56 protein-coding genes (1 of these 56 only partly in view) are annotated in these 56226 nt (G+C 71.1%); 32 read left to right on the top strand and 24 right to left on the bottom strand.

Translation table 11 applies throughout. The features are described 5' to 3' along the window. A protein-coding gene (locus HNR40_RS21200; protein ID WP_184963842.1) for a hypothetical protein crosses the window boundary here: on the bottom strand, positions 1-472 show its 5' portion. 413 nt of this gene lie to the left of the window's left edge; 472 of the gene's 885 nt are visible here — the first part of the coding sequence; the start codon lies at positions 470-472; its stop codon lies off the left edge, out of view. 424 nt (positions 473-896) lie between these two features. Between HNR40_RS21200 and HNR40_RS21195 the strand changes: the two genes are divergently transcribed. Then, a complete protein-coding gene (locus HNR40_RS21195; RefSeq protein WP_184963840.1) occupies positions 897-1718 on the top strand; it encodes an SCO6745 family protein in 822 nt (273 codons plus the stop codon). Positions 1719-1927: 209 nt separating this feature from the next. On the opposite strand, the gene HNR40_RS21190 is transcribed toward HNR40_RS21195, so the two are convergent. Both HNR40_RS21190 and HNR40_RS21185 read right to left on the bottom strand, forming a co-directional pair. Beyond that, positions 1928-2353 carry a DUF4259 domain-containing protein gene (locus HNR40_RS21190; protein ID WP_184963838.1) on the bottom strand — a complete coding sequence of 142 codons (426 nt, stop codon included), beginning with the start codon at positions 2351-2353 and terminating at the stop codon, positions 1928-1930. Positions 2354-2451: 98 nt separating this feature from the next. Continuing rightward, positions 2452-3405, bottom strand: coding sequence for an ArsR/SmtB family transcription factor (locus HNR40_RS21185; protein ID WP_221340625.1), 954 nt, complete (start codon positions 3403-3405; stop codon positions 2452-2454). A gap of 74 nt (positions 3406-3479) precedes the next feature. Between HNR40_RS21185 and HNR40_RS21180 the strand changes: the two genes are divergently transcribed. Genes HNR40_RS21180 through HNR40_RS21170 form a run of 3 tightly spaced genes read left to right on the top strand, consistent with a single transcriptional unit; the run spans position 3480 to position 6006 of the window. Next, the gene (locus HNR40_RS21180; RefSeq protein ID WP_184963836.1) at positions 3480-4685 is read left to right on the top strand and encodes an MFS transporter; all 1206 of its coding nucleotides are present in this window, start codon (positions 3480-3482) and stop codon (positions 4683-4685) included. Positions 4686-4744: 59 nt separating this feature from the next. Next, positions 4745-5398: an ABC transporter ATP-binding protein gene (locus HNR40_RS21175; protein ID WP_184963834.1), complete on the top strand. Its 654-nt coding sequence runs from the start codon at positions 4745-4747 to the stop codon at positions 5396-5398. Then, complete coding sequence (locus HNR40_RS21170; protein ID WP_184963832.1) at positions 5395-6006, top strand: ABC-2 membrane transporter-related protein; 612 nt, start codon at positions 5395-5397, stop codon at positions 6004-6006. The genes HNR40_RS21175 and HNR40_RS21170 overlap by 4 nt, the downstream gene beginning before the upstream one ends. Positions 6007-6081: 75 nt before the next feature. On the opposite strand, the gene HNR40_RS21165 is transcribed toward HNR40_RS21170, so the two are convergent. The 3 genes from HNR40_RS21165 to HNR40_RS21155 form a co-directional block, all read right to left on the bottom strand. Continuing rightward, positions 6082-8865 carry an AfsR/SARP family transcriptional regulator gene (locus tag HNR40_RS21165; protein ID WP_221340624.1) on the bottom strand — a complete coding sequence of 928 codons (2784 nt, stop codon included), beginning with the start codon at positions 8863-8865 and terminating at the stop codon, positions 6082-6084. 129 nt (positions 8866-8994) lie between these two features. Next, positions 8995-9474 (bottom strand): Clp protease N-terminal domain-containing protein, encoded by a 480-nt coding sequence (locus HNR40_RS21160; protein ID WP_184963828.1) that lies wholly within the window; start codon positions 9472-9474, stop codon positions 8995-8997. A gap of 9 nt (positions 9475-9483) precedes the next feature. Continuing rightward, positions 9484-9681, bottom strand: coding sequence for a helix-turn-helix domain-containing protein (locus tag HNR40_RS21155; RefSeq protein ID WP_221340692.1), 198 nt, complete (start codon positions 9679-9681; stop codon positions 9484-9486). A 56-nt stretch (positions 9682-9737) separates the two neighbouring features. Here HNR40_RS21155 and HNR40_RS21150 point away from each other — a divergent pair, with 56 nt between their 5' ends. From HNR40_RS21150 to HNR40_RS21125, 6 genes are all read left to right on the top strand, one after another. Next, positions 9738-11180 carry an FAD-dependent oxidoreductase gene (locus HNR40_RS21150; protein ID WP_184963824.1) on the top strand — a complete coding sequence of 481 codons (1443 nt, stop codon included), beginning with the start codon at positions 9738-9740 and terminating at the stop codon, positions 11178-11180. Between the two features lie 158 nt (positions 11181-11338). Further along, entirely contained in the window at positions 11339-12244 is a 906-nt protein-coding gene (locus tag HNR40_RS21145; protein WP_184963822.1) for a CPBP family intramembrane glutamic endopeptidase, read from the top strand. Between the two features lie 55 nt (positions 12245-12299). After that, positions 12300-12860: a LemA family protein gene (locus HNR40_RS21140; protein WP_184963820.1), complete on the top strand. Its 561-nt coding sequence runs from the start codon at positions 12300-12302 to the stop codon at positions 12858-12860. A gap of 2 nt (positions 12861-12862) precedes the next feature. Then, positions 12863-14284, top strand: coding sequence for a DUF2207 family protein (locus tag HNR40_RS21135; RefSeq protein WP_184963818.1), 1422 nt, complete (start codon positions 12863-12865; stop codon positions 14282-14284). An 88-nt stretch (positions 14285-14372) separates the two neighbouring features. Beyond that, entirely contained in the window at positions 14373-14534 is a 162-nt protein-coding gene (locus HNR40_RS21130) for a hypothetical protein (RefSeq protein ID WP_184963816.1), read from the top strand. Between the two features lie 372 nt (positions 14535-14906). Continuing rightward, positions 14907-16043: a serine hydrolase domain-containing protein gene (locus tag HNR40_RS21125; RefSeq protein WP_184963814.1), complete on the top strand. Its 1137-nt coding sequence runs from the start codon at positions 14907-14909 to the stop codon at positions 16041-16043. A 431-nt stretch (positions 16044-16474) separates the two neighbouring features. Here HNR40_RS21125 and HNR40_RS21120 read toward each other — a convergent pair whose 3' ends face one another. The 6 genes from HNR40_RS21120 to aceA form a co-directional block, all read right to left on the bottom strand. Continuing rightward, complete coding sequence (locus HNR40_RS21120) at positions 16475-17446, bottom strand: hypothetical protein (protein ID WP_184963812.1); 972 nt, start codon at positions 17444-17446, stop codon at positions 16475-16477. Positions 17447-17642: 196 nt separating this feature from the next. Then, a complete protein-coding gene (locus tag HNR40_RS21115) occupies positions 17643-18953 on the bottom strand; it encodes a TolB family protein (RefSeq protein WP_184963810.1) in 1311 nt (436 codons plus the stop codon). Beyond that, on the bottom strand, positions 18950-19450 hold the full coding sequence (locus tag HNR40_RS21110) for a SigE family RNA polymerase sigma factor (protein ID WP_184963808.1): 501 nt from the start codon (positions 19448-19450) through the stop codon (positions 18950-18952). The genes HNR40_RS21115 and HNR40_RS21110 overlap by 4 nt, the downstream gene beginning before the upstream one ends. A gap of 726 nt (positions 19451-20176) precedes the next feature. Further along, positions 20177-20713, bottom strand: a complete 537-nt coding sequence (locus tag HNR40_RS21105; RefSeq protein WP_184963806.1) for a nuclear transport factor 2 family protein — start codon at positions 20711-20713, stop codon at positions 20177-20179. Between the two features lie 83 nt (positions 20714-20796). Then, entirely contained in the window at positions 20797-21717 is a 921-nt protein-coding gene (locus HNR40_RS21100; protein WP_184963805.1) for a LysR family transcriptional regulator, read from the bottom strand. A 286-nt stretch (positions 21718-22003) separates the two neighbouring features. Then, a complete protein-coding gene (gene aceA / locus HNR40_RS21095; RefSeq protein WP_184963803.1) occupies positions 22004-23293 on the bottom strand; it encodes an isocitrate lyase in 1290 nt (429 codons plus the stop codon). A gap of 238 nt (positions 23294-23531) precedes the next feature. On the opposite strand from aceA, the gene HNR40_RS21090 reads away from it, so the two are divergent. The 3 genes from HNR40_RS21090 to HNR40_RS21080 all read left to right on the top strand — a co-directional run bounded on the left by HNR40_RS21090 (position 23532) and on the right by HNR40_RS21080 (position 26488). Beyond that, complete coding sequence (locus HNR40_RS21090; protein WP_376773483.1) at positions 23532-25001, top strand: helix-turn-helix domain-containing protein; 1470 nt, start codon at positions 23532-23534, stop codon at positions 24999-25001. 64 nt (positions 25002-25065) lie between these two features. Beyond that, positions 25066-25479, top strand: coding sequence for a hypothetical protein (locus HNR40_RS21085; RefSeq protein ID WP_184963801.1), 414 nt, complete (start codon positions 25066-25068; stop codon positions 25477-25479). A 73-nt stretch (positions 25480-25552) separates the two neighbouring features. Then, the gene (locus HNR40_RS21080) at positions 25553-26488 is read left to right on the top strand and encodes a glucosyl-3-phosphoglycerate synthase (RefSeq protein ID WP_184963798.1); all 936 of its coding nucleotides are present in this window, start codon (positions 25553-25555) and stop codon (positions 26486-26488) included. Here HNR40_RS21080 and HNR40_RS21075 read toward each other — a convergent pair. After that, a complete protein-coding gene (locus HNR40_RS21075) occupies positions 26463-27062 on the bottom strand; it encodes a TetR/AcrR family transcriptional regulator (protein WP_184963796.1) in 600 nt (199 codons plus the stop codon). The two genes, HNR40_RS21080 and HNR40_RS21075, sit on opposite strands and share 26 nt — an antisense overlap. Positions 27063-27131: 69 nt before the next feature. Between HNR40_RS21075 and HNR40_RS21070 the strand changes: the two genes are divergently transcribed. Beyond that, a complete protein-coding gene (locus HNR40_RS21070; protein ID WP_184963794.1) occupies positions 27132-28331 on the top strand; it encodes an MFS transporter in 1200 nt (399 codons plus the stop codon). 212 nt (positions 28332-28543) lie between these two features. Next, complete coding sequence (locus HNR40_RS21065; RefSeq protein ID WP_184963792.1) at positions 28544-28963, top strand: DoxX family protein; 420 nt, start codon at positions 28544-28546, stop codon at positions 28961-28963. Here HNR40_RS21065 and HNR40_RS21060 read toward each other — a convergent pair whose 3' ends face one another. Beyond that, positions 28964-30103: an MCE family protein gene (locus HNR40_RS21060; RefSeq protein WP_184963790.1), complete on the bottom strand. Its 1140-nt coding sequence runs from the start codon at positions 30101-30103 to the stop codon at positions 28964-28966. A gap of 220 nt (positions 30104-30323) precedes the next feature. Between HNR40_RS21060 and HNR40_RS21055 the strand changes: the two genes are divergently transcribed. From HNR40_RS21055 to HNR40_RS21035, 5 genes are all read left to right on the top strand, one after another. Then, the gene (locus tag HNR40_RS21055; protein ID WP_184963788.1) at positions 30324-31535 is read left to right on the top strand and encodes an acyl-CoA dehydrogenase family protein; all 1212 of its coding nucleotides are present in this window, start codon (positions 30324-30326) and stop codon (positions 31533-31535) included. 61 nt (positions 31536-31596) lie between these two features. Further along, positions 31597-32052, top strand: a complete 456-nt coding sequence (locus HNR40_RS21050) for a MarR family winged helix-turn-helix transcriptional regulator (protein ID WP_184964228.1) — start codon at positions 31597-31599, stop codon at positions 32050-32052. A 121-nt stretch (positions 32053-32173) separates the two neighbouring features. After that, positions 32174-32620, top strand: a complete 447-nt coding sequence (locus tag HNR40_RS21045) for a hypothetical protein (RefSeq protein ID WP_184964226.1) — start codon at positions 32174-32176, stop codon at positions 32618-32620. Positions 32621-32625: 5 nt separating this feature from the next. After that, the gene (locus HNR40_RS21040; RefSeq protein ID WP_184964224.1) at positions 32626-32892 is read left to right on the top strand and encodes a hypothetical protein; all 267 of its coding nucleotides are present in this window, start codon (positions 32626-32628) and stop codon (positions 32890-32892) included. Between the two features lie 45 nt (positions 32893-32937). Next, positions 32938-33579: a hypothetical protein gene (locus tag HNR40_RS21035; protein WP_184963786.1), complete on the top strand. Its 642-nt coding sequence runs from the start codon at positions 32938-32940 to the stop codon at positions 33577-33579. On the opposite strand, the gene HNR40_RS21030 is transcribed toward HNR40_RS21035, so the two are convergent. Beyond that, a complete protein-coding gene (locus tag HNR40_RS21030; RefSeq protein WP_184963784.1) occupies positions 33558-34247 on the bottom strand; it encodes a TioE family transcriptional regulator in 690 nt (229 codons plus the stop codon). The two genes, HNR40_RS21035 and HNR40_RS21030, sit on opposite strands and share 22 nt — an antisense overlap. 78 nt (positions 34248-34325) lie before the next feature. Between HNR40_RS21030 and HNR40_RS21025 the strand changes: the two genes are divergently transcribed. The 4 genes from HNR40_RS21025 to HNR40_RS21010 all read left to right on the top strand — a co-directional run bounded on the left by HNR40_RS21025 (position 34326) and on the right by HNR40_RS21010 (position 39263). Beyond that, complete coding sequence (locus HNR40_RS21025; protein WP_184963782.1) at positions 34326-35501, top strand: erythromycin esterase family protein; 1176 nt, start codon at positions 34326-34328, stop codon at positions 35499-35501. 38 nt (positions 35502-35539) lie between these two features. After that, positions 35540-36229 (top strand): IclR family transcriptional regulator, encoded by a 690-nt coding sequence (locus HNR40_RS21020; RefSeq protein ID WP_184963779.1) that lies wholly within the window; start codon positions 35540-35542, stop codon positions 36227-36229. A 74-nt stretch (positions 36230-36303) separates the two neighbouring features. After that, on the top strand, positions 36304-37740 hold the full coding sequence (gene glpK, locus HNR40_RS21015; RefSeq protein WP_184963777.1) for a glycerol kinase GlpK: 1437 nt from the start codon (positions 36304-36306) through the stop codon (positions 37738-37740). Beyond that, complete coding sequence (locus HNR40_RS21010) at positions 37737-39263, top strand: glycerol-3-phosphate dehydrogenase/oxidase (protein ID WP_184963775.1); 1527 nt, start codon at positions 37737-37739, stop codon at positions 39261-39263. The genes glpK and HNR40_RS21010 overlap by 4 nt, the downstream gene beginning before the upstream one ends. Here HNR40_RS21010 and HNR40_RS21005 read toward each other — a convergent pair. After that, complete coding sequence (locus HNR40_RS21005) at positions 39243-41369, bottom strand: carbon starvation CstA family protein (protein ID WP_184963773.1); 2127 nt, start codon at positions 41367-41369, stop codon at positions 39243-39245. The two genes, HNR40_RS21010 and HNR40_RS21005, sit on opposite strands and share 21 nt — an antisense overlap. Then, positions 41366-41665, bottom strand: coding sequence for a hypothetical protein (locus tag HNR40_RS21000; RefSeq protein ID WP_184963771.1), 300 nt, complete (start codon positions 41663-41665; stop codon positions 41366-41368). Before HNR40_RS21000 ends, HNR40_RS21005 begins: the two co-directional genes overlap by 4 nt. A gap of 307 nt (positions 41666-41972) precedes the next feature. On the opposite strand from HNR40_RS21000, the gene HNR40_RS20995 reads away from it, so the two are divergent. Continuing rightward, positions 41973-42632, top strand: a complete 660-nt coding sequence (locus HNR40_RS20995; RefSeq protein WP_221340622.1) for a phosphotransferase — start codon at positions 41973-41975, stop codon at positions 42630-42632. Between the two features lie 4 nt (positions 42633-42636). Here HNR40_RS20995 and HNR40_RS20990 read toward each other — a convergent pair whose 3' ends face one another. The 5 genes from HNR40_RS20990 to HNR40_RS20970 are packed head-to-tail and all read right to left on the bottom strand — an operon-like array spanning position 42637 to position 48335. After that, positions 42637-43458, bottom strand: coding sequence for an SDR family NAD(P)-dependent oxidoreductase (locus HNR40_RS20990; RefSeq protein WP_184963769.1), 822 nt, complete (start codon positions 43456-43458; stop codon positions 42637-42639). Further along, positions 43455-44399 carry a UDP-glucuronic acid decarboxylase family protein gene (locus HNR40_RS20985; protein ID WP_184963767.1) on the bottom strand — a complete coding sequence of 315 codons (945 nt, stop codon included), beginning with the start codon at positions 44397-44399 and terminating at the stop codon, positions 43455-43457. The genes HNR40_RS20990 and HNR40_RS20985 overlap by 4 nt, the downstream gene beginning before the upstream one ends. A gap of 9 nt (positions 44400-44408) precedes the next feature. Further along, positions 44409-45725, bottom strand: coding sequence for an aminotransferase class III-fold pyridoxal phosphate-dependent enzyme (locus HNR40_RS20980; RefSeq protein ID WP_184963765.1), 1317 nt, complete (start codon positions 45723-45725; stop codon positions 44409-44411). Further along, the gene (locus HNR40_RS20975) at positions 45712-46446 is read right to left on the bottom strand and encodes a thioesterase II family protein (protein WP_184963763.1); all 735 of its coding nucleotides are present in this window, start codon (positions 46444-46446) and stop codon (positions 45712-45714) included. The genes HNR40_RS20980 and HNR40_RS20975 overlap by 14 nt, the downstream gene beginning before the upstream one ends. Then, on the bottom strand, positions 46443-48335 hold the full coding sequence (locus HNR40_RS20970; protein ID WP_184963761.1) for a non-ribosomal peptide synthetase: 1893 nt from the start codon (positions 48333-48335) through the stop codon (positions 46443-46445). Before HNR40_RS20970 ends, HNR40_RS20975 begins: the two co-directional genes overlap by 4 nt. Before the next feature lie 113 nt (positions 48336-48448). Between HNR40_RS20970 and HNR40_RS20965 the strand changes: the two genes are divergently transcribed. From HNR40_RS20965 to HNR40_RS20940, 7 genes are read left to right on the top strand one after another with little or no spacing between them, the layout of a single operon-like run. Then, entirely contained in the window at positions 48449-49519 is a 1071-nt protein-coding gene (locus HNR40_RS20965) for a polysaccharide deacetylase family protein (RefSeq protein ID WP_184963759.1), read from the top strand. After that, positions 49516-50481: a diiron oxygenase gene (locus HNR40_RS20960; protein WP_221340621.1), complete on the top strand. Its 966-nt coding sequence runs from the start codon at positions 49516-49518 to the stop codon at positions 50479-50481. The genes HNR40_RS20965 and HNR40_RS20960 overlap by 4 nt, the downstream gene beginning before the upstream one ends. Further along, on the top strand, positions 50478-51005 hold the full coding sequence (dcd, locus tag HNR40_RS20955) for a dCTP deaminase (protein WP_184963757.1): 528 nt from the start codon (positions 50478-50480) through the stop codon (positions 51003-51005). Before HNR40_RS20960 ends, dcd begins: the two co-directional genes overlap by 4 nt. Then, positions 51002-51526, top strand: a complete 525-nt coding sequence (locus tag HNR40_RS53640; protein ID WP_221340620.1) for a dCTP deaminase — start codon at positions 51002-51004, stop codon at positions 51524-51526. The genes dcd and HNR40_RS53640 overlap by 4 nt, the downstream gene beginning before the upstream one ends. Next, complete coding sequence (locus tag HNR40_RS57270; RefSeq protein ID WP_221340619.1) at positions 51523-52575, top strand: glycosyltransferase family 4 protein; 1053 nt, start codon at positions 51523-51525, stop codon at positions 52573-52575. The genes HNR40_RS53640 and HNR40_RS57270 overlap by 4 nt, the downstream gene beginning before the upstream one ends. A gap of 3 nt (positions 52576-52578) precedes the next feature. After that, a complete protein-coding gene (locus HNR40_RS20945; protein ID WP_184963752.1) occupies positions 52579-52998 on the top strand; it encodes an HIT family protein in 420 nt (139 codons plus the stop codon). Next, positions 52995-53837 (top strand): glycosyltransferase family 2 protein, encoded by an 843-nt coding sequence (locus HNR40_RS20940; protein ID WP_184963750.1) that lies wholly within the window; start codon positions 52995-52997, stop codon positions 53835-53837. The genes HNR40_RS20945 and HNR40_RS20940 overlap by 4 nt, the downstream gene beginning before the upstream one ends. Before the next feature lie 50 nt (positions 53838-53887). Here HNR40_RS20940 and HNR40_RS20935 read toward each other — a convergent pair whose 3' ends face one another. Both HNR40_RS20935 and HNR40_RS20930 read right to left on the bottom strand, forming a co-directional pair. Then, positions 53888-54994 (bottom strand): glycosyltransferase family 2 protein, encoded by a 1107-nt coding sequence (locus HNR40_RS20935; protein ID WP_312896454.1) that lies wholly within the window; start codon positions 54992-54994, stop codon positions 53888-53890. Position 54995: 1 nt separating this feature from the next. Beyond that, entirely contained in the window at positions 54996-56060 is a 1065-nt protein-coding gene (locus HNR40_RS20930; RefSeq protein WP_184963746.1) for a hypothetical protein, read from the bottom strand. Between the last annotated feature and the right edge of the window lie 166 nt (positions 56061-56226).

Raw genomic sequence — 56226 nt, 5'->3', positions numbered from 1 at the left:
TCGCCACCGGCACGCACAGCTGCTGGAGCTCGACCATTGTCACCACGTGCCTGGGGGCGCCGAGCTTCTGCAGTACCGGGTTGAGGTGGCTGAGCCGCAGTTCCTCGCCGATCCGGTTGTCACTGGCGACCTTGTAGCAGGAAAGGTCCACGTACTTGAGGTACGGCAGCACGTCGTCGGGCGGGATGACGCCGTTCTTGGTGACCGGGACGCACAACTGCTGCCTTTCTCCCAGCGTGACCTTCTCCGGCGGCAGCTTCTCCAGGACCGGATTGAGGTGGCGGAACAGGAGCGTCACCGGCTGCGCGGGGACGTACGGGTCGGTCCTGAAGCACTCCAGGTCCAGGTTCTCGGCGAAGGCCAGCGGCCTGGGCAGGGCCGAGGCCGAGGCTTGATTGCCCAGGCCGACGACGCCGACGAGCAGCAGAAGAGCGGCGGCGAAACGCGCTCCACGGGTGCGTGGCACGATCATGCCTTTCTGCCGGGGGGAAGCGGTTGCCCGCAGCATCCCGCCGGGCACCGGGCAGGGCAACAGATTTGGCCACAAGTGGTCAGACCAGGAGTTGCCTCCGCGGATCACCCGCGCCCAGACCACCTCGAAGCCAGCGCCGCGGCGTGTCTCGTGTGGAAGAGCTGACCACGAAACACGCAACCCTGAGAGGAAAGATCATGAGTGGAGTTCCCGTACGGCACGAGATCGTCAGAGGCTTCATGGAGGTCCCGGCCCGCGGAGCCGGATCTGGTACGGCCCGGCATGCATGGCCGGCCGGCCGCTCTCCGGGACCCCTGGCCCGGTAGGTCAGGCATCGCGACGGATATGCCAAGAATGCTCCCGCACCCAGCTTGCCTCGCGGACACCAGCCCACCAGAATGTCGTTCTAGAAAGGGGGTCGGCCATGAAAGCAGCACGCGTCGCCTGGCGCCGCCTCGAACCGGTGCACGGCATGATCTACTTCGTTCCCGAGGCCCATGACCGCTATGCCGCGCTGGGCCTGAAGGACCGGGCGGGCTACTTCGCCTCCCGTTCGGCGCCGTTCGGGCGGGCGTCCGCGGAACTGGTCATCGCCACCTTCTACAACTTCCACCCCGATCTCGTACGGCGTGCCGTACCGGCAGCATGGGACGTCACCACCCCCGACAAGATCCTCGACGCCCGCCGTGAAGCGGCGGCCGCGGCCCTGCGCAGAGCCGGGATCCACGAGCAGCCGACCATGACGGAAACGCTCGCCCTGGCCAGGAGGGCGGCCGAGGCGGCGTGCGAGCATCCGCACGGCCGCCCGCTGTTCGCCGCGCACGCCACGCTGCCCTGGCCGGACGAGCCGATCGAGCAGCTGTGGCACGCCCAGACGTTGCTGCGCGAGTTCCGCGGCGACGGCCACGTGGCGACCCTGCTCACCGAGGGCATCGGCCCGCTGGAGGCGCTGGTCCTGCACGCCGCCAGCGGCACGGTCCCGCCGGTGTTCCTCAAGGTCAGCCGGGCCTGGCCGGAGCAGGAGTGGGCGGCGGCCGAGCAGCGGCTGCGTGAGCGCGGCCTGGTCGAGGGCGAGGAGCTCAGCGACCAGGGACGGGCGCTGCGCAAGCACGTCGAGGACCGCACGGACGAGCTGGCGCTGCCCGCCTACGCCGCGCTGGGCGCGGACGGCTGCGAACGGCTGGCGGAGATCTCCCGTCCCCTGGGCAGAGCCGTGGTGGATCAGGGCCTGCTGAACCTCGGCTGACCACCGATTCCCGGGCACGCGGGGGCGCTCTGCCGCTTGTAGGCCTCGACCGTGTTGGCCGACAGCTTGCACCGGTCGAGGTGGCAGTGCGAGGCGGCGGTGGGCCGGAGCTCACCGCATCCGGTGGCACATTCAGGCAGTAACCGCCAGGAAACTGCCGACACCGCCCGCCGTGCCGCCCCTGAATCCTCAGAAGCCGTAGTGAAGGATCATGCGCCGGCGTCTTTGGCAGTCGAGAGCGCGCGCCGGTAGGTGTCGAGTTCGTTCAGCCAGCTCTCGCGTGCTTCAGTGGTCTGCCACAGGTCGTAGAGCTCGTTGTCGTCGGGACGTGCCGCGATGTCCAGAACGGACGAAGCGTGTCGTCGAAGGTTCACGTCAGCGAGGAATGGGTTTCGTTTCAGCCACTCCGCTGCCCACTCCTCGTCCGGTGTGATCTCCGCGAACCGGCAGGCCACCAGGCAGGCGGCAGCTACCGGGCCTTCCACGTCTCCGAGGTAGATGGGCGCGTCGGCGTCGAGACCGCTCATCAACTTGAAGAGCGCGAGCACCAGGTCTTCGGCATCCTCCAGGTCGTGGAGGTCGTCGAAAGCCTCGTCGCTGTCGAAAGGGTCGGTGTCCCCGCGCCGGATTTCCACTTACTGGCCTCCTGGTGTCGATCGCCATCCGAACTCTTCTCGGCCTGGCTGGATGGCTTCGCTTCGCGGCGAGCCTCGGGTGATCTTCGAGCTCAACTTCATCGCCTGACCAGCGCCTCACCCAGCGGCGTCCGCTCGTACAGCACCTGGTAGCTGTCACGGCGCGAGTCGAGCAGCCCGGCCTCGCGCAGCACGGACAGGTGCGCCGAGACCGTCGAGGGCGCCAGCCCGTGCCGGTGCGCCAGCGCGGTCGTCGAGGCCGGCCCGTCGAGCCCGGCCAGGATCGCCGCCCGGTTCGCGCCGAGCAGCCCCACCAGCTCCCGCCGCGCCGCCATCGGCTCCCACAGCCCGGCCATGCCGCGCGCCGGGTAGATCAGCGCGGGCTGCCACGGCGGTGCGAATCCGCTCACCACGTCCGGCCAGACGAACACGCTCGGCATCAGCAGCACGCCCTTGCCGCGCAGGTCGCGGTCGGGGCCGCGGGAGTTGCGCAGCGTCAGCGAGCCTTCCGACCAGCGCACCGAGGTGTGCAGGTCGGCCAGCGCGCGCTCCAGGCCGCCCTCGGCGAGCTTGCGCGAACGGTAGGCGATGTCGGCCTCGAGCAGCGCCGACAGCCTCGGCCAGTCGGGGGCGACCAGCTCTGTCCAGACGCGCTCGGTCAGGTCGGCGAGCCGCCGTACCGCCCGCTCGGGGTCGTCCAGCATCCTGCGGGCCCGCGGCGAGCGCGCCCCGCCGAGGGAGCGGGCCATCTCCTCGCGCGCCAGCCCCGGATCGGTGGCCCGCAGCCGCGCCAGTTCCTGCTCGAACGAGGTGTCCGGGGTGGCCGGCGGCGGGCCGAGGAAGTCGGGGATGTAGCCGCCGTCCGGCATGAACAGCCACAGCTCCGACAGGTCCAGCCCCTCCGTCGCGGCCCGCGTCCGGCGTAGCCACGGCCGGTGGTAGCCGTGGCGGCTGGCGCGCCGCAGCATCCGTACCGCCTCGTGCGTCTCGCACAGCGGCGAGATCGCGAACCGGCAGCGCAGCAGGTCGTCGGCGCCGAACTCCAGCCGCACGGTCCCCCCTTCAGGTGATTCGCCTGTGCACGAAAGAGTAGAAGACGGTTCGTGCCCGCTCGCAGCCTGTCGGGGTGGGATATCGAGCCGTCTTCGCGGTCCGCGAGTTCCGCGCCGTCTTCGCGGCGCACGCGCTGTCGACGCTCGGCGTCGTCGTCGCCGAGATCGCGCTGTCGGTCCTGGTCTACGGGATCACCGGGTCGCCGCTGCTCAGCGCGCTCACCTACGCCCTCGGGCTGCTTCCGTACGCGCTCGGCGGCACGTTGCTCTCCTCCGTCGCCGACCGCTTCCCCGCCCGGCGGGTATTGGTCGTCTGCGACCTGATCTGCGCGGCCTGCGCGCTGGGTATGGCGGCGCCCGGGATGCCGGTCGTGGCGCTGCTGGTGCTGCGCGTGGTGACCGCCGCCGTGTCGCCTGTCTTCCAGGGGACCAGGGCGGCGACGCTCGGCGACGTCCTGGGCGACGGCGAACTGTTCGTGCTCGGGCGCTCCGTCATCCGGATCGTCGGGCAGAGCGGGCAACTGGTGGGGTTCGGGGTGGGCGGGCTGCTGCTGGGGGTGGTGTCCGCGCGTGCCGTACTCGTGGTGACGGTCGTGACCTTCCTCGGCTCCGCGCTGCTACTGCGTCTCGGCACGCTCGCCCGCCCGGCCAGGCCGGGCTCGGGCGGGACGCTGTTGCGCTCGTCGCTGTCGGGGCTGCGGCTGCTGTTCGCCGACCGTCGCATCCGGGCGTTGCTGCTGTTGTCCTGGGTGCCGCCGATGTTCGTCGTCGTTTCCGAGGCCCTCATGACCCCGTACGCCGCGGGCCTCGCACCCGGCTGGCTCGGGCTGCTGATGTGCGGGATGCCGATCGGGGCGATCCTGAGCCAGAGCCTGGCGGGCTCGCTGCTCGGGCCGCGTGGCCGGGCCCGGCTGACGTTGCCCGTGGCGGTGTTCTCCTCGCTGCCCGCGCTGGGATACGTGTTCGAGCCGGGGCCGGGGTGGGCGCTGCTGCTGCAGGTCTTGACCGGGTTCGGGATCGCGTACACGCTCGGGCTCGACCAGTGGTTCGTGGCGGCCGTGCCGGAGGAACTGCGGGGCAGGGCGATGACGGTCATGACGGCCGGGCTGATGACGGCCCAGGGGCTCGGCATGGCACTGGCGGGGCTGGCGGCCGAGTTCTTCCCCGTCCACCAGGTCATCTACGGGGGAGGGGTGGTGGGGCTGGTGTGCGTCCTCGCGGTGCTTCGCCTCGTCAGACGTACCGAAGACAGAACGCTCTCACCTCGCCCGGCACGGTGACGAAGGTTCGCCGCGTTCTTCGGTGAACCTTTCGCCCCCGCGAGCCGACTGTGCCGGGTATGAGAACCATGGAGCTGGGCAAGCGCTACGGACGCCGGTGGGCGCTGCGCGACTGCACTCTGACGCTGCCCGACGGCGCGTTCGCCGCCCTGGTCGGCCCGAATGGCGCGGGCAAGACCACTCTGCTGAGCATCCTCGCCGGCCTACTGCGGCCCACGACCGGGCGGGCCGAGACCCCCGACGTCGCCTTCGTCGCCCAGGACAAGCCGCTCTACCGGGACTGGACCGTCGGCGAGCTGATGCGCCTGGGCGCGGCGATGAACCCCCGCTGGTCACCGAGCCGGGCCACGTCGATGCTCGGCGCGCTTTCCCTTGAGCAGAAGGCCGGGCAGCTGTCCGGCGGCCAGCGCACCCGCGTCGCCCTGGCCCTGGCCGTGGGCCGCCAGGCGGAGCTGATCCTGCTCGACGAGCCGCTGGCCGACCTCGACCCGCTCGCCCGCCTGGAGATCCTGGAGGTCATCGGCGACCTGCCCGCGACCGTCGTGCTCTCCTCACACGTACTGGCCGAGCTGACCGAGATCTGCGATCACCTGATCCTGCTGGCCGAAGGCACGGTACGGCTCAGCGGCAGCTTCGCCGACCTGCTCGCCACCCACGACGCGGCCTCGCCCGCGGAGCTGGTGATCGGCCAGCTCAGGAAGGCGGCGTCATGATCTGGGTGGCCTGGCGCCGGCAGCGGCTGCAGATCCTGGTCATCTCCGGGGTGATTCTCCTGTACGGCGGAGCCGCGCTGGCCGAGCGGCTCCAGCCCGGCCTGACGGGCATGACCAGGCAGCTCGCGGGCTACTTCGTCGGCCTGGTCGCCATGTTCTGGGGCGTCCCGCTACTGGCCAGGGAGCTGGAGGGCGGCGTCTACCGGATGAGCTGGACCCAGGGCCTGACCAGGGGGCGGTGGCTGGCGTTCATGCTCGGCGTGGCGGCGGCGGGCGCGGTGGTGCTGACCGGGGTGCTGGCCGCGATCCTGGCCTGGGCCGTCTCCGGCGAGGCGCCCGGCCGCCCGCGCGACGCCCTGGACCTGCTGCAGAGCGATGCGGTGGGGCCCGCGCTGTTCGCCAGGGTGCTGTTCGGCCTGTGCCTGGGCGCGATGCTCGGGGCGCTGATCCGCCGGGCGCAACTCGCCGTGCCGCTGGCGATGCTGGGCACGGGCCTGGCCCAGCTCGGTTTGCTGCGGGCGGGTCCGGCGCTCGAGCTCCTCCTCTGCCTGCTGGGCGCGGCCGGCTGCATCGCGCTCACCTGGCTCGCCATCCACCGCAGATCATGACATAGAGCCAAATACCGCCCCTCCGGGGCCCGGCCGCCCGCGATGCCATCCTGGGCGGCATCGCCCTGATCACAGCTAGGCGTTCACCGCGGCCAGCAGGCTGCGCACGTCTTCGGCCTCCGGCAGGCGGAGGCGGTCGAAGATCTCCAGCGCTTCGGTGTAGCAGGCGTGACCGCGTTCCCGCTGGCCGGTGGCGGTGAGGGCCTGGCCGAGGATCATCAGGGCCTTGCCCTGCCAGTGCTCGTCGTCGGCTTCCCGCAGCGCGGCCAGGCCCTGCTCGGCGAGTTCGAGGGCGCGGGCGTGATCACCCAGGGTGAGGTGGATGTCGGCCATGCGGGTGGTGGCCGTTCCGATCCAGTCGAGCTCGCCGATCTCACGGAAACCCGTGACCGCGCTCTCGTACATGCGCAACGCCTCGCCGAGCGCCCCCACGGCCTGCAGCGTGAACGCGAGCTGATAGGGCGCCCACGGGTGCCGCGGGGTGCCGCCACCGAGCTCGGCGTGGACGCGGTAGGCCGATCTGGCCGCCTCCACGGCCTGGCCGGGCTCGTCGGCGGCGGCGAGTGAGCGGGCCAGCAGGCCGAGCCACAGAGCCTGGGCGCCCCGGTCGCCGCCGGCGGCGAAGATGTCCAGGCCTCGCCTGATGAGCTCGACCGAGGCCTGGTAGTCGCCGTCGTCGTAGGCCTGGACGCCGAGGGAGGCGGTGGCGACGGCCGTCACGTAGTGGTCGCCCCGGGCCAGATCGATGGCGGCCAGAGCGTCGGAGCGGCGCGCCTGGCGATCGGCGGAGGACAGGGTCGAGCGGAGGTAGCGGGCCAGGCCCTCGGCGCGGGGCTCGTCCCCGGCCCGCGTGACCAGGAGGTCGAGGGTGTGCCGGAAGGCCACCGACTCCGGTGCGACGTCCGTCAGCATGTCCACGATCCAGGCCAGCCGGTAGCGGTCGGCGTCCTTCCGCGTGGCGGCCTGCCGTACCACTGACAGCAGGGCCTCGGTGTCGGCGGGATCGAAGGCGTCCTCGCACTCGGCGGTAGGCAGCAGCTCGGCGCGCCGGTCGCCGGGAAACAGCGAACGGAAGCGGCCGGCGACGGCGGCGGCGGAGTGATCGAGCAGCCGGTCCAGCGCCGCGTCGGCGGCGGCGGGATCGACCCGGCTCCTGGCGAACACGCGCAGCAGATCGTGGAAGCGGTAGCGGCCGGGCGAGAGCGACTCGAGCATGCTGACGTCGACCAGCGCCTCGCAGACCGCCTCCGCCTCCTGCTCGGGCAGATCCAAGAGCGCGGCCGCCGCACGCAGCGACACATCCGCCATGTCCGGTACGGCCAGCAGCCGGAAAGCCCGCGCGTGCGCCTCGTCGAGCTGCTCATAGCCCAGCGCGAACGTGGCCTCGATCGCCAGATCGCCGGCGCGCAGCTCCGACAGCCTGCGCCGCTCGTCGGAGAGCCGGTCGCGCATGCCGGCCACGCTCCAGTTGGGCCGGGCGGCCAGCCGGGCGGCCGCGATCCTGATCGCCAGCGGCAAAAACCCGCACGCCGCGACCAGGTCCATCGCCGCGCCCCGCTCGGCCTCCGCCCGCTGCTCGCCCACGATCCTGGCGAACAGCCGCAACGCGGCCACCGGTCCGAGCACCTCCAGGTCCACCTGGCGTGCGCCGCTCAGCCCGATCAGCCGGGCCCGGCTGGTCACCAGCACCCCGCAGGTGGCCGAGCCGGGCAGCAACGGCCGCACCTGACCGGCCCCGGCCGCGTTGTCGAGCACCACGAGCATTCGCCGGTCGGCGAGCATCGAGCGATACAGCGCCGCCCGCTCGGCCAGCTCCTCCGGCGCCTCCTCCAGACCCAGCGCGCGCAGCAGCGAACCGAGCACCAGCTCGACCTCCAGCGGCTGGCTGCCCGAGCCGCGCAGGTCGACGAACAACTGCCCGTCCGGGTAGTCCCCGGCCAGCCGGTGCGCCACGTGCACGGCCAGCGCGGTCTTGCCCACCCCGCCCGCACCCGCCACCGCGCAGACCACCAGCGCCGAGCTCCGCCCGGGGCGCAGCGCCGCCGCCATCGCCTCCACCTCGCTCTCGCGACCGGTGAAGTCGGCCACGTCAGCGGGCAGCTGACGCGGCACGTGCCGGGCGGCCGGCGCGGCGGCGGCTCTCGGCCGGGCGGGCGCGCGGCCGAGCGCCGGGTCGGCGCTGATGATCTGCTGGTAGAGCTCGGCCAGCTCGGGCGAGGGATCCACGCCGAGCTCATCGGCCAGCAGCTTGCGGGTGTCGGTGTAGACGCCGATGGCCTCGGCCTGCCGCCCGGCGCGATAGAGGGCCAGCATGAGCAGGCCGCGCAGGCGCTCCCTGGTCGGGTGCTCAGCGGCTAGGGCGCTCAGCTCGACGACCACCTCGGCGTGCTTGCCTTCGTCGAGGTCCTGGCCGAGGCGGTGTTCGAGGGCGACCAGCCGCTGCTCGCTCAGGCGGGCGCGCTGGGCCTCGGCGTAGTCGCCGTCGAGTCCGGCCAGCGGCTCGCCCTGCCACAGGGCCAGCGCCTCGGCGTAACGGCCTTCGCCGTACAGCGTTCGCAGCTCGGCGACATCGCACGTGCCCGCCCGCAACGCATAACCATCGCCGACGGACACCACCGCATCGGCCCCCAGCACCGCACGCAACCGCGAGATGTAGGTGCGCAGGACATTGGCCGCGGTACGCGGGCGTACGTGACCCCACACCGCATCCATGAGCTGGTCGCCGCCGACCACCCTGCCGTTGGCGAGCAGGAGTACGGCCAGCACCAGCCGCTGCTGCGGCGAGCCAAGCCCCAGCTCCCGGCCACCACGCCAAGCCTGAACCGGGCCAAGCACCGAAAACCTGAGGTCATCGCCCATGCCCACCCCCGTCATTCTTCACGACAAGAACGAACACCCTACCGTCCACCCGAATCACGGCATTCCACACGATCTCCCAGGCCCGCCTACCCACTGGTTCTCAGCTGGTGGTCGCGCTGAGCAATCCACTCAGGACGCCGACACCTGGTCGAGGTGTGCGTGCACGGCGGCGCGGTCGACGCCCAGGTGGTTCAGGAGCTGCGCCACCGGGTCCGGCTCGCGCTGGGCGAGCAACGCCAGGAGCAGCCGGACGGGCGCCTGGGCATTCCTGTTCTTGCGGGTCGTTGTCTTGATCGCGTGATTGACGGCGGCTCGGGCACCGGTGGCGAGCGCGGAGACGGGCACCGGAGGGTGCCGGCGTGGCTCGGTTCGCGGCGCCTGGCCGACGTCCAGGCCGATCGCGCGCAGGGCTGCCGTGTCCAGGTCGGCGAGCGCGGCTCGTGCGGTGGCCAGATCCACGCCGAGCGCGCGGCTCGTGGTGGAGCCGGGGTCGCTGAGCAGGCCGAGCAGGAGGTGCTCGGTGCCGATGCGGCGGTCGCCGCGCTGCCTGGCTTCTTGCGCCGCGGCCTTGACGGCTGTCGCGAAGGGGCTCTTCTCGCTTGCGAACATCGCGGTGTCTCACTTCCCGTATCTGGCGTGCACGGATTGCCGGGACATGCCCAGCGCGTCGCCGATCTGCTCCCAGGTCCATCCCTGCTCGCGGGCCAGCGCCACCGAGACGGCCTCGACTTGTTCGGCCAGCCGGTGCAGCGCTCCTACCGCGCGCAGACCGACGGCAGGGTCGTTGGACCTGATGTGTTCGGACAGTTCCTCCATATCCACGCTGTCAGGCTAGCTTGACAGCCTATGTGTGTCAATCTAGCCTGACACGCATGGACGATGTTGTGATCATCGGCGCGGGGCCCGTCGGGCTCATGCTGGCCTGCGAGCTGAGCCTGACCGGCGCCCGCCCCGTCGTGCTGGACAAGCGAACAGAGCCGGGCCAGACGCCCAAGGCCAACGGACTGGGCGGGCAGATCATCGACCTCCTGGAGCACCGCGGCCTCCTGGAGCGCCTCAGCGCCGGCAGCCCCTTCTGCGGGACCCCGCCGGGCTTCCCCTTCGGATCGGTCCCGCTGCGCTTCGCCGCGGTCGCCGACATCCCGCTGCGCATGCTGATGATCGCGCAGCCCCGGCTGGAGCGGCTGCTGGGCGAGCGGGCGGCCGAGCTGGGCGTGTCGATCCGCTGGGGGCACGAGCTGGCCACTCTCACGCAGGACGAGTCCGGCGTGACAGCCCAAGGCACCGGATTCAGCCTGCGCGCCCACTACGCCGTGGGCTGCGACGGGGCCGGCAGCCGGGTCCGCGAACAGGCGGGAATCGATTTCCCGGGCACCACCGACGAGGAAGAACTGTGGATCGGCCACTTCAGAGCCGACACCGAGACCGGCGTGTTCGACCACCCCCAGCTGGCCGGGCTGGAACCCGGCTGGAACCGCACCCCGGCCGGGCGGATCCTGGCCGCCTCACTCCAGCCCGGCGTCCACATCGTCGGCGTGCGGGAGAAAGGCCGGCACCCGGCCGGAACGGTCACCATCGCCGACTTCCGGGCAGCCGTCCACCGCGTGCTCGGCGACGACCTGCGACTGGGCGAGCCGATCTGGCTGTCACGCACGAGCGCCCAGGCGCGGCTGGCCGACCATTACCGAACCGGACGGGTGTTCCTCGCCGGTGACGCCGCCCACCTGTTCCCGGCGGGCGGCTCGGCGCTCAACGTCGGCATGATGGACGCGGTCAACCTCGGCTGGAAACTGTCCGCCACGCTGAAGGGCCGAGGACCGGAGCGCCTGCTCGACACCTACGAGTCCGAACGCCGTCCCGCCGCCGAACGCGCCCTGCTGCAGACCCGCGCCCAGGCGGCCCTCGACCGCCTGCCACAGGAGGAAGGCGAGGCCCTGCGGACACTGCTCACCGAGATCTTCGCCTATGAGCAGCCCCTGCGCCACATGGCGGCACTGCTGCACGGCTCCGACCTCCCGCACGGCGCCGCCGCCCATCCGCTGACCGGCCGTCTGGTACCCGACCTGCGCCTGACCACCGGCGCCGGTGAGCGGCGGCTGACCGAATCGATGCGGCGGGGCCGCCCGGTCCTGCTGGACCTCGGCGGTGAGGCCGGCCTCGGCGACGACGCCGGCGGCTGGATCGACGTGGTCCGAGCGCACTGCGACAACGCTCCCGCCGACGCCCTCCTGGTCCGTCCCGACGGGGTCGTGGCCTGGGCGGGCGCCGATGGGCTGGCGGCGGCCGCGGAGGAATGGTTCGCACCCCGCACCTGAGATTCCATCCTGCAGGGTGGCCCCGTCTCACCCCATGGGGTGATGCCGGCCGGTGACGCCCGGCCTAGGTTCGACGTCGTGTCTTTCCTACGTCCGCGCTTTCCTCGGATGACCTCTCCGTGGACGACCCGCTCGTCAAGGTTCTCCCCGAGTTCACGATGGCCGATCCGCGCGACACCAAGATCACCGCACGCTCATCGAGCGAGATCCTCGCGCCCGCACGAATCGAGGTCATCATGACCGCGTCCCCGACGCGCCCCCGTTCTGCCAGATCAACCGTTAACGACGTCACGTGGTTCTTCACGATCGCCGTCCTGCTGTGTTTCGCGCTGTCCGTCCCGATGGTCTTCCGGCTCGTCCCGACGGACTTCAACAACCTGATCACTCCGATCATGCAACAGACCCCGCTGGTCGCGGCGATCATCATGTGGCTCGCCCGGCGACCCGGAACGTTCCGTGAGACGTTCGCCACCAGTTGGCGCGGCACACCCAAGTGGGCCGGCATCGGCATCGGCCTCATCGCCGCGATCGCCGCGATCCAAACCGCCATCGCACTGGCAACGGGGATCTGGCCGCTCAACCCGCTCGACCAGATCCTCATGGCATCCATATGGGTCGTTCCGGTCTTCGTCATGCAGTCGGTCTTCGCCATCGGCGAAGAGTTCGGCTGGCGCGGCTGGCTGGCGACGCGCGCCGCGTCATGGGGATTCTGGCGGCTGGCCCTGGTCAGCGGTCTGGTCTGGATCGTCTGGCACCTGCCGGTCCTCGCCGTCATCGGTGATCGACCGGTCTGGGACATCGTCATCTACTACGCGGGCATGCTGCCGTGGGCGCCGCTGTTGCTCGCCCTTCGCTGGCAGTCGGGGAGTGTCTGGCCCGCGGTCCTGACGCACGGAGCGATCAACAGCGTCCGGGTGTACCTGCTGCAATCCGTGCCCAACGCGACGGATCACCTGCTCATCGAAGTGATCGGCTGGGTGCTCACGCTCGCCGCCGCCGTGTGGCTGATGCGCCCGAGCCGGGCTCGACCGCTGCCCCACGGTACGGCCGGCCGTACCGGCTGAGGAGGTTGAGCCTGATTATGCAAGCGTCATGCCGCTTGCAAGCGACCAGCGGTAAATGAAGAGGGTGACCCTCTTCCTGACCGTGCTCGCCCTGCTGCTGTTGTGCGTGCTCCTGGTCGTCCTGATCTACAACAGCCTCGTGGTCAAGCGCAACGCCGTCGACAACGCCTGGTCGCAGATCGACGTGCAGCTCAAACGCCGCCACGACCTCGTCCCCAACCTCGTGCGCGCGGTCCAGGGTTACGCCGCGCACGAACGTCAGACGCTGGAGGCGGTGCTCGCGGCCAGAAGCGCAGCCGTGCGGCCCGCCGGTCCGGAGCGGCGGGCGCAGGCCGAGTCGACGCTGAGCGCGGCCATCGGCGGCGTCATGGCGATCGCGGAGGCATACCCCCAGCTGCGGGCCGGCGAGAACTTCGCCGCGCTGCAGGAGGAACTGGCCACGGGCGAGAACCGCATCGCCTACGCCCGGCAGTACTACAACGACGCCGTGCTCGCCTACAACAACGCGCTGCACACGATCCCGTCCAACCTCGTGGCCGGGCTGACCGGGCACCGGGAACGCGAGTACTTCCGCACCGCCGACCCCGAGCGCGGGCCGGTCGAGGTCAGGTTCTGAGCGTGCCGGGAAAGGACGAACTCGTCACGCTGACCCCGGCGCTCGCGATCGCGGCGGCCGTCCTCACCCTGCTGTGGTCGCTGCAGGTCATCTGGCGCATCCGTGCCGCCAAGGGGCCACGGGTGGGGCGGGGCGTGGCGGCGCCGGAGTTCGAGGGGCTCTCGCCCGCCGTGGTCGACCTGATCACCGAGAACGGCACGCTCACCCACGAGGCGGCCGCGGCCACGGTGCTGGATCTGGCGGCGCGGGGTCATGCCGGTATCGAGGAGGTAGGTCCGAATCTCTGTCTGGTACGGCTGCGCCGCGATCGTGCCAGGGACGGGCTCAAGCCGTACGAGATGATGGTCTTGGACCATCTCACGACGCTGGGCGGCACCGGCGTGGTCGCCACGGAGGCGATCGCCGAGGGCAGCCGCGACCTGGGGCGATGGCAGGACGAATTCGAGAAGAGCGTGATCGCGGAGGCGCGCACGCTGGGCCTGACCGGGAAGGCGGGCGGCCCCGGCACCGGTATGTCGATCACCGGGCTGCTCGCCGCCCTGCTGTGGGGCGTGCTGGCCGACCTGACGCTGATGCCCAGGCCGGTGGGCGCGCTCACGCCGCACATCCTCCTGATCGGGCTCGTCGCGACGACCGCCTTCGACAAGCGCCTGGGCGGCGAGCGACTGACCAGGCGCGGCCGGGCCGCCGCCGGGCATTGGCTGGGCGTGCGCGCGCACCTGCGCGGGATCGCGCACGTGGACAGCCTGCCGTCGGCCGCGGTGACGATCTGGGGCAGGCAACTCGCCTACGCCGCCGCGTTCGGTCTCACCCGCGCCGCGCTGGCCAGCCTTCCGGTACTGCTCCCGCGCGACCAGGAGCACGCCTGGTCCGACCACGGCGGGCTCTGGCACCGGGTCCGGGTCACCTACCCCGGCCAGAGCAAGGTGATCACCGGGCTGCTGCTCTTCCTGATCTTCTGCGTCTGGGTGGGGAGCGCGCTGGGGGTGAGCATCTGGTACGGCCTGCGTACCCTCGCCCCCGACGACCCGGCGCCGTTCGTCATCTCGATGATCATGATCGCCGGTGGTGGACTCGTCGCCGTCGTGTTCATGCTGATCGTGGTCCTGCCGATCGGGCTGGTCACCAGGGCGGTGTGGAAGAGCCGGGCAAGGAACGCCAAGCCGCGCCGTACGCTGGAGGGCCGGGTGATCAGACTGCACGCGGCCGACATCACCGGCCAACTGCATTACCTGGCCATCGACCACGGGCCACGGCGCGTGCGGGCGATTCGCGCCCTCGCAAGCCAGCTGACCGGCGTCGCCGACGGGGACCTGGTGCGGGCGCGGGTGACCGGGGCGGGCTACCTGGCTTCGATCGAGGTGCTGGAACATCACGACGCCGCAGACGTAAGAGAGTTGGACAACGGGCGGCCGCCGGTCTGATGTTGGTCAAGGTCGTGCTAGGCGCGTGGCGGCCGCCCAGGTCGTGGCCCAGGATGCAGGGGTCCATGCTGACCTGTGAAGGAGTACGATGCGCTACCTGGTCCTGATCCCCGTTGCCGCCGCGGGACTGTTCCTGGCCTCTCCCGCCCAAGCCGCGCCGGCGCCGCCCGGCGAGAGCCACAGCATGCCCGGCACCCTGCTCGCCGGGCTGACCCAGGGACTGCCGATCAACGGGCTGCCGGTCGGCTGAGGCCATAGCCCCCGCTGGGGCCGCGTGGGCGGACAACCCGGGTATGTTGTCCGCCCGTAGGCGGTTCTGGTGACACTACGAGGTGGCTCCGCCATCAGGGCCTCGGCCTCGCCGCCGACGGCGCACCGGCCGCCGAAGGGAGCCGTCCGTCCGCCGCATCGGGCCGCCTCGCGCCCCACCGCCGCACACACTGACGGCGCAGGCGAGCCACGACATGGCGGCCAGTGGCAGCCGCGTTGACGGCGCCCCGTCCTCCTCTGTCTGACAAGGGCCCGCGCCGAACCCCACGGCCTGTAAGCGCCGCGTCAGTCGCTCGTCATCGGGCCTGGTCATCGTTGCTGACATCAGCGAACCCGCAGAAGGGACTGCATCATGATCAGGGACAAGGTCCAGGAGGCGCTCGACTGGTCGGCGGCCGAGCTGGGCGTGGCCGGCGTCGTCGCCCACGTTCAGGACGAGGACGGCGCCTGGTTCGGATCGGCGGGGGTGGCCGACATGGAAACGGGCCGTCGCCGTGAGCCGGCCGACCAGTTTCACATCGGCAGCGGCGGCAAGGCCTACACCTCCGCCACCGTGCTGCAGCTGGCCGCGGAGGGCAGGCTGAGCCTGGACGACACGGTGGAGCGATGGCTGCCCGGCGTGGTCAGCGGCAACGGCAACGACGGCAGCAAGATCACCATCAGGAACCTGCTCAACCACACCAGCGGCCTGTGGGTCGTGGGCTGGGACCGCGACCTGGTGCTCAACTTCCATACCCGAGCCGGGTTCGCCAAGCACCGCCACTATGTCTGGACCGTTGAGGAGCTGCTGGCACTGCAGATGTCCCAGCCGCCGATCTTCGAGCCCGGCGAGAGCTTCGCCTACACCAACGGCACTTACCACCTCGCCGGGGCGATCATCGAGAAGGTGACCGGCCGCACCTTCGAGGAGGAGGTCGAGCGGACCGTCATCCAGCCGCTCGGCCTCACGACCGGCACCTATGCGCGCCCCCTGCCCGAGGCGGGATTCCGGGGGCAGCACGCCAGGCTCTATTCGAGGATGTTCATCAAGGACGGCGTCGATCCGGCGATCTTGACCACGGAGAACTACCAGTCGCATCTCCAGGGACCCGAGACCGACCCCGTCGACGTCTCCGATTCGACCTTCTTCGGGTGGGCGGCCGGAAACGTCCTGTCGACGACCGGCGACATGCTTCGCTTCACCCGGGCGATGATCGAGGGCACGCTGCTGCCGCCGGCCCAGCATCGAGAGATGTGGACCACGGTCCCCACCAGGGACTGGCTGCCCAACACCCGCTACGGCACCGGCGTGTCGCAGTGGACCCTGGCCGACGGCGGTGTGCTGCACGCCGTGGCCGGCATGGCCACCGGGTCCGCGGCCATCACCATGGGCACCCCCGACGGCCGCCTCCTGGTCTCGATGAACACCAACTCCGACTGGAACTGGCTGCCGGCGTTCAACCGCATCATCGAGGCGGCGTTCGGCTCGCCTCTGGCCAAGCTGCTGTAGCGCCATAGGCCCGGCCTGCGGGCGCGGGCCGTACCGGCGACTCGAAAGGATGGCACCGCGATGGTGTCATAGTGGCGTCATGCGAGTGGCCCGCACGAACGCGTCGTCCGCGTGCTGGAGATCACCGGCACTGATCTGCTGCTACGCACCTACTCCTCGTCGCAGCCCACGTGCTCGATCGCCTGTCGCAACGTGAGCTCCACACGGGCCGGCGGCCGCGCCCGTGGCCCGCGTGGAGGACCAGCACGGGCTGGCCAAGACCGGCCAGATCGATGAGCAGGTCTGGCCGCCTCCAGGGTGGCGGCGAGCGGGACGGGCAAGAGGGCCGGGACACAGCGGCGTGGGGAAAGCGTGGCCGGGACGGCGCGCGTGTGCGGCGACCGGGGCAGGTTCGCTCACATCACCCCCCTACCAACCGCTTGATTTCCGGTTCATCCCCATGCTGCCTTGTCGTAGGGGTCGGAGTTCTTGAAGGCCGTCCTTATGATCTCGTCGACGTCGTCGTCGCCGTAAGTCTCGGGAAGTGCGAGGTCAAGCCGCTCGAAGAGCGTGCGGACCTCCTCGACCGTGGGGGGAGACGACAACGTCACCGCCGCGCCGCGTCGTATGTCGAGAGAGCGTGCCTGCCGCATGCTCGCGTGGAGTTCGGTGGCCCAGCAGTCGAGGGCGAGGGCGTTCCCGGTGATCACCGTGGCGGGGAAGTCGGGTCCTCGCTGCGTGATGAACATGTAGCGAGACGACAGCTCGTAGCGGAACGTCGAAGCGATCGAAGAGAATCCGATCTCTACGTCGAGCAGCTCGTAGCGCTGGTGATGCCAGCAGGCGGAGAGCACGGTCGCGTAGAGCTCCATGCGGGTTCCGTCACCGGTCCAGGTCGACTCGGGGCCGTCGGCGCTCAGGGCCAGGCTCTGGTGCAGGCGGACGAAGCGCTCACACAGATGGATGTCATTCGGATCCAGGATCTCCAGGCGGACCAGCAGCGCCCGTCGTCCCTGGCGGGCTCTTCCCAGGCATTCGGGCAGGGTTACGGCGCGCACGTACGCCCCGGTCGAGCCTTTGAAGATCCATCGATCGGTGTCCAGGCGGGCGTCTGCCAGTAGCCGGTTGAACTCCTCACCCTTCACCAGTCTGGCGGCCGACTGTTCCTGGAGGCGGGAAGGCAGGAGGTCGATCTTGCGGTCGGCGGCCACGATGGCCTGTTCGACGACGTTCTCCGCGGATTCGGCGCGCATGCGGCTGCGCAGCATGACGAACGCGAGTACGGCCAGCGTGGCCACGGTGGCGTTGCTGACGGCTTCCGCGGTGGCGATGCCCGCGATATCCAGCGCGCTCACGATGATCGCCACCGTCAGCGCCACGAGGATGTCGATGTTGACGCCGATCCAGGCAAGGATGCGTTTCACTGGCCGTCCCGATTCAGGGCTAGGGGGATGACACCTGAATCATGGATGAAGGGCGTGCCAGAGGCTAGATCGTTTGCCGCCCGACAGTGGGCCCACTCCTGGGCATCCGCCTGGCCGGCACGCAGGCCGCGTACACCGCTGAATCCATCGCCCGCCCGCGCGGCGGCGACTTGGGGTGCCGTTAAGCGCGGCGCTCCTACTTGAGCGCGGCCAGGTCCAGGACGTACATCTCGTTCTTGATCGGGTAGGTCATCAGGCGGTCGAGGCCGCCGTCGGGGATCCCCATGCTTCCTTTCGCGTCCCGCCGTATGCCGAGATCGGCGGACCTGCCGGTGTCGGCGTCATACAGCGTCAGGACGGTCTGGTCTCCCGGTCCCCGCAACGTGACTTTGAAGAAGCGCTCCAGACCGGCGTCGTCGCCTGTCTGGAAGCTGTTCGGCAGTTCGCGCTCGTGGGAGCCGTCGCGGTCGCGGACGAACCTGCGCAGGATGGTCTGGCTCCGCGCCGTGTCCGGGCACCGGCGAGTGCCGCACTTGATCTCCTTGCCGGAGCGGTCGCGGGGCCTTTCGGCCTTGACGGTCTTGTATCGCACGGCCACGCCGGCGCAACGGTCGACGCCGCACCTGACCTCCTCGTCGGCCTTGACCACGGCGTCGCGCCGCTCACCGGTCTCGGCGTTGAACAGCTCGCGGAAGATCGCCTTTCCGCGGTGGACGCCCACCCACGGCCACCGCAGGATGTGGTGCCGCTCGGCGCCCTTCACCGGCTGCGGCGAGCCCCCGCTCAGCGGCACCCGGTAGACCCCGCCCTTCTCGTAGGCGAAGATCACGTCCGAGCCCGCCACCGTCAGCCCGTCGATGTGCCCCTGCTTCATGACGTTTCCGAGAGGGACGTCGGTCACCGGCCGAGGCTGGCCGCCGGTGGCCGGCACCGTCCAGATCCGGGCCACCCGGGGGCTGCCCGCCTCCTTGTAGGACGCCCACCAGACGATGTTGCCGCCACCGGCGGCGACGCCGTCGGCGAAGATCGCTGATCCCTTCGTCGGGGGGATCTCGGCGATCTGCCTGGGCCGGCCGGTGCTCAGCTCGTAGCTCCACAGGAACTGACGCTTACCGTCACTGACGCCCGTCATGACCAGCAGCGTGCGATCGTCGAGGAGCAGCTGCGGATAGTACGCGCGGCCGTCGGGCAGTTTCGCCGGAATCTTGTGTACGGCTTGCGGCCACACCTTCTCGATGAGCGGCGGAATCTTGTCCGGCGACGCCTCGGGTCTGCCGGTCGCGCTGACCGCGGGATACGGCTCGGCCGACGCGCCCAGGGCGCTGACCACCGCGCCTACCCCGCCTGCCACCAGGACCACGGCCGCGGCCGTGCGCACAGCGGCCATCCGTGCCCGCCGCCTGCGATGGCGCGTCTTGACCGTCGCGAGCAGCCCCTCCGGCGGCTGCGGCGCACGATGTGCCGCACCGGACAGGACGCGGCTCAGCTGGTCTTCCAGGTCGGTCATCGCATGCTCCCGTGAGTCGCCGGTGCGGAGGAGAGGGCGGAACGCAGCTTGTCCAGGCCCCGGAAGGCCTGGCTGCGCACGGTGCCGGTAGAGATGCCGAGCACCTTGGCGATCTCGGCGTCGCTGAGCTGTTCGTAGTAGCGCAGCACCAGGACGGCGCGCTGCCTGCGGGGCAGCGCGGCCAGCTCTTCCCACACCCCCTGCTCGTCGTCGCGAGGGAAGACTTCGTGGTGAACCCGCTCCGGTGGCTCTCCGATCAGGTGTTCACGCCTGCGCCGCCGCCAGACGCTGATGTGTAACCGCGCCATCGTGGTCCGGACGTAGCTGTGCAGGCTGTCCTTGCGTCTCACCCTCGGCCAGGCGCCGCACAGCCGTACCAGAGCTTCTTGGACCAGGTCGGCGGCGTCATGAGGGTTTCCGGTCAGGACGTATCCGTAGCGGAGCAGCGCGGCCGTCTGCTCCGCCACGAAGTCGTCGAAGCCGGGTTCGTCATCCACGTGTCGTCCCTTCGGTAGTCACGTCCCAGACGGCCGAAGGAGCGGAGATGTTGCATCGCTCGGCGAATGTTTTCTTGGGGACCTTACGGCCGGAAATGAACGATCAGCCTTCACCGCAGCCGCTCCTCGCCCGGGTCCCACCCGGCTCTCTCGACCTCGACACCCTCTTCGAGTTCGGCCTGTCGCGCCTGCTCGACGGCGTCGCCGCTGATGTGTCCTGCTCTCATGGTGGCAAGGGGCGCGTACGGGGGATCGTGAACCTCATGAGACCGCACGGCCATGCCATGAACGTGCTGGTCGACGGCGACCACGCCGGCCTGAAGGCCGCCAGGCGTGCGGGCTGGATCTCGTGGTCGACGGGGTGAGTGCGTGCTACCGGCCCCGCTCGGCGAGCCTGTCGGAGGGCCGCGCTCGCCCTCCCACAGCGGCCCCGTCGTGGGTGCCGCGCTCGTCCAGGCGGCCAAAGGGGTGGAGGCGCTTGGCCCCTGTTTCGGGGGCGCTGGCAGCGCGGGGCGGGTTCGCCACAGCCTGGGGCAGGCCGGGCGAAGGCGTCATCGTGAAGGGGTGGCGTCTTCTCCCCTCCCGCCGGCCCCGCGCCTGGTGCTGGTTCTCGTGGGGTCGGCGTGCTGTGGTTGTCGGGGCCGACGCCCGGCCTGCCGGAGGACACGGCCGCTGTTTCCGCGCCGGAACCACCGGACAGGCCGAAGTCGTCGACCGCGTCTTCGCCTAGCGTGCGGCGAGGCGGTCAGGTAGTGGGGCCAGTGCGTAGTGCTTCCAGAAGAAGGTGTCGGCCGCGTGCTGGTCGCCTGCGAAGTTGATCGCTTCGGCGATCTTGCCGTTCCTGATCCGGAAAGCGAGCGCCCACATGATGTCGAGGCCTTCTGGTGTAGTGCTCCAGCCTCGGTGCAGGTCGATCACCCAGGCGCCGTCAGCGGCGAGGGATATCGGTTCTGCCCGGAAGCCGGCTCGGGCGAGTTCGCGGAAGAAGGCCAGCACCTCGGCCTGGCCGTACTTGGTGCCGGACAGAGGATGGTGCCCGGGGATGGTCCAGCGGATGTCTGCTGCGAAGAATCTCTTGAGTGCGTTGGGGTCGCCGCTGGCGTATGCCTTGTAGTACTCGCGGATCAATCGAACGTTGGGATGTTCCGGGGCGGCCGTCTGGGCCTGCGCCGGCGGCGATCCCATCAGCGATGCTGCCGCCATGCCTGCCAGTCCTGCGGATGCTCCACGCAGGAGCTGGCTTCTGCTCATGTTCTCTGACATCACGGAAACCACACAAGCAGCCATGTCGTGTGACGTCTAAGACCTGCCTTGATAACGCATCGGCATAACTGGTGGCGTGCCCATCAAACGGCGGACTCGCTGGGGGAGCGGGGCCGGGGATGTGAATACCGGTGAGCGTGGTCAAGGCGGCGAGGGGCCTTTTGCGCCGCCCTGGCAAAGGTGCGGACCAGCGAGCGGCGGTCATCGCGGCGCCATGCCAGGACGAGGTGCGCGGAAGGTAGGCCTTTCACGGGGATGGCGACTATGCCATCGCGGGTGAAGATGGAGGCGTTGCCGGCGGCGACGAAACAAATGCCCACGCCGTTGACCAGTGCTTCATGGGTCTCGTCGGTGGCCGTGATCTCGGCTGTCACCCGAACCTGGTGTCCGCGACGTTGTTCCAGGGCCAGCCAGTGGTCGCGTAAGGCCCCGGATCGCTTCGGAAGCGCGAGCCAAGGCTCGTCAAGGAGTTCGTCGATGTCGACATGGTCGCGGCGCGCCAAACGATGGCCGCCAGGTACCAGCAGCAGGCGGGGCTCATCGGCGACGTGGATCCACTCATAGGCGTCGGGATCCGGCAGCGGCAGCCAGACGAAGGCGACATCACTGCTGCTCTCCCGAAGGCCAGCGGTGGGATCGTCCCAGCCGAACTGCCGTACGACCAGCTCAACGTCCGGGATGGCCGCGCGAATGCTCGGGAGCAGGCCTCTGCCGAGGACGGTGGACATGCCGATGCGCAGGCGGCTGGAAGGCATCATGAAGGCGTCCCATGTGGCCAGCAGGTTTCGCGCGTGGGGAAGAAGGGCTCGCCCGGATTCGGTCAGTGCGACGCTTCTTCTGTCGCGCTTGAACAAGCTGGTGCCGAGCTCTGCCTCGAGTTGACGTATCTGTTTGGACAGTGCCGGCTGCGAGACGTACAGCCGCTCGGCCGCACGGGTGAAATTCAACTCCTCGGCTACTGCGATGAAGTAGCGAAGGTGTCTCAGGTGAACGTCCGTGCTCATTCCATAGCATTATCACGGCAGGTCTCGGACGTGTGGGTGCGCGAGCGACCGCGCCACAGGGACTTCCCTTGGGTCAGGTCACAGAAAAAGGGCCGTGCCCGGTGGCGGCCCGGCACGGCCCTTTTGTTCGCCGGTGAACGCCCGTGACCACGGGGTCCGGCGAGCTGTGCGGTCGTCGCGGTGGCGAGCCGGTGAGGTGGACGACCGTGTCCCTGGAATGTCCTCAGCCCCGTACGGCGGATGGGGCTGAGGCGGCTTGCCGTAACGACTGAATTGAGAAGCCGAGTTAGTGGGCGGCGGCGAACTGCTCCTCTTCGGTGGAGCCCTTGAGGGCGGTCGTGGAGGAGTCGGGGGCGATCGCGGTGCTGACCAGGTCGAAGTAGCCGGTGCCGACCTCGCGCTGGTGGCGGGTGGCGGTGTAGCCGCGGGTCTCGGCGGCGAACTCGGCCTCCTGCAGTTCGACGTACGCCGTCATGCCGTCGGCCGCGTAGCCTTGGGCCAGGTTGTACATCGAGTAGTTCAGCGAGTGGAAGCCGGCCAGCGTGATGAACTGGAACTTGTACCCCATGTGCCCGAGTTCGCGCTGGAACTTGGCGATCGTGGAGTCGTCGAGGTGCTTCTTCCAGTTGAAGGACGGCGAGCAGTTGTAGGCGAGCATCTGGTCCGGGTACTCGGCCTTGATCGCCTCGGCGAACTCACGGGCGACGTCGAGGTCGGGGGTGCCGGTCTCCATCCAGAGCAGGTCGGAGTGGGGCGCGTAGGCCAGGCCGCGGGCGATGCAGGCCTGCACGCCGTTGCGCACCCGGTAGAAGCCCTCCGCGGTACGGTCCCCGGTGGTGAACCGCTGGTCGCGCGGGTCCACGTCGCTGGTCAGGAGCGTCGCGGCCTGTGCGTCGGTCCGCGCGATGATCAGGGACGCGACGCCGGCCACGTCGGCGGCCAGGCGCGCGGCGTTGAGCGTCTTGATGTGCTGGCCGGTGGGGATGAGCACCTTGCCGCCCAGGTGGCCGCACTTCTTCTCGGAGGCGAGCTGGTCCTCCCAGTGCACGCCCGCGGCGCCGGCGGCGATCATGCCCTTCATCAGTTCGAAGGCGTTGAGCACGCCGCCGAAGCCGGCCTCGGCGTCGGCCACGATCGGCGCCAGCCAGTGGGGGGCCTCGATGCCCTCCGACCAGGTGATCTGGTCGGCGCGCAGCAGCGCGTTGTTGATGCGGCGCACGACGGCCGGCACGGAGTTGGCCGGGTACAGCGACTGGTCGGGGTAGGTCTGACCGCCCAGGTTGGCGTCGGCGGCGACCTGCCAGCCGGACAGGTAGATCGCCTGCAGCCCGGCCTTCACCTGCTGGACCGCCTGGTTGCCGGTCAGCGCGCCGAGGGCGTGGACGTAGTCCTCGGAGTGCAGCAGGTTCCACAGCCGGTCGGCGCCGAGCCGCGCCAGCGTGTGCTCTTCCTGCACCGACCCGCGCAGCCGGATCACGTCGTCGGCGCTGTAGGTGCGCTCGACGCCCGCCCAGCGGGGGTTGTTCTCCCAGTCCTGCCGCAGCTCCTCAGCCGCTCCCTTGAGGCGATCGTTCATGTTCGCTCCTAATGTCGTCCCCTGGGTGCTTGCTGCTGAGTCTGTGCCCCGCCGTACCGCTTCCATAGAGGTTTTTCTCAGCGAAGAACGCCCAGATTTCTGCTAGAGAAAATACTGAGGCGTATTCCAGGCAGAAAAATTCGCGAAGTTTTCCGTTGGCCTAGACCAATCGCGGGGCGCTGGGATCGGCGGCCCCAACCCCTAGAAGAACCGGCGTTTTTCTGTCTAAGCTCAGCGCATGGCCTCGCTGGTGCGCGAAGAACCGCTGTCTTTGACTCAGGAGCTCGATCTCCTCGCTTTCGGGCAGCGGCTCCGTCACCTGCGCAAACAACGCGGCCTCACGCTCTCCGACCTCGGCGAGCGCGTCAGCCGGGCGCCCAGCCAGCTCTCCCTGCTCGAGAACGGCAAGCGCGAGCCCAAGCTGTCGCTGCTCAAATCCCTGGCCGCCGCGCTCGGCGTGCCCGTCGAGGAACTGCTGCGCCGCCAGGCCCCCAACCGGCGCGCCCAACTGGAGATCCAGCTGGAGGAGGCGCAGCGCGACCCCATCTACGCCGGTCTCGGCCTGCCGCGGCTCAAGGTCTCCGCGCGCGTGCCCAACGACGTGCTCGAACACCTCCTCGGCCTGTACGGCGAGCTGCGCGCCCGCCAGGCGAGGGGCACGGCGACGCCGGAGGAGGCCAGGGCCGCCAACGCCGAGCTCCGGCGCCGCCAGCGGGAGCTGGGCAACTACTTCCCCGAGATCGAGAAGTCGGCGGCCGAGGCGCTGTCCGCCGTCGGGTACCGCACCGGCGCCCTGTCGCAGTCGCTCATCCAGGCCCTCGTCACCCATCTCGGCTACACGGTTCACACCGCCCAGGACCTGCCCCGATCGGTACGCTCCATCACCGACCTCCGCAACCGCCGCATCTACGTCAAACACGAGCAGCTCGGTATGCACAGCCCGCGCACGATCCTGCTGCAGACCCTGGGCCACCTCGCGCTGGGCCACGACAAACCGCGCGACTTCGCCGACTTCCTGCGCCAGCGCACCGAGGCCAACTACTTCGCCGCCGCCGTCCTCGTCCCCGAGCGGGCGGCGGCGCCGTTCCTGCGCGAGGCCAAGCAGGACCGGGCCCTGTCGGTCGAGGACCTGCGCGACGTGTTCGCCGTCTCCTACGAGATGGCCGCCCACCGCTTCACCAACCTGGCCACCCACCACCTCGACCTGGTCTGCCACTTCGTCCGCAACGACGCCGGCGGCATCATCTACAAGGCCTACGAGAACGACGGCATCGTCTTCCCCGCCGACGAGCAGGGCGCCATCGAGGGGCAGCGCATGTGCCAGCGGTGGTCGGGACGGCAGGTGTTCCTGTCGCCGGACCGCTTCTCGGTCTTCTACCAGTACTCCGACTCGCCGACCGGGACCTTCTTCTGCGTCGCGCACGTGGATCCCTCGCGGGAGCGGGACTTCGCCATCACGCTCGGCGTGCCGTACCGGGAGTCGCGCTGGTTCCGCGGCCGGGAGACGACCAGCCGGACCAAGTCCAACTGCCCGAACGGCGACTGCTGCCGCCGCCCGCCCGCCGAGCTGGCCGAACGCTGGGAGGGTTACGCCTGGCCGTCGGCCCGGGCCAACTCCCACGTGCTGGCCGCGCTGCCGCCCGGTTCGTTCCCGGGCGTGGACGAGGCCGACGTCTTCACCTTCCTGGAACGGCACGCGGCGCCGTAAAGCAGATCAAAAGCGCTCCTCGATACCGTCACGCCGTTCTCTTTCGCCGTGAATGGAGTGTTTCGTGAAGCGTGTCGCTATTGCCGGGCTCATGGTCGCCGCCGGCCTCGTGTCATCCTCCTCGCCCGCCACGGCCGACGCCGGAGGCCCCAAGTACGGCTGCGCGGTCGGCGACATCTGCTTCTACGAGGACTCGGGGCTGACCAAGAAGATCTCGACGGGACAGACGGGCAACTGGTCGGGCTCCGGCACCTACAGCGCGACCCGGGCGGTCTTCAACAACGGCACCATGGGCGGATTCGACCACGTGAACCTGACGATCCGGTACACCTGGGAGAACCAGGTGATGGAGGACACGATCTGCGTCCACGTCGCCGAGCCCCGCAAGGCGTGGCTGGGAATCGCCCGGTTCGACTTCCCGCTCGACCCGATCAGGGTCCAGTGGGTGCCGGCCGACACCGTGGGCTGCGACGTCTAGCTGCCCTGGGGGGTTTTGCCGGAAATCGTGCGCCTTAAGCTGGTAGGCGTGTGGTCGACGGGGGAGGGGTCGCGTGCTGCCTGAGGTGGAGTCCTGGTGGCGTCGCCGTACCTTCTCCGCGTCCGACTGGCCCCTGGGACGCCTGGTCGAGGCGAAGGCGGGCACCTCCATCAGCGTCGTCCTTCCGGCCCGTGACGAACGCGAGACCGTCGGGGAGATCGTCGGCGTGCTGCTGCGCGAGCTGCCCGATCTGGTGGACGAGGTCGTGGTGATCGACTCGCGCTCCACCGACGACACCGCCGTGGTGGCCGCGCGGGCGGGCGCCGCCGTACACGCGCAGGATGAGATTCTGCCCGCGCTCAAGCCGCTGGACGGCAAGGGCGAGGCGCTGTGGAAGTCGCTGGCCGTGACCTCGGGCGACCTGGTCGCGTTCGTGGACTCCGACATCCGCAACTTCCAGTCCTCGCTGGTCACCGGGCTGCTCGGGCCGTTGCTCGGGCACCCCGACCTCGCGTACGTGAAGGGCTGCTACGACCGCCCCCTGCGCGGCGCGCCGACCGGCGGCGGACGCGTCACCGAGCTCGTCGCCCGCCCGCTGCTCAACCTGCACTGGCCCGAACTGGCCGGGTTCATGCAGCCGCTGGCGGGGGAGTACGCGGGCCGCCGGAGCGCGCTGGAGCGGGTGCCCTTCATCACCGGGTACGGCGTGGAGCTTGGCCTGCTGATCGACCTGCTGTCGCTGGCCGGTCTGGACGCGCTCGCCCAGGTGGACCTCGGCGCCCGCGAGCACTCCCACCAGTCGACGGAGGCGCTGGGCGCGATGGCCTCCCAGATCATGCTGGCCGCCTGGTCACGGCTGGAACGTGAGTCCAAGATCCAGGCGGCGCACGAGCCCTCGACCCATCTGACCCAGTTCCGCCGCACCCGCACCGGCCACCACACCGCCGACCGCGACGTCTCCATCTCCGAACGCCCACCCATCCTCACCGTGGACGGCTACCGCCCTTAGGCGTCGGGAGGGCGGCGGCGACGAAGGCGGCCACGTGCTCGCGCATGTCCTCGTGCGCGGAGGCCTCCTCGCCCAGCATGATCCGGGCCAGCTGCGGCAGCATGGCCGGGAGCAGGGCCAGGCCCGTGAGCAGGAACATCGTCCGGGCCGTGCTGGTGGAGGGTTCCTGTCCGAGGCCCTCGGCCAGGGAGGCGTTCTTGCGCGCGCACCGCTCGACCCTTGACTCCTGGCCGGGCAGCAGCTCCTGGCCCCGGTAGTTGAGGGCCTCCCACATCAGCAGCCGCACCAGCTCGGGATGGTCGGCGTAGTAGGCCGACAGCCGGTCCACGTACGCGGCCGGATCGGCGCCGGGCAGGGCGATCTGGGTGGTCAGCTCGTCGAGCGCCTCGGTGATGACGGCGTCGAAGAGCTTCTCCTTGTTCCCGAAATGCCCGTAGATCCGTTCTTTGTTGACCCCGGCCCGCTCGGCGATGCGATCGACGCGCGCCCCCGCGATGCCGTACGCGGCGAACTCCTCCCGTGCCGCGTCCAGCAGGGCGGCCCGGGTGGCGGCGGTGGAGACGTTGGGTGCCATGCCAGGCATCCTACAGCATCCAACTGGTTGGTTGACATCCAACTAGTTGGTTGGCTACGGTCCGATCCTATGACTCTCCTCGGCATCTCACCGGAGGCGACGGCCGAGCCCACGCCCCGGCGTTACGCCCCCTTCGCCTCCACCGTGACCGCCTTCACCCTCGCCGCCATCCTGGTCAGCGGCCAGCTCTACATCGTCATCCCCCTGCTCCACGACATGGCCACCGCCTGGACGACCACCACCGCGTCCCTGGCCTGGCTGGTGACCGCCTTCGCCATCGGCTACGGCATCGGCTTCCTGCTGTTCGGCCCGCTGTCCGACCGCCTCGGCCGCCGCAGGCTGCTCCTGTACGGCCTGCCGATCGCCGCCCTGGCCACCGCCGCCGTCACCCTGAGCCCCACCCCGGAGGCGGCGATCGCCCTGCGCCTCGTCCAGGGCATAGCCGTGGCCACCTTTCCCCCGGCGGCCCTGGCCTACCTGGCCGAACGCGTGGACCCGAGGCGCCGCGCCGTCGCGATCTCCGCGGTGACCGCCGCCTTCCTGATCTCCGCCGTACTCCTGCAGGTCGGCGCCCAGCTCCTCGTCCCCCTGACCGGCTGGCGCGCGCCCTTCCTCGTCTCCGCCGCCGGACTGGCCCTGTCGATGCCGGTCATCCGCGCGATCATGCTCCCCGACACCCCGCGCCCCGCCGCCGCGTCCCTGCTGGGCGCCTACCGGGCGCTGCCCAGCCTGCTGTTCCACCGCGCCCTGCTACCGCGCTACCTGGCCACGCTCATCCTCATGATCGGCTTCGTCGCCGTCTACACCGCCCTCCAGCTCTACGGCGTCACCACCTCCCCCGCCGAACTCCTCGCCCTGCGCGCCGCCGGCCTCCCCGCGATCATCCTGATCCCGATCCTCATGCCCTGGCTGAGCCGCATGCCCGCCCCCGCCCGAGCCACCACCTTCCTGGCGATAGCCGCCATTACGGTCGCCGCGGTAGCCGCGACAACCCCCTCCTCAACTTGGCTGGCCATCCTTTTGGCCCTGTACGTGGCCGCCATAGCCGGCGCCCTCCCCGGCCTGAACGAGGCCATCTCCGCCACCGCCGGCCCCGCCCGAGGCAGCGCCCTGGCCCTGTTCTCCTTCTCGCTCGCGGTCGGCAGCGCCATCGGCCCCCAGATGGCCGCCGCCTTCCCCTCCTTCACCCCTCTCCTGTACGGAGTGGCCGCCACCATGACCCTCGCCGCCCTGGCGGTAGTGGCCTCCACTCGCATCACCCACTCCTAGCCGCACCCCCCAACTCCGACGCTGTCGCGCGTTGCGAGCGGAGGCCCGGACCGGCGGTGTTGTGCTCTAGAAGACCGATCTCCGGCTGATGCCCTCTTGATGACCGCGATCTCCGTAACCCGGCTGTCGGGGAAGGTCAACTTCTGAGGGGCCCCAACATTGTGCGCTTGTGATTGGACAACTACTGTCAAGAGAGGAGGGAAGGTGGAGTCATGGTCGATCAGGTCCGTCCCATAGTTCTCTTGCTCGCCCGCATAGCCATAGGTGCGATCTTCCTCGTCCACGGGGTGGTCAAGTTCACCGGCGGCATCGGTGGCACGACCGCCTTCTTCGAGAAGATAGGCATACCCCTGCCCGGAGTGGCCGCGCCCGTGGTCGCCACCGTCGAGACGCTGGGCGGCGCCGCGCTGATCCTCGGTGCCGGACTGCCGATAGTGAGCGTTCTCCTCGCGTTGGACATGATCGGCGCGGCGGTGTCCGTGCACTTCGCCAATGGTTTCTTCGTCGACAAGGGCGGCTACGAGTTCGTGCTCGCGCTGGCCGCGGGCAGCCTCGCCGTCGGCTTCACCGGTGGCGGCGCGCTCGCCCTCGACAGCCTGTGGCAACGGGGCCGTACCACCACGAACGTCTGATCAAGGGCCTTTGCGGCCCGGGGGGAGCAGGCCGCCGACGGTGATGTCCGGGCGTTCCACCTTGGTGTCCGGTAACAGGGCTGAGGCGTCCAGGCCGGCGTGGTTCAGGGCTTGGCCCAGCGGGTTCAGGGGCTTCAGCAGGGGCTCGCACTGGGCCGGGGGAGTGCCCATCGAGTACGCCAGCGAGCACAACCACATCGCCAGGTCGTCGCTCTGGCCGTTGAGGTCGATGCGGGCGCGGAACGTCCCAGAACGCGGGTCGTAGGCGTTGTTAGCGTTGTTCACGGCCAGCGGGGCGGTCTGGAGGAACGTCTCGATCGAGGCGCGCTGCCGTACCAGAAGCTTGGTGATGTGGGCGAGGTCGCGGGTGTTCGTGGTGATCTCGGCGCGGTTGTCGTCGACGAAGTCGGCGACCTGGGTGAGCGTGCGGGACAGGCCCTTGAAGACGGCGCGCAGTTCGTCGCGTTCGGCGTTGAGCTGGCCCGAGGCCGTCGCCAGGTCGCGCATGAACGCGCGGATCCGGGTGTCGTCCTCGGCCATCGTGCCGGTGATCAGGGCGAGGTTGCGGATGGTCTGGGAGAACTCGTCGCGATTGCCGGCCAGCGCCGCTGCGGCGTCGGACAGGCTGCGCACGCTCGCGCCGACGGTCGCGCCCTGGCCGCCGAAGGTGTCGGCGGAGGCCTTCAGCAGGCGTGACAGCGAGCCGTCCGCGTTCGCGCCGTCGGGGCCCAGGGCCCTGGTCAGCGTGTTGAAGCTGCGCAGCGCCTCGTCGATCTCGACGGGCGTGCGTCCCGCGGCCAGCGTCGCGCCGTCCCGCAGAACCGCACCTCCCGTGTACGGCGGCGCCAACTGCACATACCGATCGGCCACCACCGACCTGGCCACGATGACGGCCTGCGCGTCCGCGGGCACCTTGCGGCCGGCGTCGTAGGCCAGATCCACCCGCACCCGGTCGCCGACCGGCGTCACGGCCGTCACCTCGCCCACCTTCACGCCCAGGATCCGCACGTCGGAACCGGGATACAGGCCCACGACCCGCCCGAAGTGCACGCTCGCCCGCACGGTGGACGCGGGCTGGAGCAGCAGGAAGCCGGCCGCGCCCAGGAGGGCGGCCAGGAGGGCGGCGAGCCAGCGGTTCATGGGGGGCTTTCGACGGGGGGTGGGATGGTGAGCGAAAGGCTACCGAGGGTGACTGACATTCGCGGGGGCTTTCCGGCCTGGCGGCGCTGACTACTGGCCGGTAGGGTGTTACCGGCGGTAACTTTTCGGGCCTGGGGGATCCGTGGGCGGGTGCGCGTGCCTGTTCCGGACAGGCATCCACGCGGCCACGCCGTACCAGGAAATCTCAGGGAGCAGCGAGATGAGCGGCTTTTGTCCGGAGCTCAGTGGTGATGTGCGCGAAGTGCGGGAGTGGGTGCGCACCTTCGCCCGCGACGTCATCCGCCCCGCCGGCGCCGAATGGGACGAACGCGAGGAAACCCCGTGGCCCGTCATCCAGGAAGCCGCCAAAATCGGGCTGTACTCGCTGGACTTCTTCGCCACCCAATGGTTCGAGGAGAGCGGGCTGGCGCTGCCGGTCGCGTTCGAGGAGATCTTCTGGGGTGACGCCGGGATAGGCCTGTCGATCGTCGGGACCGGGCTGGCCGCCGCCGCGCTCGCGTCGAACGGCACGCCCGAGCAGATGGGGGAGTGGCTGCCCCAGATGTTCGGCACCGAGAACGACGTCAAACTGGGCGCCTTCTGCGCCTCGGAACCCGACGCCGGATCCGACGTCGGCGCCATCCGCACCCGCGCGGAACGCGACCCCTCCGGCGACTGGATCCTGAACGGCGTCAAAACCTGGGCCACCAACGGCGGCATCGCCAACGTGCACGTCGTCGTCGCCTCCGTGGACCCGGCGCTGGGGACTCGCGGCCAGGCCTCGTTCGTCATCCCACCCGGAACGCCCGGTCTGTCCATGGGCCAGAAGTTCAAAAAGCACGGCATCCGCGCCTCACACACCGCCGAGGTCGTCCTCGATCAGGTACGCGTCCCCGCCGCCTGCCTGCTCGGTGGGCAGGAGAAGCTGGAGTCCCGCCTGGCCCGCGTCCGCAACGGCGAGCGCTCCGGCGAACAGGCCGCGATGCGCACCTTCGAGACCACCCGCCCGTCCGTGGCCGCGATGGCGGTGGGCATCGCCCGCGCCGGCTACGAGTACGCCCGCGACTACGCCACCGAACGCGAGCAGTTCGGCCGCAAGATCGGCGAGAACCAGGCGATCGCCTTTCTCCTCGCCGATATGGCGACCCGGGTGGACATGGCCAGGTTGCTCACCTGGCGGGCGGCGTGGATGGCGCGCAAGGGACGGCAGTTCGAGCAGGCGGAGGGCTCGATGTCGAAGCTGGTGGCGGGCGAGACGGCGGTGTGGGTGACCGAGCAGGCCATCCAGATCCTGGGCGGGGCCGGTTACACACGCGACCACCCGGTGGAGCGCTTCCACCGCGACGCCAAGATCTACACCATCTTCGAGGGCACGTCGGAGATCCAGCGCCTGATCATCGGCCGGGCCGTCACGGGACTGCCGGTGCGCTGAGAACCCAGGACGTCGGCGGGAGTGTGGGACCTTGCTGTGCGGTGGGTGGTGGGAAACTGGCCTGGTGAGTGACGACGACCGCCCCGGCCCGCCGGTGACCAGCGCTTCCATCATCGTGCTGACCCTGGCGCGGCGGGTGGAGAATGAGCTGACGGCCGCGCTGGCGCCGCTCGACCTGACGGTGCGCAGGCTCGGGCTCCTGGGGCACATCGCCGGGGTGCCGGGGGCGTCGTTCAGTGATCTGGCGCGGATGCAGGGGATCACCGTGCAGAGTGTGCACGCCGCGGTGAAGTCGCTGGAGGCCGCGGGGCTGGTGCGTGATCACACCGCGCGGGCGGGCTCCGCGTCCGCGATCGAGGTCACGCCGGACGGCGTGGACCTGCTGCGGGCGGCCAGGAAGGCGGTGGGCGAGGCCGACGAGCGGCTGTTCGGGCCGGACGCCGACCCGCTGCAGCGCCGCGTCGGCCGGGCCGTCCTCGCCGCCTTCCTGTCCGAAAAGCCGGACTTCCCCGGCTGACACCCCGGCCCCGTGCGGCTCCGGCCCCGGCCCGCGCGGCCTCTGACGCGACTCCAACCTTCAGACTGCCTGAAGCATGCCTTAAGCTTCAGGCAGTCTGAAGGTTGGAGGAGGAGACATGCTGGAACATGTCCTGCTGTCGGTGCACGTGCTGGCCGCCATCGTGTTCGTCGGCGGCTCGGCCGTGGCGACGAGCCTGTTCCCCCGTTACGCGCCCGCCCCGGCAGGAGAGGGCCGCAGCCGGTCGGTGGCCGTCGCGCTGCACCGCATCACCCGCGGGTACGCCGCCTTCGGCCTCGTGGTCCCGCTCGCCGGGATGATCCTGGCCGGGGTCCAGGGCCGGATGGGCGAGATCTGGATCATCGTGTCGATGGTCCTGACCGCCGCCGCGGCCCTGCTGCTCATCACCCAGATCTACCCCCGCCAGCGCGACGCCCTGGCCGACCGGGGCGAAGGCGACCCGGCGCGGCTGCGGCAGCTGTCGATGTTCGCGGGCATCTACAACCTGGCCTGGGCGATCGTGGTGGTCCTGATGATCGTACGGCCCGGCTCCGGGCAGGGGGCGTGAGCCGGATGCGCCTCCTGCGCATGGCCTCCGCCGTCGAACTGCTCTCGCTGGCGGTCCTGCTCACGAACCTGTTCACGGTGCACGCCGAGGTCATCACCACGTTCGGCGGCCCGCTGCACGGCGTCTCCTACGTGGCCGTCATCGCCGCCGCCTCCCTCGCCCCGTCCGGGGGCCTGCGGGGAACCATGTGGCGCGCCTTCATCCCCGGCGTCGGCGGCCTGCTCGCCCTGCGCAGCCTGCGCCGGGGAGGAGCCCGGACCGGAAACGCCTGAGGGCCCCCAAAACCCGCATGCACGGCCGCACGGATGTGGTGGATCATGGCCTTCGTGGACTTCGCGGGGGTATTCGACATCCATCTGACGGTTGCGCCAGGTGACGACGTGGAACGGCTGGACGCCTGGGCGGCGGGCAACCAGGCCACCCTGACCCACGTCGTGCTGGCGCGCGGCGCCGTCACCTGCCAGCCGACGCTGACGCTCGCCGGCCGCGGCACCCTGCCCGAGCAGCGGGCCGCCGCCGCGACGTGCGCGGCGGGGCTGCGGGAGGCGGGGTTCCGCGTGGTCAGGGTGAAGATCGAGGCGGGGGCGTGGAACCGGGACGTGCCCTGGACCGCCGCCGCGGCCGCCAAGCTCGACGGGTGCTACTTCGAGCACCACGTCACGGTGATCGACCCCGCGCGGACGGACGAACTCGCCGAGATCGCGCAGCGGCACTCCGCGCACCTGTCGCGCAACGCCCGGCGGGTGCGCCCGGACGGCTCGGCCGAGCGGTACGTGACGCAGCGGTGCCGGGGCGTCGGCCTGTCCGTGGCGGGGCACCGGCTGGACGCGCTGGTGCGGGCGCTGGGCGCGGGCGGCTTCGCCGTACTGGAGGCGGAGCGTGAGTTCGTCGTGCACGACGACAACCCGGGCATCGACCGGGGCTGGATCGAGGAGGCTCAGCCGCGGGCGGACAGGTAGGCGTCCAGGGCGGCGGCGCCGCCGAGCATGGCCAGGCCGCGGGCCGACAGCCGCTCGCGCCAGCCCGTCAGCGCGGCCTCCAGCGGGGCGATGCCGCCCGCGGCGCGGACCTGGGTGAGCAGGGGGGCGATCTGCTCCAGCAGGTAGCCGCCGCGTCTGAGCTGGTGGGCGAGCTGGGCGTCGCGAACGTCGGCGGAGGCGTAGACGCGGTAGCCGGTGCGCGGGTCGCGGCCGGGGCGCAGGATGCCGGCTTGTTCCCATTTGCGGAGCGTGGCGGGGCGGACGCCCAGCCTGCGGGCGAGGGGGCCGATGTGGGTGACGCCGTGTTCGGTGGGAGTGGGGGCGAGGTCGCGCAGCGCGTTCTCGACGGCGGTCAGCGTGCGGCGGTCCTCCAGGAGCTGGGCGTGGCTCTCGTCGATGAGCCGCAGGGCCTCCTCCAGCGCGTCCTCGTTGATCGCGCGAAGGACCGCGGTGGCCGTGTGGTGCCCGTGGGCGGGCGTCAGGGCGACGAAGGCGCGCAGTGCCTGCGCGTGCAGGGGGGTATAGGCCCGGTATCCGCTCGGCGTGCGCGCGGCCGGCGGGAGGATACCCGCCTCCTCATAGTTGCGTACGGCCTGCGAAGAAATGCCGTGCTCGCGGGCCAGGTCGATCGGGCGGAGCTTCCTCATGAGTTGAAGGTTACGGCCTCGCCGTACCGGATGAAATCTCCAGAGCTTCAACAGGAGGTTCAACGATACCGTTGAAGCATGGATGACGTCACCTGGGCGGACGCGCGGGACCTGGGCGCGGCCGTGCTGAAGCTGGCCGGACCGGGCACGCGGCTGCTGGGCCTGGGGGAGCCCACGCACGGCGTCGAGGTCTTCCCCCGGCTGCGCAACGAGCTCTTCCGGTATCTTGTCGCGCTCGCCGGGTACCGCTCGGTCACGGTCGAGAGCGACTGCCTGAAGGGGCTGGTCGTGGACGACTACGTGGCTGGCGGCGACGGCGACCTCGACGAGGTGATGCGCGAGGGGTTCAGCCACGGGTTCGGCGGGTCGGCCGCGGAGCGGGAGCTCGTGGTCTGGATGCGGGCGTACAACCGTGGGCGTGGCGAGCAGGACCGGCTGCGGTTCCACGGGTTCGACGCGCCGATGGAGCTGAGCGGCGCGGCCAGTCCCCGCGACTCGCTCCTGCGGCTGCACGCGGCGCTCGCCGCCCACCTGCGGCTGCCCTGGGACGTGACGGATTTCGACGGGCTGTTCGGGGCGGACGAGCGCTGGGACAACCTGGACGCGATGATGGACCCCGCGCGCTCGATCGGCCGCTCCGACGACGCGGTACGGCTGCGCCTGCTCGCCGGCGACCTGACCGGCTACCTCGACGCCGAGGCTCCCCGGCTGGCTAGGGCGTCCGGGCGGGACTGGTGGCGGGCCCGCATGTACGGCCGGACGACGACCGGTCTGCTGCGCTACCACGCGGCGATGGCCGACGACACCCCCGACCGGCTGCCGCGGCTGACCGGGCTGCGTGACGCCATGATGGCCGACAACCTGCTGGCCATCGCCGAGTACGAGGCCCGCCGCGGTCCGACGCTCGTCTACGCCCACAACCGGCACCTGCAACGCGAGCTGAGCACCATGCGGCTGGGCGACACGCCGGTGGAGTGGTGGAGCGCGGGGGCGATCGCCCAGGCCCGGCTGGGCGACGGCTACGCCTTCCTCGCCACCGGCGTCGGCGACTGGCCGGGTATGGAGCCGCCGGCGCCGGACACGCTCGAAGGCATCCTGTCCGCCGTACCGGGCGACCGTCTCGTCGTGGACGCCAGGGCGCTGGCGGCGACGGGCGTGAAGCCGGCGCCCCGGATCAGCACCGACTACCGCTACATTCCGCTGGAACCGGACCACGATGCCGAGGGGATCGTCTTCATCAAGAATCCGGGCTAGCTGTTCGACAATCCCGAACACGCGCTATCGTCGGCAGCGTGGGAGAGACGATCCAGTCGGTCGAGCGGGCCGCCGCCATCCTCAGGCTCCTGGCCGGGCGCCGGCTGGGCGTGGCCGAGCTGGCCAGGGCCACGGCCCTGCCCAAGGGCACGCTCCACGGCATCCTGCGCACCCTGGTCCACGTCGGCTTCGTCGAGCAGGACGCCGCCACCGGCAAGTACCGCCTCGGCGCCACCCTGCTCCACCTGGGCAGCAGCTATCTCGACGTCAACGAGCTGCGGGCCCGCTCGCTCAACTGGGCCGACGGCCTGGCCGGGCGCAGCAGGGAGAGCGTGTGGATCGGCACCCTGCACGAGGGCCAGGTCCTGGTCATCCACCACGTCTTCCGCCCGGACGACAGCATGCAGATCCTTCAGGTGGGCGCCTATCTCCCGGCCCGCACGACCGCGCTCGGCAAGGTCCTCCTGGCCCACGACCCCTACGAGGAGTCCGGCGGGGACGAGCTCGACCTGGTCAGATCCCGGGGCTGGGCCGCCGACCTGGAGGAACTGGAGGAAGGCGAGGTCTCGCTCGCCGCGCCCATCAAAGACCCCAGCGGCGTCGTCGTGGGCGCCATCGGCATCCGCGGCGCCCTGGAGCGCCTGACCAGGGACGGAGAGGTGGACATGCGCTACGTCTCCTACGTGCGCGAAGCCGCCCGCGCCATCACCCGCGACCTGGCCCGTTGAAACATCCGCCCCGGACCCCGTACGATTCCCCCGAGCGTTCGGCATTGTCGAACATCGTGGAAAGAGGCTTCCCCGTGTACGCAGCCGCCATCGACCAGGGCACCACCTCCAGCCGGTGCATCGTGTTCGACCACGACGGCAACATCATCTCCGTCGCCCAGCGCGAGCACCGCCAGATCTTCCCCCGCCCCGGCTGGGTGGAGCACGACGCCGCCGAGATCTGGGCGGCGGTCCAGGGCGTGCTGGCCGAGGCGGTCGACGGGCTGGAGATCGCCGCGCTCGGCATCACCAACCAGCGCGAGACCGCCGTGCTGTGGGACCGGCGCACCGGCGAGCCGGTCTGCCCGGCGATCGTCTGGCAGGACACCCGCACCGACGAGCTCATCGCCGGGATGGACGGCGAGATCTTCCGCGAGCGGGCGGGGCTGCCGCTGACCACGTACTTCTCCGGGCCCAAGGTGCGCTGGATGCTCGACCGGGGGCTGCGCGAGCGGGCCGAGCGGGGCGAGATCCTGTTCGGGACCGTGGACAGCTGGCTCATCTGGAAGCTGACCGGCCGGCACGTCACCGACGTGACGAACGCCAGCCGTACGCTGATGATGAACATCCACACGCTGGCCTGGGACGACGAGCTGCTCGCCGCGCTCGGCGTGCCGCGTGCGATCCTGCCCGAGATCCGGCCCTCCTCCGAGGTCTACGGGCACTTCCGCGGCATCCCGGTCGCCGCCGCGCTCGGCGACCAGCAGGCCGCCCTGTTCGGGCAGACCTGCTTCGAGCCGGGCGAGACCAAGTCCACCTACGGCTCCGGCAGCTTCCTGCTGATGAACACCGGCGCCAAGCCCGTCGTCTCCCGGCACGGCCTGCTCACCACCGTCGGCTACCAGCTCGGCGACGGCCCCGCCACCTACGCGCTCGAAGGCGCCATCGCCGTCACCGGTTCCCTCGTACAGTGGCTGCGCGACAACCTCGGCCTGATCTCCAGCGCCGCCGAGATCGAGACCCTCGCCAAGACCGTCGACGACAACGGCGGCTGCTACTTCGTGCCCGCCTTCTCCGGCCTGTTCGCGCCCCACTGGCGCGGCGACGCGCGCGGGGTCATCGCCGGGCTGACCGCGTTCGTCAACAAGGGGCACCTGGCGCGGGCCGTACTGGAAGCGACGGCCTTCCAGACCCGTGAGGTCGTCGAGGCGATGAACGCCGACGCCGGGCTCGCGCTGACGAGCCTGCGCGTGGACGGCGGCATGACCGCCGACAACCTGCTCATGCAGACGCTCGCCGACGTGCTGGACGTGCCGGTCATCCGGCCGGTGGTCGCCGAGACCACCGCGCTGGGCGCCGCGTACGCCGCCGGCCTGGCCACCGGCTACTGGGACGGCCTGGCCACCCTGCGCGCCAACTGGCACAAGGCGGCCGAGTGGCGGCCCGGGATCGATCCCGGCCGGCGTGAGCGCGAGTACCGCGACTGGAACAAAGCCGTCGCCCGCACGCTCGACTGGGTGGAGAAGCCATGATGATCGTCACCGGAGCCAGCCGCGAGCAGACGCGCGAGGAGCTCTCCAGGTCCGTGTTCGACCTGCTGGTCATCGGCGGCGGCATCCTGGGCACCTCGGTCACCTGGATGGCCGCCCAGGCGGGGCTGCGGGTGGCCATGGTGGACGCGGGCGACTTCGCCGGCGCCACCTCCAGCGCGTCGTCGAAGCTGGTCCACGGCGGCCTGCGCTACCTGCAGACCGGCAACCTCAAGCTGGTCGCCGAGAACCACCGCGAACGCCGCGCCCTGGCCGCCGACATCGCCCCGCACCTGGTCAAACCGCTCGACTTCGTCGTACCCGTGTACAAGGGCGGGCCGCACGGCGCGGCCAAGCTGGGCGCGGGCGTGTTCCTGTACTCGGCGCTGTCGGCCTCGCTCGGCCGGATCGTCGGGCCGCGCCAGGCCCAGGAACTGGTGCCCGAGCTGCGCATGGACGGCCTGCGCGCCGCCGCCGTCTACGGCGACCACCAGATGAACGACAGCCGGGTCGCGGTGATGACCGTGCGCGCGGCGGTGGAGGCGGGCGCGGTCGTGCTCAACCACGCCGAGGTGGCCGGGCTGCGCTTCAGCCGGGGCAGCGTCTGCGGAGCCGAGCTGCGCGACCGGCTCGACGGCACGGAGTTCGGCGTCCAGGCCCACCTGGTGCTCAACGCCACCGGCCCCTGGGTGGACGAGCTGCGCCGCATGGAGGACGAGGGCGCCGAGCCGAGCATCCGGCTGTCCAAGGGCGCGCACGTGGTCATGCGCCGGCGCGAGCCGTGGAAGGCGGCGCTGACCACGCCGATCGACAAGTACCGCGTGTCGTTCGCCATCCCGTGGGAGGACCACCTGCTGCTGGGCACCACCGACGAGGAATACACCGGCGACCCCGGACAGGTGCGCGCCACCGACGCCGACGTCGGCCAGATCCTCGACGAGGCAGGCCACGCGGTCACCGGGCTGTCCAGGCAGGACATCACCTACACCTTCGCCGGGCTGCGCGTGCTGCCCGGCGGGCCCGGCAAGGTCACGGCCGCCAAGCGGGAGACCGTCCTGACCTACGGCAGGGGCGGCATGCTGTCGGTGGCCGGAGGCAAGTGGACGACCTACCGGCACATCGGCAGGCACGTGTTCGAGACCCTGTCCAAGGTGCTGGGCGGCGACCACGCCAAGGTGCTGCCGGCCGTACCGCTGCCGGGGATGGCCAGTCCCGACGCCGTCGCGATGCGGCTGTTCACCGACCGCGAGCCGGACGCGCGGATGGACCCGCTGATCGCCCGCCACCTCGCCACGCACTACGGCTCGCTCGCCTTCGACCTGGCCCGGCTGATCCAGCAGGACCCGGTGCTGGGCGAGCGCATCCATCCGGACGGTCCCGACATCTGGGCGCAGGTCGTCTACGCTCGCGAGCACGAGTGGGCGGCGACCGTCGACGACGTCGTACGGCGCCGCACCACCCTCACGATCCGCGGCCTGGACACCCCCGGAATCCGCGACCGCGTCTCAGCCCTTCTCAGTCGCTGAGGCGGCCATCAGCTCCTTCTCCTCCCGGGTGGCGATCAGCCCGGCCGGCTCGACCAGCTTGGACTCCACGAACGGCTCCTCGGTGCTCGGCAGCGGCTCGGTCGACCTGATCGCCCGCACCCAGACGCGGATCGCGTCCAGCAGCACGATGATGATGAGGATCGCGAAGAACGCCGCCAGGATCCCGTCGACGGTCGAGTTGACGACGATCTGCCGCATGGCCTCGGGCGTCTTGGCCGGGGCCAGGATCTGCCCCTGGTCGATCGCCGCCTGGAAGCGGTTGCGCTGGGCGAAGAAGCCGAGCCCCGGGTCGGCGGAGAAGACCTTCTGGTAGCTGGCCGTCAGCGTCACCGCCACGTCCCAGGCGAGGGGCACACCGGTCACCCACGCCCATTTCAGCCGCCCGCTCTTGATGAGCAGCGTGGTGGCCACGGTCAGCGCCACCGCCGCCAGCAACTGGTTGGCGATGCCGAACAGCGGGAAGAGCTGGTTGATGCCGCCGAGCGGATCGTTGACGCCCTGGTAGAGGAAGTAGCCCCAGGCCGCCACGACCACCGCGCTGGTCCCGACGAGTCCGGGCCACCAGCTGACGCGGCCGATCGGCTTCCACACGTTGCCGAGCGTGTCCTGCAGCATGAAGCGCCCGACGCGGGTGCCGGCGTCCACGGTGGTGAGGATGAACAGCGCCTCGAACATGATCGCGAAGTGGTACCAGAACGCCTGCAGCCCCGGCCCGCCGATGAAGTCGGAGAAGATCTGCGACAAGCCGACCGCCAGCGTCGGCGCACCTCCCGTCCGGGCGATGAGCGTCTGTTCCTGTACGGCCTGCGCCGCCGCCTGGAGCTGTTCGGGGGTGATGACGAAGCCCATGTTCGACACCGCCTCGGCGGCCGTCTGGACCGTGGCGCCGACCACCCCGGCGGGCGAGTTCATGGCGAAGTAGAGGCCGGGGCTCAGGATGCAGGCCGCCGTGATGGCCATGACCGCCACGAACGACTCCATCAGCATGGAGCCGTAGCCGATCATCCGGACCTGGGTCTCCTTCTGGATCATCTTGGGCGTGGTGCCCGAGGAGATCAGGGAGTGGAAGCCCGACAGCGCCCCGCAGGCGATGATGATGAAGACGAACGGGAACAGCGACCCGGCGAAGACCGGGCCCTTGCCGTTGAAGGCGAAGTCGGTGAACGCGGTCGTCCGCATCACCGGCATGGTGATCGCGACGCCGATCGCGAGCAGCACGATCGTGCCGATCTTCATGAACGTCGACAGGTAGTCGCGGGGCGCGAGCAGCATCCAGACCGGCAGCACGGCGGCGACGAAGCCGTAGGCGATCAGCCACAGCGACAGCGCCGACGGGCTGAGCGTGAACGTCTCCGCCCAGCTCGACTCCTGCACCCAGCCGCCCGCGACGATCGCCAGCAGCAGCAGGCCGACGCCGATGACCGTCGTCTCGACGACCCGGCCGGGCCGTAGCTTGCGCAGGTAGAAGCCCATGAAGAAGGCGATCGGGATGGTCATCGCGATCGAGAACGTGCCCCACGGCGAGCGGGCCAGCGCGCCCACCACGACCAGCGCGAGCACCGCCAGCAGGATGATCATGATGGCGAAGACCGCGACCAGCGCGGCGGCGCCGCCGATCGGGCCGATCTCGTCGCGGGCCATCTGCCCGAGGCTCTTGCCGTTGCGGCGCATGGAGAAGAACAGGATCACCATGTCCTGGACGGCCCCGGCGAAGATGACGCCGGCGACGATCCAGATCGTGCCGGGCAGGTAGCCCATCTGGGCGGCCAGCACCGGCCCGACCAGCGGCCCGGCCCCGGCGATCGCGGCGAAGTGGTGGCCGAACAGGATGCGCCGGTCGGTCGGGTGGTAGTCGATGCCGTTGTTGAGCCGCTCGGCCGGCGTGGCGCGCCGGGCGTCGGCGCCGAGCACGCGGCGCAGGATGAAGCGGGCGTAGAAGCGGTAGGCGATGGCGTAGGAGCCCAGCGCCGCGGCCAGCAGCCAGATCGCGTTGACGTTCTCGCCCCGCGACAGGGCGAGGACGGCCCAGCCGACGGCGCCGACGACGGCGACGGCTGTCCAGATGATGATGGATCGCAGTTTCACCGGACGGTCCCTCCTAGGCAGGGGAGGTCGGTCGTGAAGCGCCGCCAGCGCCCCCACGTGTGGCAGTCGATCGTGACCGCGTGCCCGGCGAGGTGCATCCAGGCGACGGGGAGAGCGAAGGCGGGATCGTCGCCGAGTTGCCGTGCGCGGCGGGGGAGCCGGGCCCGGCGTACCGGCCGGGCCGAGAACTCTCCGTCGTGCGCGCAGCACACGCCGATGCCGTGCCACTCGAAGAAGATCACCTCGTCCGGGCGCAGCGCTTCGCGCGCCGCGGCGGTGAGTGTGATCGAGAACATCCCTCACTCCTGTTGCAGGATCATTTTCGACGCTAGCCCCCTGACACCCTCACGTAAAGCACCGGCCGGATCTTCGCGCGCCGGACGCCGCAGGTCCGCCACCTGGGCGCGCCCGTGATCACCTGGGCGATCACCGGCGCGAACGCGCGCCGCGTTGCTCTTGTCGCGCGTGGTGACGGAACGGACAATCGTCTGGGTGTTCCTGAGGGGAGGTCTGTTGGAGGGCGGCAATGACGGTGGTGCTGTTCGTGTGGGGGGCACGGTTCGCAGGACGGTCAGGCGTTGGACCCGGACGGTTCACGCGCTGTTGAGACATCTGGAAGGCAAGGGATTCGAGGGGGCGCCGCGCGTCCTGGGAATCGACTCCGAGGGCCGCGAGGTCCTCACGTATCTGGAAGGCGAGACGATGGGCGTGCGCCGGGTCTGGCCCGAGTGGACGCGCACCGAGGACACGCTGCGCCAGGTCGCCTGGTGGCTGCGTGACTACCACGAGGCCGTCGCCGACTTCGTGCCGCCCCCTGACGCCGAATGGCGTACGGGCGTGCGCTGGTCGCCCGGCATGATCATCGCGCACAACGACGCGAGCTCGTTCAACGCCGCCTGGTCGGCGGGCCGGCTGGTGGGGTTCTTCGACTGGGACTTCGCCGGCCCGACCACCGTCCAGTCGGACCTGGCGTGGACGGCACTGGGGTGGGTGCCGCTGCACGCCCGCCGCGTGGCCGCGTCGGAGGGCTTCACCGACTTCGCCGCGCGGCCGCACCGGCTGCGGATGTTCCTGGAGTCGTACGGCTGGGCCGGTGAGGCAGGCCCGATCGTCGAGGAGATCCGGGCCAGGATGAGCGCCCGTGCCAGGGAGATCCGGCGCTTCGGCGTCGGCGGCGAGGCCCTGTACAAGCGGCTGCTCAGCCAGGGCGTCGCCGACGACATGGACCAGGCGGTCAGGGAGCTGGAGGAGCTTCGGCTGTGACGCGTCACCAGGGCGCCGGCCCCAGGTCGTCGTAGAAGCCGCCCGAGGGCCCGTCGTCGGGCAGGGTCGCGAGCCTGACGATGGCGGCCGCTCCCTCCTCGACGGTGCGGTGGCCGCGGAAGGCGTTCATGGCGGTGGCGGTGTAGCCGGGGGTCGCGGAGTTGATCTTGATGTGGGCCAGCTCCGGATCCCCGGCGAAGGCCAGCGCGTACTGGACGGTCAGCATGTTCAGCGCCGCCTTCGAGCTGGTGTAGGCCATCCGCACCGTGGCGTCGCCGGGCAGGTCCGCGCCGGTGGCGCTCAGCGTCAGCGACGCGGTGGTGCTGGAGACGTTGACGATGCGCGGGGCCGCCGAGCGCCGCAGCAGCGGCAGCAGCGTGTGGATGGCGGTGACCACGCCGAACACGTTCACCTCGAACGTGGCCCGCATGTGCGCGGCCGTGGTCGCGCAGGCCTGCGCGGGCACGATCGTGCCCGCGTTGTTCACCAGCACGTCCAGGCGGCCGTGGTCGCGGGCGATCCGCTCGGCGGCCGCCTCGACGTCCGCCGGCCGGGTCACGTCGAGCCGGATCGCCTCCACAGCCGGCCCGCCGAAAGCGCCCGGTCCGGCGAGAGCGCCCGGCCTGGCGAGAGTGCCCGGTCTGGTGAGAGTGCCCGGTCTGGTGAGCGCGCCCATATCGGCGGCTGCCCTCAGCTCGGCGGCGGCGGCCTCGCCCTCGCCGGGGTCGCGGCTGCCGAGCAGGACCGTGGCGCCGCGCAGCGCCAGCCGCCGCGCGGTCTCCTTGCCCAGGCCCCGGTTGGCGCCGGTCACGAGCGCGACCGTCACAGCAGCGCCCCTCTCTCCACGGTGTGGAACCACGCCACGGTACGGCGTACGCCCTCCTCGAGCCCGATCCCCGGATGCCACCCGAGCGCCTCGGCGGCCCGCTTGACCATCGGACGGCGGCGCGGCGGGTCGTCCTGGGGCAGCGGCAGGTAGCGCACGGGGGAGGCGGAGCCGGTGATCCGCAGGATGATCCCGGCCAGCTCCGCGATGGAGAACTCCGCCGGGTTGCCCAGGTTCAGCGGCCCCGGCTCGGCGGAGTCGATCATCGCGGTCAGGCCGCGTACCAGGTCGTCGACATAGCAGAAGCTGCGGGTCTGGCTGCCGTCGCCGTAGACGGTCAGCGGCTCGCCGCGCAGCGCCTGGGTGATGAAGTTGGTGACCACGCGGCCGTCTCCGGCGCTCATCCGCGGGCCGTAGGTGTTGAAGATGCGCACGATGCCGCAGTCCACGCCGTAGGAGCGGGCGTAGGCGGCGGTCATGGCCTCGGCGAAGCGCTTGCCCTCGTCGTACACGCTGCGCGGGCCGATCGGGTTGACGTGGCCCCAGTACTCCTCGGGCTGCGGGTGCAGTTCGGGGCTGCCGTAGATCTCGCTGGTGGAGGCCAGGACGAAGCGGGCGCCGCGCCGGCGGGCCAGCTCGATCGCGTGCTCGGTGCCCCTGCTGCCCGCCGCCAGGGTCTCCAGCGGGCGTAGCAGGTAGTCGGGCGGCGAGGCCGGGCTGGCCAGGTGGGCGACGGCCTCGACCGGTCCGGCGACCGGCAGGCCCAGCGTCACGTCGTGCTCGGTGAAGCGGAAGCGGGGGTGGCCCATGAGGTGGTCGAGGTTGGCCAGCCGCCCGGTGGTCAGGTTGTCGACGCAGTGCACGGAGTCGCCCCGGTGCAGGAGCGCGTCGGCCAGGTGGGAGCCGAGGAAGCCGGCTCCACCCGTGATGACTACACGCATGATGCCCCCTTACTGGTCGGCCAGGGCCAGCCAGAGGCGGTCGGCGAGGGTGTCGATGCCCTGCTGGTCGATGGTGAGCGGGGGCGCGGCCATGACGGCCAGCCCCTCGGGGCCCTGCCGGCGCAGCAGCAGCCCGCGCCGCCTGGCCTGCGCGACCAGGCGGGTGGCGGCCTCCGGAGTAGCCAGCTCGACGACCGTGATGAGGCCGAGCCCGCGCACGTCGGCCACCCGGCCGGTTGAGGCCAGCGGGGCCAGGCGCTCCAGCAGGCGGGCGCCGAGCACCTCGGCCTGGTGCGGCAGGTCGTGCTTGTCGAGCAGGTCGAGCGTCGCCAGGGCGGCGGCGCAGGCCAGCGCGTGCCCGGAGTTGGTGTGGCCGTAGCGCAGGCCGCCCAGCACGGGGTCGTGGCGGAAGCCCTGGTGCAGGTGCTCCTTCACGGTGACGGCGCCGATGGGCACATAGCCGCCGCTCAGGCCCTTGCTGGTGACCAAAATGTCGGGTTCGGCCGCCGGTTCGTGCTGGTGGGCGAACATGCGGCCGGTCCTGCCGTACCCGGTGAAGATCTCGTCGAGGACCAGCAGCGTGCCCGTGCGGTCGCACAGGCGGCGCAGCGCGGGCAGGAAGCCGGGCGGCAGCATGATGCCGCCGCCGACGTTGAGGAACGGCTCGACCGCCACGGCCATCGGCAGGTCGCCGGGGTCGTCGCCGAAGGCCCGCTCGAAGGCGCGCATCAGCGGCTGCAGCGCGTCGGGCCGGCGCAGCCGCGCGGGCGCGGCGGGCAGTTCGACGTGTGTGACCGGCAGCGGCGGCTCGAACAGGTGGCCCACCCTCGGCAGCGCCGACAGGCTCCGGCACAGCAGCGTGGAGCCGTGGTAGCCGCGGGCGAAGGAGACCACCCGCGAACGCGGCCGGCCGAGGTGCGCGTGGTGGGCGGCGGCGATCATCATGGCCGCCTCGAAGCCCTCGGAGCCGCTGTTGACGAACAGCGTCCTGGACAGCCCATCCGGCAGGTACGAGGAGATCCGCTCGGCCAGCAGCCCGGCGGGCTCGTGGCTGCCCGTCGACAGGTCGAAGTGGTGCAGGCGGCGCAGCTGCCGTTCGACGGCGGCGTCCAGCTCGGGGTGGCGGTAGCCGCACACGGCGCTGAGGGCGCAGCTGGTCGCGTCGATGTACTCCTTGCCGTCGACGTCCCAGACCCGGTAGCCCTCGCCGTGGGAGAACATCGCCTGCGCGCGGTCCTCGCGCAGCGGCGTCCAGGTGTGCCAGACGTGGCGCCGGTCGCGCTCGCGCATCCCGGCGGCCCGCATGATCGAGCTATCGAGGTCCATGGCTGGGCTGCCTTCCGCTCAGTCGCGCCCGCACCAGCTCGCCGGGCGGTTCGGCGATCAGGTAGAAGTGGTCGCCGGAGACCGTGTGCTCCTCGAACGGGCCGGTGGTCAGCTCCTGCCACGGGCGCACGTCGAGGTCGCGGTCGGCCTCCCCGGCGATGGCCGTGACCGGGCAGTGCAGCGCCGGTCCCGGCTCGGGGACGTAGTCGTGGTACATCCGGGTGTCCGCGCGCACGTAGGGGATGACCAGCTCCAGGAAGAGCGGGTCGCGCGCGAGCTCGGCGTCGGTGCCGCCGAGGCTCACCAGCCGCCCGGCGATCGTCGCGTCGTCCTCTTCCTCGTACGGCAGGCGTCCCGGCGACGGCGCGTTCCTGGATCCGGAGGCGAACAGGTGCGCCAGCAGGATGCCCCTGGCCTCCAGCGCCCTGGCCGTCTCCAGCGCGACGACCGCGCCCAGGCTGTGCCCGAAGAAGGCCAGCGGCCTGTCGGCCAGCGGCGCCACCGCCTCGGCGATCTGCCGGGCGAGCCGCAGCAGGTCGGTGGGCGGGTCCTCGTCGATGCGCTCGCCCCGCCCCGGGTAGCGCACGGTGTGCACCTCGGCCTCGGGGACCAGCTCGCCCCAGTTGCGGAAGAACACCGCCGAGCCGCCGGCGTGCGGGAAGCAGACCAGCCGCCGGCGGGCGGTGGCCTTGGGCATGGGGCAGTCCAGCCAGATGCTCATGACGCCGCCTCCCGCTCGGCGCGGCGCAGCCTGGCCTGGATCGCGTGGGCGCGCCGGGCGGCGGCCTCGCGCATGTCGGGCAGCGACTCCTCGGGCGCGGCGCCGCCGTCCCTGATGAGACCGGCCTGCGCGGTCACGGTCGTGTGCCGGAACAGCGCCACGACCGACGGGCGGGTGCCGGTGTGCGACTCCAGGGCGTCCTGCAGGTGGAACATGGTCAGCGAGTGGCCGCCGAGGTCGAAGAAGTTCACGTCGAGCGGGATGCGCGGCTGGTCGAGCACGTCCGCCCAGGCGGCGGCGACCTGCGCGGTCGTGGCGTCCCGAGACTCCCCGGCTTGATCGGGCTCGGGTTCGGCGGCGGGGGCGCGGGCGGCCAGAGCCGTACGGTCGGCCTTGCCGTTGACCGTCAGCGGGAAGGCGTCCATCACCTCCACCCGCGCGGGCACCATCACCGCGGGCAGCCGCTCCGCCACGTGCCCGCGCACCCGCCGGGCGTCGAGGCCGGCGGCGGCGAGCACGAACGCGGTCAGCCGGTCGCCCGCGGCCACGGCGACCGCGTCCCGCACGCCGGGGGCGGTGCGCAGCGCGGCCTCGACGGCGCCGAGCTCCACCCGCTGGCCGCGGATCTTGACCTGCTGGTCGCGGCGGCCGAGGAAGTCGAGTCCGCCGTGCTCGTTCCAGCGGACCAGGTCGCCGGTGCGGTACATGCGGCCCGGCTCGAACGGGTCGGGCGGGAAGGCCCGCTCCGTCGCCTCGGGACGGCCGAAGTAGCCGCGCGCGACCCCGGCCCCGGCCACGAACAGCTCGCCCCGCTCACCGCGGGGCACCGGCCGCAGCTCCTCGTCGAGCACGTAGAGGCGGGCGCCGGGGACGGGGCCGCCGATGGAGACCGGGCCCGGCGCGTCGAAGCGCTGATAGGTGGACCACACGGTGGCCTCGGTGGGGCCGTACTCGTTGACCAGCAGGCCGGGGCCGGTGTGGCGGGCGAAGTGCCGCTCGACCAGCGCCTCGGGCAGCGGCTCCCCGGCCACGATCACGGTGGCCAGCGTACGCAGCCGGTGAGAGCCCAGGCGCTCGGCGGCGTCCAGCACCACGTCGTACAACGAGGGCACGCACAGCATGCGGGTGACGCCGCAGGACTCGACCAGCTTCACCAGCTGCGCCGGGTCGCGGACCTCGTCGGCGGTGGCGACGACCAGGGTGCCGCCGATGGTCAGCGTGCCCCACAGCCCGGCCATCGAGGAGTCGAAGGCCAGCGGCGAGACCAGCAGGAAGACGGGCGCCCCCGGGTAGACGCGGTGGCGGGCCAGGGTGGCGGCGGTCAGCTGCGCGTGCTCGACGAGCACCCCCTTGGGCTCGCCGGTGCTGCCGGAGGTGTAGATCAGGTACGCGGGGTCGCCGGGCTCGGTCACGCCCGGCTCCCGGCGGGCGTCACGCGCTTGCTCGCCGCGCGCCCAGGCGTCCTCGGCGCGGATCACCGGTACGCCGGCCTCCGCCAGCCGGGGCGCCATCGCGCAGGTGGCCACCGCGGCGGCGGGCCGGGCGTCGGCCAGGACGGCGGCGACCCGCCCGTCCGGCTGGGCCGGGTCGATCGGGACGTAGGCGGCCCCCGACCACAGCACGCCCAGCGCCGCGGCGACCATGGCGGCGGACGGCTCGGCGAGCACCGCGACCCGGTCGCCCCTGCCGACGCCGCCGGCCCGCAGCCGAGCGGCGATGCGCCCGGCCCAGCCCTCCAGGGCGGCGTACGTGAGATCGTGCTCGCCGCAGCGCACCGCCACCTGCGCGGGCCGGTCGCGGGCGAACCCGGCGACCAGCTCGTGCACCGCGGGCCGGCCGGCCTCGGGCAGCGCCTCGCCGCGTCCAAGGGTCAGGAGTTCCTCGATCATCGATTCTCCTCCGCGGATCGTCCAACCAGAACGTGGCAGCAATATTGCCAGCTTTGGCAATCTATGGCAACATTTAGGCAACGACGGGCAAGCATAGAGGACGGAAGAAAGTGATGCTCTACGCCGGAGTCTCCTGGAATTCCGCAGGCTACGAAGTCGAGGTCGTGGACCAGTCGGGGCGCCCCGCGCGCTCCCCGGCCAGGTTCGCCGCGGACGAGCGCAACGGCATCGTCGCCTACCTGCGCCGCCTGGCACAAACGCCGGAGCAGTCCCTCGTGGCCGTGGTCGAAAGCACCAACGGAGTCCTCGACGGCAGCCTCATGGCCGCCGGGCTCGAGGTCTACCGCGCCGACCCCTGGATGCTCTCCCAGCGGCCGGTCCTCGCCTCGGTGCCCGCGCGCACCCTGGCCGACACCGCCAGGCGCGACCTGAGACAGCTGACCAGGCTCGGCATCTCCGACGGCACGCTCACCGGCCGCCTGGACGAGCTCCAGGCCGGCATCGCGCGCAGCGTCGCCGCCGAGCAGCCGCTCAAGCGGGCCGGGCGCTGGTTCGGCAACGGCTCGCGCGAGAGCACCGACATCGCGCTGACCTTCGACGACGGGCCGCACCCGCCGTACACCGGCGGCGTCCTGGACGTCCTGGAGAGGTACGGCGTGCCCGCCACCTTCTTCTGCGTCGGCCTGCACGCCGGGGTGCACTCCGAGGAGATCGCCCGCATGGCCGAGGCCGGCCACCTGATCGGCAACCACACCTGGTCGCACGCCTTCCTGCCCGACCTCACCCGCTCGCAGCTCGAAGAGCAGATCGAGCGCACCAACGAGGCGATCGACGGCGCGGGCGGCACCCCGACCCGCTACTTCCGCCCGCCCTACGGCGCGCGCACCCCCGAGGTCGTCGGCTGGCTCGGCGACCACGGCGTCACCACCGTGCTGTGGGACGTCGACGCCGCCGACTGGGCCATGCCCGAACCGGAGAAGATCGCCACCGACGTGCTGGAACGCACCCGGCCCGGCTCGGTCATCCTGCTGCACGACGGCGGCGGCGACCGTTCCAACACCGTGGCCGCGCTGCCGGCGCTGATCGAGGGCCTGCTGGAGCGCGGGCACCGCTTCGTGCTGACCGACGAGCTGGCCCAGCCCGTGACCCAGCCCCTGGCCGAGACCGTGGAGGAACCGGCGTGAGCATCGCGACCGAGGAGAACGAGGCAAGCGTCGGCCCGGCGACCCTGCGCCGCCTGGCCGCCGCGTGGCCCAAGCGCGCCACCGTCCGCACCGACATGGACGCGGTGCTCGAGCCGGGCGCCTACGACGAGCGGCTCATGGACTACCCGGTGGACCTGCTGCCGTTCGGGCGGCATCCGGACTTCGCGGGCGCGCCGTACGAGCAGAGGCTGCTGGTGAACACGCTGGCCTGGCTGGCCTACAACGAGCGGGTCATCGCCGCCGAGGAGCACGTGGCCAACCCGACCTTCGAGATGCTCGCCCACGGCGTCTTCCCCGGGCTGACCCGGTTCGAGGCCAAGGAGGCCGTACAGCAGTCGCACGTGGACGAGGTGTGGCACACGTACATGCACATGCTGGCCATGCGGCGCACCCGCGAGGCCCGCCGCCTGTACGCCGAGCCGGACACCTACCAGCACCCGGTCACCAACCGCCGCCTGTACGCCCTGACCGCGCGGGCGGCGGAGAAGTGGGAACGCGACCTCCTCTACCTGCTGTGGACCGCGGTCGGCGAGATCAGCATCAACAAGTTCCTGGACCTGCTGGCCGGCGACCGCACCATCCAGCCGATGCACGCGCTCATCGCCCGCCTGCACGCCCGCGACGAGGCCGCGCACGGGCCGGTGCTGTTCGAGGTGACCAAGGAGGTCTTCGCCTGCCTGGGCCGGCGCGAGCGTGAGCTGTTCGCGCGCACGCTGCCGGAGGCGATCCTGGCCTTCGGCGCCGAGGACTACGCGCTGTGGCTGGAGATCCTGCGCTTCGCCGGGTTCGCCGACCCGCGCGGCATCGTCGAGGACAGCCGCGCGGCCCCCGGCGCCGACCTGCTGGTCACCGACTTCTCCCCGGTGCAGCGCCTGGTGCGGGAGCTGGAGATCGAGGACCAGGTCGGCTTCGACTTCTCGACCAACCAGAGGACGGGATGATACTCACGGGCCCGGAGATCGTCAGGGCGGCGGGCGACGGCCGCATCGGGATCTCCCCGTTCAACGCCGACCAGGTCAACCCCAACAGCTACAACGTACGGCTGGGCCCTACCCTGCTGACCTACGCCGACGGCGTCATCGACGCCCACCGGGCCAACCCCACCGAGTGCCGCACCATGGGCGAGGACGGCTTCGAGCTGCGGCCCGAGCAGCTCTACCTGGGCCACACGATGGAGCGGGTGGGCTCGGACGTGTTCGTGCCGCTGTTGTTCGGCCGCTCCTCGGTGGGCCGCCTCGGGCTGTTCGTGGAGATCACCGCGCCGATCGGCGACATCGGCTTCAACGGCCAGTGGACGCTCATGCTCTCGCCGGTACGCCCGCTGCGCGTCTACCCCGGGATGAAGATCGGCCAGATCATGTTCTTCGTCTCCATCGGCGACATCGACCTGTATGCCGGGAAATATCAAGAAGCGGAGGGCCCGCAGGCGTCCCGGTACTGGAAGGACAGGGTGGCGGTGCCGTGATCCTCACCGGCCCCGCCATCGCCGCCGCCGTCCAGCGCGGCGACATCGTCATCGAGCCCTTCGAGCCCGCGCGCTGCTCGCCGAACGCCTACGACTGGCGGCTCGGCGACACCGTCAGGATCTGCGCGGACTCTCTGGACGCCGCGGTGGCCGAGCCCCTGGCCGAGCAGCGCATCCCCGAGGAGGGCATGGTCCTGCGTCCCGGGCTGCTGTACCTGTGCGTCACCCACGAGCGCACCTGCTCCGAACGTTACGCCCAGCTCATCAACGGCGACCACACGATCGGCGGGCTGGGCGTGTGGGTGCACGTCTCGGCGCCGCTGGGCCACGTGGGCCACGCGATCCGCTGGACGCTGGAGGTGCGGGCCGCCCGCCCGGTCCGGATATATCCATACATGACCTTCGGGAAGCTCGTCTTCCTCACCACGTACGGCCGGCGCGCCAGCTACCAGGCCATGGGCAGCAAATACCAGCGCACCGACGGCATCGACGTCTCCCGCCTGTACGAGGAACTGCGGTGAAGGCGATCACCGGCGTCGACCTGCCCGCGGGCAGCCCGGGCGGCAGCGTCGAACTGCTGAAGGACCTCTACCTGGGCCCCGCGGCTCCGGTGCCCGCCGACGCGTTCATGCTGGCCGGGCCGGCCGAGCACGGTCAGGTGACGCTCGACGTCGGCGGCAAGACGCTGGACGGCCCCGGCTTCTGGGCGTACGTGGAGGAACTCGCGGCGGCGATCAGGGACCGGTTCCGGCCATCCGACTACGGCGTCGTGCACCTGCAGCATCTCGCCTTCGGCGCCACCCCCGCGCTGCTGCGCGCCTTCCCCGCGCATCCGGCGCTCGCGCTCGTGCACGGCACCGACCTGTTGTTCGCCGCCGGCCATCCGACCCAGCGTGAGGTGCTGGCCCAGGCCGTGGCCGCGGCGGGCGCGGTGGTCGTGCCTACCTCGGCCATGGCCGACCTGCTGCCGGTACGGCCGCGCCGTACCGTGCACATCCCGTGGGGTGTGCCCGACCACCTGATCGCGGCGCCGCCCGCGCGCGCCCGCGACGGCGACGGACCGCTGCGTGTCCTCTACGCCGGCCGCCTCACCCCGGAGAAGGGCGTCGAGGCCCTGCTGGACGCGGTGTCCGGCCTGGACGGCGTCACGCTCTCGCTGGCCGCGCCCGAGGCCGAGCACCGCGAACTGGCCGGGCGCGCCGACCTGAGCGAGACCCGCTACCTGGGCTGGCTGACCCGCCCGGAGCTGTGGCGGGCCTTCGCCGGGCACGACGTGCTGGTGGTGCCATCGGTCAGGCTGGAGGCGTTCGGCCTGGTGGCGGTGGAGGCGCAGGCGTGCGGGCTGCCCGTGCTCCACGGCCGGGTGCCAGGACTGGCCGAGGTGCTCGGCGACTCCTCGCTGCCCGTCGAACCGGGCTCCGGCGCCCTTCCCGATACGCTGGCCTGGCTGGCCAAGGACCGCGGCGCCCTGGCCGACCTGCGTGCGGCCGGGCGGCGCAACGCCGCCCGCTTCCCCCTGTCCAGGACCGCGGCGGGCCTGCGCGACCTGTCCGCCCAGCTCCAGAGGTGACCGATGGACGACTGCGTCTTCTGCGCCATCGTCGCCGGGACCCTGCCCGCCGCGCTCGTCGACGAGGACGAGCGGACGCTGGCCTTCCTCGACATCACCGCCGTCACCGACGGCCACACGCTGGTCGTCCCGAAAGTCCACGCCGCCGACCTGTGGGAGATCACCGCCGACGACGCCGCGGCCGTGATGCGCGCCGTCCACCGCATGGCCGCCCGCATCAGGGACGTCCTGGCCCCCGACGGACTGACGCTGTTCCAGGCCAACCGGCCCGCAGGCTGGCAGGACGTCTTCCACCTGCACGTCCATCTCGTGCCCCGCCGCGACGGCGACCGCCTGACCCGGCCCTGGACCGCCGCTCCCGTCCCGCCAGAGAGCCTGTACGGCACCCGCGACCTGCTCCGACCGAGAGAGGAACGACCATGACAGAGGACTCCATCGGCGTCGTCACGCTCACCCTCGGCGGCCCGCGGCTGCTCAGGGCGATGGCCTCGGTCTTCACCCAGGACTACACCGGCCCGATCGAGCACGTCGTCGTCAGCGACGACAACCCGGCCGCCGTCTCCGTGGCGCGCGCCGCCCCCACCCGTCCCGGCCTGCGGGTGTCGCCCCACCTGGTGCGCCGCCCGCCCGAGGAGGCCGGTGACCTGCGGCGCGACATCCGCCACGTCTACCCGAGGCTGTCGCGGCTGTTCAACGCGGGCGTCCGCGCCGCCACCACGACCTGGATCGCCTTCCTGGACGACGACAACGAGCTCGCGCCCGACCACCTGAGCAGCCTGATCGCCTGCGCACGTGCCAACGACGCCGACGCCGTGCACTCGGCCAGGACGATCCACCGGCCGGACGGCTCGCCGTACCTGGACGAGGTGTGGCACACCGCCCGCGACCCGCAGGAGGGCGCGCGCATCTACGAGCTGATGTGTCAGAGAGGCGTGCGGATCAGGGGCACGAACATCCTCATGGACCGCGTCGATCCGGTACGGCCCAGCTCGTTCCGGCCGAGCACGGTTCTACAGGCCGACGACCCGGTCTTCCTGGTCGACCAGAGCGCCTGGCTGATCCGGCGCGAGCTGCTGCTGGCGGCGCCGATCCCGGAGGAGTTCACCGAGGAGGACTTCATCAGCAACACCGCGCCTGACGACAAGCTGCTGCAGGTGCTGATGGACCGCGGCGTCGCCATCCACTCCACCGGCCAGCCAACGCTCCGCTACTACCTGGGCGGCGTGTCGAACAACTACCGGCAGCCCGTCGCGACCCACTGACGCAAGAGAAAGCCCCCGGAGCCGCTGCTCCGGGGGCTTGTCTGTCGTGTTCAGGATCCGACGGGCGCCACGACCCTCGCCGCCACCCGCTCGGCCTCCTTGAGCACGGTCTCGCGCGAGGCGGCGCCGAGCCGCAGAATCGGCGCCATCACCCGGCACTCGCCCACGTCACCGTCCGGATAGGGCAGCGCGAACCCGACCAGCGGCAGCGTGTCGCTCGGCACCCCGCCGTCGAACACCGCGCCGTCCGCCGCCGTCGCCCCGACCAGCAGCACGTCCCGGCCGCCGACGCTGCCGCGCAGGCAGCACAAGTCCACACCCATCTCCACCACCTCGCGTCGGATGTCGTCGAAGCGCCGGTTGGCCTCGGCGAAGTCGTAGGCCCGGTAGACCTCGACCTCCAGGCACGGCCACTTCGCCAGGAAGTAGCGCCGGTTGGCGCGGAAGCAGGCGAAGTTGGCCGGGGCGTCGCGCCGGTGCGGGAGATGCAGGCCGTACACACGATCGCCGAGCACGATCGGCGTGCCGCTCGCGTGGATGCGCCAGCCCCACTCCTGGTCCTCCGCGCCCCACCCCTGGAAACCCTCGTCGAAGGCGAGGTCGTGGCCGCGCACGGTCGCGGTCGGCAGCGCGACCAGCCCCGACCAGACCAGCGCCCACGGCAGCGGCAGCGGCCGCACGCCCCACCGCACGTCCGGCTCGGCGCCCTCGCGCTCGATCCGCGCGAGGACCTCCCGATAGTGGGAGTACGGCAGCGCCGTCACCTCCTCCACGCTCTCCTTGCCGCTGTAGCCGACGGCCTGGCCGAGCACGCAGACGTTCTGCCCGCGCGCGAAGTGGTCCAGATACAGCCGCTCCAGCAGCCCGGCCGGGAGCGCCATGTCGGCGTCAAGGATGACCGTGACCTGCCCGGACGCCTGCCGCATGGCCAGGTTCCTGGCGTGGCTGACGTTCCAGGCGGCGTCCGACAGGACCGAGACGATGTTCAGCCGCCCGGCGAACTCCCGGCACGCCGCCACATACTCCTCGCAGTACTCCAGCGCGCCCACGACCACCTCGAACCGGTCGGCCGCCAGCGTCTGCTCGGCCAGCGACGTGAAGACGGCCCTGATGTTGCGCAGCCGCTGCTTGTACGGGATCACGATGCTGAACAGCACGTCAGCTCCCGTCCAGCCCGCGCACGAACCCGGCCTCCGCCACGTCCGCGACCTCACGGGCGTACAGGGCCAGGTGCTCCTCCGGCAGGAACGTCCACGCGACGCCGCCTATGGGCAGGGTGGCGACGGCGGCCCGCCGTACCGACTGGTCGACGCTCGAGGGCCGCTCGCCGATGAGCGTCCGCACCGGCACCTTCTCCGCGTGTACGGCCGCGCCCAGCAGCACCGAGACGTTCCACAACGACGACAGATACAGCTCCCCGAGCCCGTCCCTGGCCCGCGCCAGCCCCGGCCCCGCCGACACCAGCCGCTGATAGGCGCGGTGCAGCTCCATCGTGTCGACCTTGAACGGCGTCGCCATGTCCGCCCAGGGCCGGCGGACGTAAGCCGGGTAGCCGTTGCCGCTGGTCCTGGCCAGGGCGATGGCGCGGCCCTTGGTGAGCCAGGGGATCAGCTCGATCGAGTGGGCCAGCGCCTCGTGCGTGTGGCCCGGATCGGGCAGATAACAGGCCGCCTGCCGGATCCCGTGAGAACCGTTTCCCGCCACGCTGTCCTGCTCGCCGTGCTCGACCAGGTTCGGCACCGACACGTAGGCGTCCAGGCCCCGCGCCAGCACGAACTCGGTCATCACCTCGTCGTCATCACCCCACCAGGCCGTGTACGGCTCCGCGAAGGCCACGTAGTCGGCCACGTAGGCCGCGGGCATGACGACCGCCAGCGTCGGGAAGTACTCGCCGCCCACCTCCTGCACCCACGTCGCCCCGGCCGCGGCGGCCAGCCTGACGGCGGCGCCGTTCATGGAGCTCCAGTTGGCGTAGAAGGCGAGGACGGCGTCGGGGAACAGGCGGATGCCCTGCCTGACCCGGCGCAGGAAGTTCTCGCAGGGGACGACGTCGTCCTGGACCACCAGGTGGTGGGTGGCGCCGGGGTCGGCGGCCCGCCAGGCGTGGACGGAGGTGCGCAAGGGGGAGGGGGTACCGGCCTGGGAGGGGTCGGTCACCACGTCGGCGCCGTCGAGGCGGCGGGAGAGGTCGCGGGCCGCTTGGGCGCGCTTGGGGTGACTCATGATCGCGATACTGAGCTCGACGGGGGTCTCCGCCGCCTCGGATAGGTGTCTGACCTTCATCCTTCCTCACCCTCGAACGCAGACAATCGTCCCCCCATCTTCCCCAAGTTTGCCAACTTTGGCAATATATTGCCAATCCCTCATGCCCTCCAACCCCGCCCCACCC

Source organism: Nonomuraea endophytica, assembly GCF_014203235.1.
In the GTDB taxonomy this organism is placed as follows: Bacteria; Actinomycetota; Actinomycetes; order Streptosporangiales; family Streptosporangiaceae; genus Nonomuraea; species Nonomuraea endophytica.
The sequence above is the reverse complement of the archived record's forward strand: the minus strand, read 5'-3'. Positions and strand labels throughout refer to the sequence as shown.

Coding starts and splice junctions, on each gene's coding strand:
- HNR40_RS21195 (WP_184963840.1), top strand. CDS start 897: ATGAAAGCAGCACGCGTCGCCTGGCGCCGCCTCGAACCGGTGCACGGC.
- HNR40_RS21175 (WP_184963834.1), top strand. CDS start 4,745: ATGAGAACCATGGAGCTGGGCAAGCGCTACGGACGCCGGTGGGCGCTG.
- HNR40_RS21170 (WP_184963832.1), top strand. CDS start 5,395: ATGATCTGGGTGGCCTGGCGCCGGCAGCGGCTGCAGATCCTGGTCATC.
- HNR40_RS21165 (WP_221340624.1), bottom strand. CDS start 8,865: ATGGGCGATGACCTCAGGTTTTCGGTGCTTGGCCCGGTTCAGGCTTGG.
- HNR40_RS21160 (WP_184963828.1), bottom strand. CDS start 9,474: ATGTTCGCAAGCGAGAAGAGCCCCTTCGCGACAGCCGTCAAGGCCGCG.
- HNR40_RS21155 (WP_221340692.1), bottom strand. CDS start 9,681: ATGGAGGAACTGTCCGAACACATCAGGTCCAACGACCCTGCCGTCGGT.
- HNR40_RS21150 (WP_184963824.1), top strand. CDS start 9,738: ATGGACGATGTTGTGATCATCGGCGCGGGGCCCGTCGGGCTCATGCTG.
- HNR40_RS21145 (WP_184963822.1), top strand. CDS start 11,339: ATGGCCGATCCGCGCGACACCAAGATCACCGCACGCTCATCGAGCGAG.
- HNR40_RS21140 (WP_184963820.1), top strand. CDS start 12,300: ATGAAGAGGGTGACCCTCTTCCTGACCGTGCTCGCCCTGCTGCTGTTG.
- HNR40_RS21130 (WP_184963816.1), top strand. CDS start 14,373: ATGCGCTACCTGGTCCTGATCCCCGTTGCCGCCGCGGGACTGTTCCTG.
- HNR40_RS21125 (WP_184963814.1), top strand. CDS start 14,907: ATGATCAGGGACAAGGTCCAGGAGGCGCTCGACTGGTCGGCGGCCGAG.
- HNR40_RS21115 (WP_184963810.1), bottom strand. CDS start 18,953: ATGACCGACCTGGAAGACCAGCTGAGCCGCGTCCTGTCCGGTGCGGCA.
- HNR40_RS21105 (WP_184963806.1), bottom strand. CDS start 20,713: ATGTCAGAGAACATGAGCAGAAGCCAGCTCCTGCGTGGAGCATCCGCA.
- HNR40_RS21100 (WP_184963805.1), bottom strand. CDS start 21,717: ATGAGCACGGACGTTCACCTGAGACACCTTCGCTACTTCATCGCAGTA.
- aceA (WP_184963803.1), bottom strand. CDS start 23,293: ATGAACGATCGCCTCAAGGGAGCGGCTGAGGAGCTGCGGCAGGACTGG.
- HNR40_RS21090 (WP_376773483.1), top strand. CDS start 23,532: ATGGCCTCGCTGGTGCGCGAAGAACCGCTGTCTTTGACTCAGGAGCTC.
- HNR40_RS21075 (WP_184963796.1), bottom strand. CDS start 27,062: ATGGCACCCAACGTCTCCACCGCCGCCACCCGGGCCGCCCTGCTGGAC.
- HNR40_RS21070 (WP_184963794.1), top strand. CDS start 27,132: ATGACTCTCCTCGGCATCTCACCGGAGGCGACGGCCGAGCCCACGCCC.
- HNR40_RS21065 (WP_184963792.1), top strand. CDS start 28,544: ATGGTCGATCAGGTCCGTCCCATAGTTCTCTTGCTCGCCCGCATAGCC.
- HNR40_RS21060 (WP_184963790.1), bottom strand. CDS start 30,103: ATGAACCGCTGGCTCGCCGCCCTCCTGGCCGCCCTCCTGGGCGCGGCC.
- HNR40_RS21055 (WP_184963788.1), top strand. CDS start 30,324: ATGAGCGGCTTTTGTCCGGAGCTCAGTGGTGATGTGCGCGAAGTGCGG.
- HNR40_RS21040 (WP_184964224.1), top strand. CDS start 32,626: ATGCGCCTCCTGCGCATGGCCTCCGCCGTCGAACTGCTCTCGCTGGCG.
- HNR40_RS21035 (WP_184963786.1), top strand. CDS start 32,938: ATGGCCTTCGTGGACTTCGCGGGGGTATTCGACATCCATCTGACGGTT.
- HNR40_RS21030 (WP_184963784.1), bottom strand. CDS start 34,247: ATGAGGAAGCTCCGCCCGATCGACCTGGCCCGCGAGCACGGCATTTCT.
- HNR40_RS21025 (WP_184963782.1), top strand. CDS start 34,326: ATGGATGACGTCACCTGGGCGGACGCGCGGGACCTGGGCGCGGCCGTG.
- HNR40_RS21010 (WP_184963775.1), top strand. CDS start 37,737: ATGATGATCGTCACCGGAGCCAGCCGCGAGCAGACGCGCGAGGAGCTC.
- HNR40_RS21000 (WP_184963771.1), bottom strand. CDS start 41,665: ATGTTCTCGATCACACTCACCGCCGCGGCGCGCGAAGCGCTGCGCCCG.
- HNR40_RS20985 (WP_184963767.1), bottom strand. CDS start 44,399: ATGCGTGTAGTCATCACGGGTGGAGCCGGCTTCCTCGGCTCCCACCTG.
- HNR40_RS20980 (WP_184963765.1), bottom strand. CDS start 45,725: ATGGACCTCGATAGCTCGATCATGCGGGCCGCCGGGATGCGCGAGCGC.
- HNR40_RS20975 (WP_184963763.1), bottom strand. CDS start 46,446: ATGAGCATCTGGCTGGACTGCCCCATGCCCAAGGCCACCGCCCGCCGG.
- HNR40_RS20970 (WP_184963761.1), bottom strand. CDS start 48,335: ATGATCGAGGAACTCCTGACCCTTGGACGCGGCGAGGCGCTGCCCGAG.
- HNR40_RS20965 (WP_184963759.1), top strand. CDS start 48,449: ATGCTCTACGCCGGAGTCTCCTGGAATTCCGCAGGCTACGAAGTCGAG.
- dcd (WP_184963757.1), top strand. CDS start 50,478: ATGATACTCACGGGCCCGGAGATCGTCAGGGCGGCGGGCGACGGCCGC.
- HNR40_RS20945 (WP_184963752.1), top strand. CDS start 52,579: ATGGACGACTGCGTCTTCTGCGCCATCGTCGCCGGGACCCTGCCCGCC.
- HNR40_RS20940 (WP_184963750.1), top strand. CDS start 52,995: ATGACAGAGGACTCCATCGGCGTCGTCACGCTCACCCTCGGCGGCCCG.
- HNR40_RS20930 (WP_184963746.1), bottom strand. CDS start 56,060: ATGAGTCACCCCAAGCGCGCCCAAGCGGCCCGCGACCTCTCCCGCCGC.